General features: G+C 63.1%; 51 protein-coding genes (2 of these 51 running past the window's edge). 17 read left to right on the top strand and 34 right to left on the bottom strand.

Going from position 1 to position 57,246, the window contains the following annotated elements; genetic code table 11:
* Positions 1-1,378, bottom strand: partial view of an aldehyde dehydrogenase family protein gene (locus ACNQP3_RS11080; protein ID WP_012271874.1) — the 5' portion only. It extends 110 nt beyond the left edge of the window; 1,378 of the gene's 1,488 nt are visible here — the first part of the coding sequence; it begins with the start codon at positions 1,376-1,378; the stop codon falls past the left edge of the window.
* Between the two features lie 202 nt (positions 1,379-1,580).
* Between ACNQP3_RS11080 and ACNQP3_RS11075 the strand changes: the two genes are divergently transcribed.
* The 8 genes from ACNQP3_RS11075 (at position 1,581) to ACNQP3_RS11040 (ending at position 8,249) form a co-directional block, all read left to right on the top strand.
* Positions 1,581-2,732: an amine dehydrogenase large subunit gene (locus ACNQP3_RS11075; protein WP_060493316.1), complete on the top strand. Its 1,152-nt coding sequence runs from the start codon at positions 1,581-1,583 to the stop codon at positions 2,730-2,732.
* Positions 2,733-2,747: 15 nt separating this feature from the next.
* A complete protein-coding gene (locus ACNQP3_RS11070) occupies positions 2,748-3,284 on the top strand; it encodes a MauE/DoxX family redox-associated membrane protein (protein WP_012271872.1) in 537 nt (178 codons plus the stop codon).
* Between the two features lie 4 nt (positions 3,285-3,288).
* A complete protein-coding gene (mauD, locus tag ACNQP3_RS11065) occupies positions 3,289-3,930 on the top strand; it encodes a methylamine dehydrogenase accessory protein MauD (RefSeq protein WP_012271871.1) in 642 nt (213 codons plus the stop codon).
* A gap of 14 nt (positions 3,931-3,944) precedes the next feature.
* Entirely contained in the window at positions 3,945-4,466 is a 522-nt protein-coding gene (locus tag ACNQP3_RS11060) for a methylamine dehydrogenase light chain (RefSeq protein WP_012271870.1), read from the top strand.
* A gap of 4 nt (positions 4,467-4,470) precedes the next feature.
* Positions 4,471-4,989 carry a hypothetical protein gene (locus tag ACNQP3_RS11055; RefSeq protein ID WP_012271869.1) on the top strand — a complete coding sequence of 173 codons (519 nt, stop codon included), beginning with the start codon at positions 4,471-4,473 and terminating at the stop codon, positions 4,987-4,989.
* Positions 4,990-5,313: 324 nt separating this feature from the next.
* Positions 5,314-6,228: a transcriptional regulator FeaR gene (gene feaR / locus ACNQP3_RS11050; RefSeq protein WP_012271868.1), complete on the top strand. Its 915-nt coding sequence runs from the start codon at positions 5,314-5,316 to the stop codon at positions 6,226-6,228.
* A 124-nt stretch (positions 6,229-6,352) separates the two neighbouring features.
* Complete coding sequence (locus tag ACNQP3_RS11045; RefSeq protein ID WP_012271867.1) at positions 6,353-6,751, top strand: c-type cytochrome; 399 nt, start codon at positions 6,353-6,355, stop codon at positions 6,749-6,751.
* 178 nt (positions 6,752-6,929) lie between these two features.
* Positions 6,930-8,249, top strand: coding sequence for an alginate export family protein (locus ACNQP3_RS11040; RefSeq protein ID WP_264317022.1), 1,320 nt, complete (start codon positions 6,930-6,932; stop codon positions 8,247-8,249).
* 151 nt (positions 8,250-8,400) lie between these two features.
* Here the strand turns inward: ACNQP3_RS11040 and ACNQP3_RS11035 are convergent, their stop codons facing one another.
* The gene (locus ACNQP3_RS11035; protein ID WP_012271865.1) at positions 8,401-8,913 is read right to left on the bottom strand and encodes a nuclear transport factor 2 family protein; all 513 of its coding nucleotides are present in this window, start codon (positions 8,911-8,913) and stop codon (positions 8,401-8,403) included.
* Positions 8,906-10,039, bottom strand: coding sequence for an amidase (locus ACNQP3_RS11030; protein WP_041166472.1), 1,134 nt, complete (start codon positions 10,037-10,039; stop codon positions 8,906-8,908). Before ACNQP3_RS11030 ends, ACNQP3_RS11035 begins: the two co-directional genes overlap by 8 nt.
* 146 nt (positions 10,040-10,185) lie before the next feature.
* Between ACNQP3_RS11030 and ACNQP3_RS11025 the strand changes: the two genes are divergently transcribed.
* Entirely contained in the window at positions 10,186-10,665 is a 480-nt protein-coding gene (locus ACNQP3_RS11025) for a MarR family winged helix-turn-helix transcriptional regulator (RefSeq protein ID WP_012271863.1), read from the top strand.
* A 15-nt stretch (positions 10,666-10,680) separates the two neighbouring features.
* On the opposite strand, the gene ACNQP3_RS11020 is transcribed toward ACNQP3_RS11025, so the two are convergent.
* The 10 genes from ACNQP3_RS11020 to ACNQP3_RS10975 form a co-directional block, all read right to left on the bottom strand.
* Positions 10,681-11,178 (bottom strand): flavin reductase, encoded by a 498-nt coding sequence (locus ACNQP3_RS11020; RefSeq protein ID WP_012271862.1) that lies wholly within the window; start codon positions 11,176-11,178, stop codon positions 10,681-10,683.
* Between the two features lie 11 nt (positions 11,179-11,189).
* Entirely contained in the window at positions 11,190-12,149 is a 960-nt protein-coding gene (locus ACNQP3_RS11015) for a PDR/VanB family oxidoreductase (RefSeq protein ID WP_264317021.1), read from the bottom strand.
* 47 nt (positions 12,150-12,196) lie between these two features.
* The gene (locus ACNQP3_RS11010; RefSeq protein ID WP_069943403.1) at positions 12,197-12,937 is read right to left on the bottom strand and encodes an SDR family NAD(P)-dependent oxidoreductase; all 741 of its coding nucleotides are present in this window, start codon (positions 12,935-12,937) and stop codon (positions 12,197-12,199) included.
* Positions 12,938-12,947: 10 nt separating this feature from the next.
* A complete protein-coding gene (locus ACNQP3_RS11005; protein ID WP_041166471.1) occupies positions 12,948-13,424 on the bottom strand; it encodes an aromatic-ring-hydroxylating dioxygenase subunit beta in 477 nt (158 codons plus the stop codon).
* Positions 13,424-14,707, bottom strand: a complete 1,284-nt coding sequence (locus ACNQP3_RS11000) for an aromatic ring-hydroxylating oxygenase subunit alpha (protein WP_012271858.1) — start codon at positions 14,705-14,707, stop codon at positions 13,424-13,426. The genes ACNQP3_RS11005 and ACNQP3_RS11000 overlap by 1 nt, the downstream gene beginning before the upstream one ends.
* A gap of 16 nt (positions 14,708-14,723) precedes the next feature.
* Positions 14,724-15,086 (bottom strand): hypothetical protein, encoded by a 363-nt coding sequence (locus ACNQP3_RS10995; protein WP_012271857.1) that lies wholly within the window; start codon positions 15,084-15,086, stop codon positions 14,724-14,726.
* Positions 15,087-15,103: 17 nt separating this feature from the next.
* Positions 15,104-16,273 carry an indole-3-acetate monooxygenase gene (gene iacA / locus ACNQP3_RS10990; protein ID WP_012271856.1) on the bottom strand — a complete coding sequence of 390 codons (1,170 nt, stop codon included), beginning with the start codon at positions 16,271-16,273 and terminating at the stop codon, positions 15,104-15,106.
* Positions 16,274-16,792: 519 nt separating this feature from the next.
* Positions 16,793-17,728, bottom strand: coding sequence for a catechol 1,2-dioxygenase (catA, locus tag ACNQP3_RS10985; RefSeq protein WP_060494559.1), 936 nt, complete (start codon positions 17,726-17,728; stop codon positions 16,793-16,795).
* Between the two features lie 43 nt (positions 17,729-17,771).
* Positions 17,772-18,062: a muconolactone Delta-isomerase gene (catC, locus tag ACNQP3_RS10980; RefSeq protein WP_003256111.1), complete on the bottom strand. Its 291-nt coding sequence runs from the start codon at positions 18,060-18,062 to the stop codon at positions 17,772-17,774.
* A 21-nt stretch (positions 18,063-18,083) separates the two neighbouring features.
* Positions 18,084-19,205 carry a muconate cycloisomerase family protein gene (locus ACNQP3_RS10975; protein ID WP_060515537.1) on the bottom strand — a complete coding sequence of 374 codons (1,122 nt, stop codon included), beginning with the start codon at positions 19,203-19,205 and terminating at the stop codon, positions 18,084-18,086.
* Between the two features lie 135 nt (positions 19,206-19,340).
* On the opposite strand from ACNQP3_RS10975, the gene catR reads away from it, so the two are divergent.
* A complete protein-coding gene (gene catR, locus ACNQP3_RS10970) occupies positions 19,341-20,213 on the top strand; it encodes an HTH-type transcriptional regulator CatR (RefSeq protein ID WP_012271853.1) in 873 nt (290 codons plus the stop codon).
* 373 nt (positions 20,214-20,586) lie between these two features.
* Here the strand turns inward: catR and ACNQP3_RS10965 are convergent, their stop codons facing one another.
* The 3 genes from ACNQP3_RS10965 to ACNQP3_RS10955 all read right to left on the bottom strand — a co-directional run bounded on the left by ACNQP3_RS10965 (position 20,587) and on the right by ACNQP3_RS10955 (position 26,453).
* The gene (locus ACNQP3_RS10965) at positions 20,587-23,799 is read right to left on the bottom strand and encodes a T6SS effector BTH_I2691 family protein (RefSeq protein WP_264317020.1); all 3,213 of its coding nucleotides are present in this window, start codon (positions 23,797-23,799) and stop codon (positions 20,587-20,589) included.
* 142 nt (positions 23,800-23,941) lie between these two features.
* Positions 23,942-25,345: an amino acid permease gene (locus tag ACNQP3_RS10960; RefSeq protein ID WP_264317019.1), complete on the bottom strand. Its 1,404-nt coding sequence runs from the start codon at positions 25,343-25,345 to the stop codon at positions 23,942-23,944.
* Between the two features lie 76 nt (positions 25,346-25,421).
* Entirely contained in the window at positions 25,422-26,453 is a 1,032-nt protein-coding gene (locus ACNQP3_RS10955; RefSeq protein WP_264317018.1) for a histone deacetylase family protein, read from the bottom strand.
* A 124-nt stretch (positions 26,454-26,577) separates the two neighbouring features.
* Here ACNQP3_RS10955 and ACNQP3_RS10950 point away from each other — a divergent pair, with 124 nt between their 5' ends.
* Positions 26,578-27,060 (top strand): Lrp/AsnC family transcriptional regulator, encoded by a 483-nt coding sequence (locus ACNQP3_RS10950; protein WP_012271848.1) that lies wholly within the window; start codon positions 26,578-26,580, stop codon positions 27,058-27,060.
* Between the two features lie 38 nt (positions 27,061-27,098).
* On the opposite strand, the gene ACNQP3_RS10945 is transcribed toward ACNQP3_RS10950, so the two are convergent.
* Positions 27,099-28,010 carry a LysR substrate-binding domain-containing protein gene (locus ACNQP3_RS10945; protein ID WP_012271847.1) on the bottom strand — a complete coding sequence of 304 codons (912 nt, stop codon included), beginning with the start codon at positions 28,008-28,010 and terminating at the stop codon, positions 27,099-27,101.
* 97 nt (positions 28,011-28,107) lie between these two features.
* On the opposite strand from ACNQP3_RS10945, the gene ACNQP3_RS10940 reads away from it, so the two are divergent.
* The 5 genes from ACNQP3_RS10940 to ACNQP3_RS10920 all read left to right on the top strand — a co-directional run bounded on the left by ACNQP3_RS10940 (position 28,108) and on the right by ACNQP3_RS10920 (position 34,581).
* On the top strand, positions 28,108-29,199 hold the full coding sequence (locus ACNQP3_RS10940; RefSeq protein ID WP_264317017.1) for a tartrate dehydrogenase: 1,092 nt from the start codon (positions 28,108-28,110) through the stop codon (positions 29,197-29,199).
* Between the two features lie 194 nt (positions 29,200-29,393).
* Positions 29,394-30,992, top strand: a complete 1,599-nt coding sequence (locus ACNQP3_RS10935) for a BCCT family transporter (RefSeq protein ID WP_012271845.1) — start codon at positions 29,394-29,396, stop codon at positions 30,990-30,992.
* A 120-nt stretch (positions 30,993-31,112) separates the two neighbouring features.
* A complete protein-coding gene (locus tag ACNQP3_RS10930) occupies positions 31,113-32,234 on the top strand; it encodes an aromatic ring-hydroxylating oxygenase subunit alpha (RefSeq protein WP_012271844.1) in 1,122 nt (373 codons plus the stop codon).
* A 78-nt stretch (positions 32,235-32,312) separates the two neighbouring features.
* Positions 32,313-33,284 (top strand): PDR/VanB family oxidoreductase, encoded by a 972-nt coding sequence (locus ACNQP3_RS10925; protein ID WP_012271843.1) that lies wholly within the window; start codon positions 32,313-32,315, stop codon positions 33,282-33,284.
* A 217-nt stretch (positions 33,285-33,501) separates the two neighbouring features.
* On the top strand, positions 33,502-34,581 hold the full coding sequence (locus ACNQP3_RS10920; protein WP_012271842.1) for a helix-turn-helix domain-containing protein: 1,080 nt from the start codon (positions 33,502-33,504) through the stop codon (positions 34,579-34,581).
* Between the two features lie 5 nt (positions 34,582-34,586).
* On the opposite strand, the gene ACNQP3_RS10915 is transcribed toward ACNQP3_RS10920, so the two are convergent.
* From ACNQP3_RS10915 to ACNQP3_RS10835, 17 genes are all read right to left on the bottom strand, one after another.
* A complete protein-coding gene (locus ACNQP3_RS10915; protein ID WP_012271841.1) occupies positions 34,587-36,113 on the bottom strand; it encodes a Fic family protein in 1,527 nt (508 codons plus the stop codon).
* Between the two features lie 148 nt (positions 36,114-36,261).
* Positions 36,262-37,158 carry a helix-turn-helix transcriptional regulator gene (locus tag ACNQP3_RS10910; RefSeq protein WP_012271840.1) on the bottom strand — a complete coding sequence of 299 codons (897 nt, stop codon included), beginning with the start codon at positions 37,156-37,158 and terminating at the stop codon, positions 36,262-36,264.
* Positions 37,155-38,567, bottom strand: a complete 1,413-nt coding sequence (locus ACNQP3_RS10905; RefSeq protein WP_264317016.1) for an aminotransferase — start codon at positions 38,565-38,567, stop codon at positions 37,155-37,157. The genes ACNQP3_RS10910 and ACNQP3_RS10905 overlap by 4 nt, the downstream gene beginning before the upstream one ends.
* A gap of 34 nt (positions 38,568-38,601) precedes the next feature.
* Positions 38,602-39,705, bottom strand: coding sequence for a polyamine ABC transporter substrate-binding protein (locus ACNQP3_RS10900; protein ID WP_060493368.1), 1,104 nt, complete (start codon positions 39,703-39,705; stop codon positions 38,602-38,604).
* Positions 39,706-39,878: 173 nt separating this feature from the next.
* Positions 39,879-40,580: an NAD(P)H-dependent oxidoreductase gene (locus tag ACNQP3_RS10895; protein ID WP_012271837.1), complete on the bottom strand. Its 702-nt coding sequence runs from the start codon at positions 40,578-40,580 to the stop codon at positions 39,879-39,881.
* Between the two features lie 43 nt (positions 40,581-40,623).
* Complete coding sequence (locus ACNQP3_RS10890) at positions 40,624-42,036, bottom strand: aldehyde dehydrogenase family protein (RefSeq protein WP_264317015.1); 1,413 nt, start codon at positions 42,034-42,036, stop codon at positions 40,624-40,626.
* A complete protein-coding gene (locus ACNQP3_RS10885; RefSeq protein ID WP_264317014.1) occupies positions 42,029-43,219 on the bottom strand; it encodes a pyridoxal phosphate-dependent aminotransferase in 1,191 nt (396 codons plus the stop codon). The genes ACNQP3_RS10890 and ACNQP3_RS10885 overlap by 8 nt, the downstream gene beginning before the upstream one ends.
* Before the next feature lie 24 nt (positions 43,220-43,243).
* A complete protein-coding gene (alr, locus tag ACNQP3_RS10880; protein WP_012271834.1) occupies positions 43,244-44,473 on the bottom strand; it encodes an alanine racemase in 1,230 nt (409 codons plus the stop codon).
* Positions 44,474-44,507: 34 nt separating this feature from the next.
* Complete coding sequence (locus ACNQP3_RS10875) at positions 44,508-46,115, bottom strand: 5-guanidino-2-oxopentanoate decarboxylase (protein WP_060493371.1); 1,608 nt, start codon at positions 46,113-46,115, stop codon at positions 44,508-44,510.
* Positions 46,108-48,225, bottom strand: a complete 2,118-nt coding sequence (locus ACNQP3_RS10870) for an acetate--CoA ligase family protein (protein ID WP_264317013.1) — start codon at positions 48,223-48,225, stop codon at positions 46,108-46,110. The genes ACNQP3_RS10875 and ACNQP3_RS10870 overlap by 8 nt, the downstream gene beginning before the upstream one ends.
* A 16-nt stretch (positions 48,226-48,241) precedes the next feature.
* On the bottom strand, positions 48,242-49,402 hold the full coding sequence (locus ACNQP3_RS10865) for an acyl-CoA dehydrogenase family protein (protein ID WP_264317012.1): 1,161 nt from the start codon (positions 49,400-49,402) through the stop codon (positions 48,242-48,244).
* Between the two features lie 32 nt (positions 49,403-49,434).
* Positions 49,435-50,229, bottom strand: a complete 795-nt coding sequence (locus ACNQP3_RS10860) for an enoyl-CoA hydratase/isomerase family protein (RefSeq protein WP_012271830.1) — start codon at positions 50,227-50,229, stop codon at positions 49,435-49,437.
* A gap of 340 nt (positions 50,230-50,569) precedes the next feature.
* Entirely contained in the window at positions 50,570-51,976 is a 1,407-nt protein-coding gene (locus tag ACNQP3_RS10855; RefSeq protein WP_060493373.1) for an amino acid permease, read from the bottom strand.
* 196 nt (positions 51,977-52,172) lie between these two features.
* A complete protein-coding gene (locus ACNQP3_RS10850) occupies positions 52,173-54,425 on the bottom strand; it encodes an ATP-binding protein (protein ID WP_264317011.1) in 2,253 nt (750 codons plus the stop codon).
* Positions 54,422-55,198: a substrate-binding periplasmic protein gene (locus ACNQP3_RS10845; RefSeq protein ID WP_012271827.1), complete on the bottom strand. Its 777-nt coding sequence runs from the start codon at positions 55,196-55,198 to the stop codon at positions 54,422-54,424. The genes ACNQP3_RS10850 and ACNQP3_RS10845 overlap by 4 nt, the downstream gene beginning before the upstream one ends.
* Complete coding sequence (locus tag ACNQP3_RS10840; protein WP_264317010.1) at positions 55,195-55,911, bottom strand: response regulator; 717 nt, start codon at positions 55,909-55,911, stop codon at positions 55,195-55,197. The genes ACNQP3_RS10845 and ACNQP3_RS10840 overlap by 4 nt, the downstream gene beginning before the upstream one ends.
* A 73-nt stretch (positions 55,912-55,984) precedes the next feature.
* Entirely contained in the window at positions 55,985-56,629 is a 645-nt protein-coding gene (locus ACNQP3_RS10835; RefSeq protein WP_012271825.1) for a TetR family transcriptional regulator C-terminal domain-containing protein, read from the bottom strand.
* Positions 56,630-56,728: 99 nt separating this feature from the next.
* Here ACNQP3_RS10835 and ACNQP3_RS10830 point away from each other — a divergent pair, with 99 nt between their 5' ends.
* Positions 56,729-57,246, top strand: the 5' portion of a protein-coding gene (locus tag ACNQP3_RS10830) for an enoyl-CoA hydratase-related protein (RefSeq protein ID WP_012271824.1). 229 nt of this gene lie beyond the right edge of the window; the window shows 518 of its 747 coding nt (coding positions 1-518); its start codon is at positions 56,729-56,731; its stop codon lies beyond the right edge, outside the window.

The raw sequence follows: 57,246 nt of genomic DNA, 5'->3' as shown, positions 1-57,246 counted from the left end.
CGAGGAAGGTGTGCATGTTGACCCACACCGTACCCGCCTCGATCTGCGGGATCAGGCGCAGAGCCTTGGACAGGTCGTTGGTCCACAGGCTGGCGGTCAGCCCGTAAGGGCTGTCATTCATCATTTCCAGCAACTGCGCTTCGTCATCGAACGGCAATATGCACACGATCGGGCCAAAGGTTTCTTCGTGCAGCAACGGGTCGCGGGCGTCGTTGGCCAGCACCACCGTGGGCTCGACGAAGTAACCTGGTCGCTCGACGGCCTTGGCCCCGCACACCACGGTGTTAGAAGCATGGGCCCGCTCGAAGAAGCCAAGAATCTTCTGCAGATGCGTGGCATTGGCCAAAGGGCCGAACTGGGCATCTGGGTCCAGTGCCGAACCAATCTTCAATTGCCCCAGCGCTGCAGCCAGCTTGCCCGTGAATTCGTCCACACGGCTGCGGTGCACATACAGGCGCTCCGGCGAGGCGCACACCTGCCCCTGGTGCACATAGGCCGTTTGCACGATGCCGGCTACCGCGCCGTCGACATCCACGTCGGCCAACAGCGCCGCCGCGTTTTTGCCACCCAGCTCCAGCGTGGCGCGGGTCAGGTTGGCCGCCATGGCCGCCTTGCCCACGGCGATGCCGGTCGGCACCGAGCCGGTGAACGCTACCTTGGCCACCTCGGGGTGCTCGATCAGCATCTGGCCCGCTTGGCCGCGCCCGTTGACCACGTTGAACGCGCCGGCCGGTACCCCGGCTTCGACCGCCAGCTCGGCGATGCGCAGCAAGGTCAGCGGGGTGAACTCGCTGGGCTTGACCACGATGGTGCAGCCGGTGACCAGCGCCGACGCGATCTTCCAGATGCCAATCATCACCGAGAAATTCCACGGCACGATCCCGGCCACCACACCCACCGGCTCACGCAGGGTAAAGGCGGTATAACGTTCACCACCAAACGAAGGCAGCGAGGGGGTCATGGTCTGCCCGGTGATCTTGCTCGCCCAACCGGCGAAGTAGCGCAAAAACACCACGCTCTGGGCAATTTCCAGCCCGCGCGACAGGTTGATCGACTTGCCCGAGCACAGGGTTTCCAACTGCGCCAGCTCTTCGGCATTGGCCTCTATCAGGTCGGCCAGGCGGTTCAGCACCACGCCTTTCTGGTATGGCGAGACTTCGGCCCAGCTGCCCTTGAAGGCTTGCCGGGCGCTGCGCACGGCACGTGCCACCTCGGCAGCGCTTGCCTCGGCCACACGGCTGATGACCGCGCCGCTGGACGGGTCGTGAATGTCCACCGAAGGCCCGGCCTCGCCCGCCTGGTAGCGGCCCTCGATGAAATGGCCATGGGGCCTGGCGAGGAACTCGACCACGGCGGGTAACAGCGGGATATCGCTCATGACATGCACTCCTGGATGGCGGCGCCAACGTGGCGCCGGGCCGATCTTCAAGCGCCTGCCCGCCCGCCTGCCAGCCCTCTGCAGCGTTTTGTCAGGCAGCCTCAAGAGAATGTCACGCAGGCCAAATCCCCCCTGCTGGCCAGGCGGCACACTGCGATGACTGCGATTTCTGCACAAACCATAACAACATCGGAGATAGCCAATGCGTCGCGTCGACAGGCTCAGCATCTCGGCAGCCCTGGCCTTGGCCTTGGCGGCAGGCAGCAGTGCGGTGCGGGCCGACCTGCCCGCCGAAGAGATCGGCCACAACACCTTGCCGTTCCCGCCAGACCCTCACCGGGTCTACATCCTGGATGTGGACTTCAAGAACCCCATCGCCGGCAAGGTGGTGGTGGTGGACCCCAAGGCCAAGCGCATGCTCGGCATGACCACCAACGCCTTCGTCGCCCCCACCGCGCTGAGCCCGGACAACCGCACGCTGTATTCGGCCAACCTGTTCTACTCGCGCGGCACCTACGGCGAACGCACGGATGTGCTGGTGGCCTGGGACACCCAGACCCTGCAGCCGACCTGGGAGGTGGTGCTGCCTGCCAAGCGCGCCTCGACCCTGACCGAGAAGTACGCCATGGGTGTCAGCGCCGACAACAAGCTGGCCTACGTCTTCAACCTGACGCCGTCGACTTCGGTCACCGTGGTAGACACCCAGGCGCGCAAGGTCGCCAGTGAAGTGCCCATCAGCGGCTGCGTGCTCAATTACCCGGTAGGCAAGCGCAGCTTTGCGTCCCTGTGCGGTGACGGCCAACTGCTGGTAGTAACCCTGGATGACGCAGGCAAGGAAGTATCACGCACGCAAACGCCATTCTTCGACCCGAACAAGGTGCGCCTCAACGAACGCGCCATTGCCAACGGCGACACCTACTACTTCACCACCACTCAGGGTGAGGTGTACCCGGTGGCGTTCGAGGGCGGCAAGGCCAAGCCGCTGCCCACCTGGTCGCTGGTCAGCGACGAAGAGCGCAAGCAAGGCTGGGCACCGGGCGGCTGGCAGGCCCTGGCCGTGGCACCAGGCCTGAACCGCTTGTATGCACTGATGCACGACCAGCACACCGACGGCAAATGGGAAGACCCGAGCACCACCATCTGGGCGTTCGACCTCAAGACCGGCAAGAAGCTCGGCACTCTGGACTCGCCCAAACCCGTATGGAGCCTGCAAGCCAGCCACGACAAGGCACCGATCCTGGTGGCCACCGACCTGGAAGGCGGCGTGCAGTTCTTCGACCTCACCAGCAACAAGCACAGCGGCGCGATGGACCAGATCGCCGACACCCCTGTGCTCACCCTGGCCCCTTGGTAAGCAGGAGATCGGACCATGCTCGACCCTGTCCTCGTAATTGCCAGCAGCACCGCACTCGCCGCACTGCTGGCCAGCGCTGCCAGCCACAAGCTGCGTGACCGGCGCGCGTTCAACGCCATTGTGCGTGCCTATCAGTTGCTGCCGGCTCCGCTGGCGCCAGGCGCCACCGCCAGCCTGGCGCTGATCGAGCTGGCCTTGGCCCTGGCCCTGCTGCTACCCGCCTGGCGCACCGATGCAGCACTGGGGGTGGCGCTGTTGATGGCGCTGTACGCCAGCGCCATCGGCCTGAACCTTTGGCGTGGCCGGCGTGACATCGACTGCGGTTGCTCTGGCCCCGGCGCCGCGCAGCCACTGCGCCCGGTGTTGCTGCTGCGTAACCTGGTGATCGCCCTGCTCGCCGGCCTTGCCGCATGGCCCGTGGCCGAACGCGCCTTGGGCGTGCTGGATATTTTCGTGGTGAGCGCGGCGGCAGCCGTGGCGCTGCTGCTTCATGTCGCGGTGGATGGCCTGCTGGCCAACCAACCGCGTCTTGCCAAATTGAACGGGAGATAACCCCATGCAACTGCTTATCGCATCGAACATCCTGCTCTGGCTGCTGCTGATCGCAGTCGCCTTCACCGTCATGGCCCTCGTGCGCCAGATTGGCGTGCTGCACGGGCGCATCGCCCCGGCCGGCGCGCTGATGGTGGACAAAGGCGTCACCGTGAACGACCCCGCGCCACAAGTGACTGCCGCCGACCGCCACGGCCGCCCGGTGAACATCGGCTACCGCGGCGAACGCTCGCAGTTGCTGTTCTTCCTCGCCCCCGGCTGCCCAGTGTGCAAATCGCTGCTGCCGGCGGTGAAATCGATTGCCAGGGACAACAGCGGTTCGCTGGACGTGATCTATGTCAGCGACGGTGATTTCGCCGAGCAACAGGCACTGATCGAAGCCAACGGCCTGCAGCAAGCCAGCTACGTAGTCGGCCCGGAGGTGGGCATGACCTACCAGATCGGCAAACTGCCCTATGCCGTACTGATCGACGCAGCCGGCACCCTGCGCGCCAAAGGCCTGGTCAACTCGCGCGAACACCTGGACAGCCTGTTCGAAACCCTGCACCTGGGCAGCGCCAGCCTGCAGCACTACTTGCACGGCGACCCGTCGCACAGCCATGACCACGAACACGCCCACACCCACCAGCACAGCGCGCAGCACTGACCGCGGAGCCGACCATGAGTTTTCTCGACAAACTGTTTGAACGCTCCAGCCGCCATGTCGCCGATACCACTTCGCGGCGCAAAGTGTTGGCGCGGCTGGGCTCGCTGATCGTCGCCGGCGCCGCCCTGCCGGTACTGCTGCCCATCGACCGCACCGCCAAGGCATTGGCCGCCGAGCAGCCGAAGATGGGCGACCCAGGTGACCCGACCAGCTGCGACTACTGGCGCAACTGTTCGATCGACGGTTTCCTGTGTTCGTGCTGCGGCGGCTCGATCACCTCCTGCCCGCCTGGCACCGAAGCCTCGCTGGTGACCTGGATCGGCACCTGCCGCAACCCGGCCGACGGCAAGAACTACATCATCTCGTACAACGACTGCTGCGGTAAGCACGCCTGCGGCCAGTGCGCCTGCTCGCGCAACGACGATGAACAGCCGCTGTACCGGCCATTCAACAACAACGACATCAACTGGTGCCTGGGTGCAGCCTCGAAGATCTACAACTGCACCGTCACCATCATCCGTGGCGTGGCGGTGTAGCGCCATGCGTGGTGTGACGCTGTTGCTGCTCCTGTGCCTGCTGGCCCCCGTGGCCCAGGCCAGGACCCTGCCCAACCCCAACCAGCGGCCTGCCCCCGGCAACGAAGTACCACCGGTACCGATCGCCCAGGCCGGCTACTCGGTGCCGGTGAACTACCAATTGCAGTGCGCCGGCTGCCACCGTGACCATGGCGAAGGCTCGGCGGCCAACGACACACCGCGCATGCAGGGCTTTGTCGGCAACTTCCTGCGGGTGCCCGGTGGCCGCGAGTTTCTGGTGCGGGTGCCGGGCATATCCCAGTCGGCGCTGAACGACCAGCAGATCGCCGACCTGCTCAACTGGTTGCTGATGCGCGATGGCATGGCCGGTAACAGTTCGCCTGAACAGTGGGCGGCCTATACCGGCGCGGAAGTACACCGTGTGCGCCAGCAAAGTATGCTGAACCTGCCTCATGTGCGCGCCGGCTTGATCGAAGACATGCGGGCCAGGGGCATCGCCATCGGCGACGGCCTTGGCCATTGAAGCATCACGCAAGCGTTGTACCTTCAGCCCGCCCGCTCAGCGGGCTTTTTTATGCCTGTCAGATAGTCGCGGTGACGAAACATCGGGTGGGAAGTATCTGCACAGTGCTGCACCAATAGCCCTCATAAACATCCCGCCAAGGAGCAAACCAGACCCAGCACACAAATTTAATAGCTATTTATATCAACGACTTGGGGTGTATCCACACGGTTCGTATCGGCAATAGGGCTCGCTTTTTGCTTGAATATTCAAGTGAATTTTAAACTTTATCTCCCAAGAGTCGCCCAAGCGACCCGTTACAACGCTACCCCGTGCGAGGCCCCTATGATCCCTGCAACCCGCATTACCGACGACCGTTTCCAGGCTTGGCTCAGCCAAGTCAATGAAGCCTGTGGCCACTTCAACGGCCGCAAGCTCGACCCAGGGTTCGTCGGCCAGCTGGAAAAGTGCCAGGCAGGCCAGATCTCCATGAGCATCGTCGACATGACCCAGGTGAACCTGTTCCGCGGCCCGCGGGAAATCCGCGCCAGCGGTGCCGACAACTACTATGCGGTGCTGCAGATGGCCGGCACGTCGCACATCGAACACCAGGGTGCACGCATCGAATTGCAAGCTGGCGACCTCACGTTGATCGACGCCAGCGCGCCATTGGACATGCACTTCCACCAGCGCTCGCGGCAGTTGTCGCTGATCTTGCCGCGCGCGCGGGTGGAAAGCGGCACCCGTGGCACCGGTGTCGCCTGCGCCAAGCGTATCGAGGCGCAAACGCCGCTGGCCAACATGGCCCGGCTGATGATGCTGGAAACGGGGCGTACCCGGCACATGAGCGACCATGAGAGCCAGGCCGTGCTCGACGCACTGATCGCCCTGCTGCGCCCAGCCATCAGCCACGACACGGTGCCCGGCAGCCACGAGCGCATGTTCCGCAAGGCCCTGGCGCTGATCGACCAGCGTATTACCTGCGAACAGCTCACCCCCGAGTTCATTGCCCGCGAAGTGGGGATCTCGATGCGTAGCCTGTACCGCATCTTTGCCAAGCATGGCTTGGTGATTGCCCAGTACATCCGCAACCGCCGCCTCGACTTCTGCGCCGAGCACCTGCGCAACCCGGCGATGGACCAGAAGGTGTCGTCGCTGGGGTATGCCTGGGGGTTCTCGGATTCGAGCTATTTCAGCACTGCATTCAAGGCGCGATTTGGGGTAACGCCTGGGGAGTATCGGCGTCAGCATGCCAATTGAGCGGTACCGACAACGCTGTGGCAATACCAGAAAACACCTTGGCAGGCACAACAAAACCCAGCGACCGACGCTGGCGCACAATCAAACCGAATACCGACAAGAACCCACCCAGGACCCGTGCGTGATGCCCACCCTCGCCCCCCACAAGTTCGCAATCCCGTTCCTGCTCGCCACTCTGGTCAGCCCCCTTGCCCTGGCCGAAGACTGCGCCGCGCCACAACGCCAGCAAGGCGAACAGGTGTTTGCCCGTGACTGCGCAGCCTGCCATTCGGCACAAAAGGGCGGCCCGGCAATGATGGGCCCCAACCTGCACGACGTGGTAGGCCGTACACCTGGCAGCGTGCCAGGCGCCAACTACTCGCAGGCCATGAAGAGCCGCCAGGCCAGCTGGACGGCGCAAGCCATCGGCGCCTTCATCGAGCAACCACAGGCCGCAGTCCCCGGCACCTACATGCCCTACGCCGGGCTGCCGGATGCTGGCGAACGCCAGGCGGTGACCTGCTTCCTCGCCGGGCTCAAATAACGCATTCCTTCAAGGCATTCCCACCAAGGCCCCTTCACGGGGCCTTGTGTTTTTATCGGCCTGGCACAACGCCAAAGGCAACTGGCAGCCAGGGCAAAAGCCCGCGCCGAGGCTTCCTGCATGATCACTGGCATGTCTTCAGGACTTCTGCCAAACCCATAACAAAGGAAGCCAGACCATGCACCACCGCCCATTCCGCCTCACCTTGGCCGCACTGTTGGCCGGGGCTTCGCTGGGCACCTGCGCGCAGGAGCTTTACAGCGATGCCGAGCGCCACCTGAACGCCAATGTCGAAGCCGTGTTCGGTGTATTCCACAGCGAGGAAAGCTACGCCGTCGCGCGCGACCAGCCCGGCTCCACATCATGGCGCGAGGGCTATGTAAAATACGGCCTGAGCGGTGACCAACGCCTGGGCAGTGCCGGTTCGCTGTACGGCGCTTTCGCCCTGCTCAGCTCTGGCACCTGGGGCGACGGCGACGCCGCCGGCTTCAGCGATGGCAGCGAACGCACCACCAAGATCGAGGACGCCTACCTGGGCTGGAAGTCCGGCAACCTGGTGCCACTGCTTGGCGAAGACGGCATCGACCTGTCGTTTGGTAAGCAGATGGTCGCGGTAGGCGATGGTTTCCTGATCCAGGGCGATTCCTTGAATGTTGGCCACGGCCTGCCCAATGGCGAGTTCAACCGTGGCGGCGCGTACTACCTGGCTGTGCGCAAGAGCTTCGACAAAACCGCCGTGTTGCGCCTTGGCGGCAGCAAAGGCTGGCGCGGCGACCTGATGTGGCTGCAGTCGGACAACCGCGCCCAGGCCAACACCGAAATGCATGTGGCCACCCTTGAGCATGTGGCAGACGCGGGTACGGTCGGGCTGACCTACATCGACACCACCCATATCGACAAGCAATACGCCTCGCCGATGCAGCAGGAACGCGACGGCATGAAGACCTACAGCATTCGTGGCCAGGGCAATGCCGGGGTGGAGAACCTGTTCCTGTCTGGCGAATATGCCAAGCAGGACAAACCGCACGCCGCGACTGAAGACGCCTGGTATCTGGAAGCTGGCTGGACCTTTGCCGACCTGCCCTGGGCACCGAACGTCAGCTACCGCTACAGCCGGTTCTCGGAGCAATACGACACGCTGTTCTATGGCCTGGGCCGTGGGTTGGGCACCTGGTTTCAAGGCGAGGTGGCGGGCAACTATGCCGGGCCGTTCAACAGTAATGCGCGGATCCAGAAGGTGGGGTTGACGGTAAGCCCGGCTTCGTCACTGAACGTGGGGCTGATGGGCTTCAAGTTCGACACGATCGACCGCAGCCTGGGCAATGTAGATGGCCACGAGGTGGACCTGTATGCGGAGTGGACCCTCAACGAGCACCTGATGATAGTGCCACTGGTGGGGCTGTACACGCCTGAGCGCAGTGCCGAGCAAGGCGGTACACAGTTGGGCAATGACAACAACAACCTGTACAGCCAGGTTGTGTTCGTCAGTACCTTCTAAACCACTTGCACCGCTCGTTTGTAGGAGCGGCCTTGTGTCGCGAAAGGGCCGCAAAGCGGCCCCGGCAATTTATGCACCGTACTGAAATCCCGGGGCCGCGCTGCGGCCCTTTCGCGACACAAGGCCGCTCCTACAGGGATCGCGTCTGGGCTTAGTCGTTAGGCACCGGCAAGGGGGCCTCACTGTTCCAGGCCGTAACCGGCCGGCTGAACTGGTTCTCGGTCTGGAAGTGAGCCATGCGCCACTGCCCCTCCTCCAGCGCAAAGCGCACCGTCAGCCGCGCAGCATTCAGGTGCGATGCACCGTCGGCAAAGGTGCTGGTCTGCAACATCACCCAGCGCCCCACACCCTGCTCGCCGTCCATCTCGATCACCTCACTGGTGAGAAAGTGCACGTTCAAGGCAAAGTGCGCCGGGGTTTTCATGTAGGTGGCAAACATCGCACGGATCGCCTCACGGCCACGGTAGCCGCCAAAGCTGGCGGCATACCGGGCGCCCTTGCCTTCCCACACGGCTTCACGGGTAAACAAGCCAGCCAGTTCGTCCAGCGGGGTGCTGCAATCGAGCTGATCGCACAGTTCCATATAGCGATTGATGCACACCCGAATGGCCTGCTGACGCTCGAACACCTGCAAGCGGGCCTGCAACTCATGCAAGTCAGTCATTGCTGCCCCCGTTGCCGCCATACAGGTTGAGCAACAAACGCTCGGCCACTGCCAGCAGCTTCTCGTCCGCACCTTTGGCCCCCACCAGTTGCAGGCCCACCGGCAGGCCGGCCTCGCTACCCAGTGGGATGCTCAACGCCGGGTGCCCGGACAGGTTGAACGGCCGCACCAGCGAGGTCATGCCCAGTACGGCGCGAGTGTCGCTGGCCTCCTCCAGCCGCAGCGGGAAGTCCGGCATGGTCGGCAACGCCAGTACATCGTAACGGGCAAGGGCTTGGTCGACTTCCTCGGTAAACCGCTGGCGTACCGCCTCTGCCTCAGCCAGCGCGGCATCATGGGTCTGCCCCGCCGCCGCCAGGCGCCCGGCGATGTCACTGCCAACCTTGCCGGTTTCCAGCAGGTGGCCACAGGCCTGGAAGGTTTCGCGGTTGATCACCACCATGCCAGCCTCATACGCCGCGCCAAAATGCTTGAGCTCGACATTGCCCAGCGGCAAGCCGCTGGCGCTGAGTGCCCCCTGCACCGCCTTATGTATGCCCACTTCAGCCGTTACCCGCAGCACACCGATACGCGCCTTCGCAGGTACCTGGGCGGGCACGAACGTCGGGTCTATCATGGCCATGGCGCGCACCAGCATCGGTAGGCTCGCAGCGAACGGGCCAACACAATCGAGGCTGCTGCTGGCCGGCATCACCCCTTGGCGGCTGACCCGGCCAAAGGTCGGCTTCAAGCCGAACACGCCACAGCAACAGGCCGGCACGCGCACCGAACCACCGGTGTCGGTGCCCAGGCTGAAGTCGACCAGGCCAGCAGCCACTGCAGCCGCCGAGCCGCTGGACGAGCCTCCGGGAATACGCCCCGGAAAACGCGGGTTGGCCGCCGTGCCGGTGTGGCGGTTGATACCGGTAGTGCCGAAGGCCAGCTCGTGCAGGCCGACCTTGGCAGTCAAGCGCGCACCGGCCGCCAGCAGGTGGCTGACCACCTCGGCATGCCGCACCGCCAACGGCGCATCCTCCAGCGCTTGGCTAGAGGCACGGGTGGCGGTGCCGGCGACATCGATGGTGTCCTTGATCGCGACCCGCGGGCCGCTGCCGCCAAGGTCGAGGGGTTCTACGATTATTGTCATTGTCATACCGCCCTTTGGATGAGGGAGCCTTGCCAGATACTTGAAATGTCAACTGAATATTCCAGCACCTAGGCGCACCTTTGTAATAGCCAAATGCATGGAAACGTCTATGATGTCGCGACTATTTCCGCACACGTAGTGAAGCGATGAGCACTTCGAAGAACACAGGCCACAGCCATCACGATCCGGCCAGCGATGAGTTTCGCAAGGAAGACTTCCCTTTTTACTGGCTGGCCCGTGTGCATGGCCGCTACACCCAGAACATGGAACGGCTGCTGAAGAAGATCGACCTTGACGTGCCGCGCTGGCGCGTATTGTGGATCCTCAACGAGAACGGCGAATCGAGCATTTCCGAAATCTCCACCCATGCCATCGCCAAGCTGTCGACCATCACCAAAATCGTCTATCGGATGAAAGACGACGGCCTGGTCGACACCGCCCCCAGCCCCGAGGACGGCCGCGTGACCCAGGTACGCATCACCGAGGCTGGGCTGCAGAGCATCGCGCGCATGCAGGATGTGACCCGCGACCTGTTCCAGCGCAGCTTCAAGGGGCTGACCGAGGCGCAGGTGCAGCGGTTGAACAAGATGCTCGAAGTGGTTTTCCATAACCTGGATACCTTCTAGGCCGCAGGAGCGCGTTCAGCAGGCCTTGGAGGTTTCGCACACCCGGTGATACGCGCGGTTGAAGTACACCAGCCCATCATCGGCACCGCCCTGGCGGATGTCCTGGATCTCGCAGTAGAAAATGCTGTGCGAGCCAACTTCATGCACCTGGGCAATGCGGCAGTCGAAGTTCACCAACGCCTCCTGCATCACCGGCGCCCCGCTCTCCAGGACCGTCCACAACGTCGAGGCAAAGCGTGCTTCCATGCTCAGGTTGCGGTTGGCGAACACCCCGGACAACTCCTGATGGGTGCCGGCCAGCACATTCACGCACAAGGCGCCGTTGGCCTTGAACTGCTCGTTGGAATACGAAGCACGGTTCATGCAAACCAGCAAGGTGGGCGGTGAGTCGGTCACGCTGCACACCGCCGAAGCGGTGAAGCCGAAGCGCCCGGCCGGGCCGTCGGTGGTAATGACCGAGACGGCGCCACCGAGCATGGCCATCGCGTTGCGAAAACGGGTTACCTCTACCATGGTCATGCTCCTCAGATATCCAGCACCAGCTTGTTCGACTTGGCCCGCGAGCAGCACACCAGGATCTGGTCGTTCGCGGCCTTCTCTTCATCGGTCAGGTACACATCGCGATGGTCGGGCTCGCCTTCGAGTACCTCGCACATGCAGGTGCCGCACACACCCTGCTCGCAGGAAATATCGATGCGTATACCCACCTGGGCCAAGGCATCGAGGATGCTCTGGCCCTCGGCGACCTGCACAGTCTTGTTGCTGCGCGCAGCGACCACTTCGAAGCCCTGGCCAGTGGCGTCGACCTCGACCTGGAAGTACTCCTTGTGAATGTGCTCCTCGGCATAGCCCTGCTGGCGCGCTCCTGCGATCACCCAGTCCATGAAGCCCGACGGGCCGCAGGTGTACAGGTGCGTACCGGGCATGCCAGCGCCGAGTACATCGGCAAGGTTCAGGCGCTGCGTCGCCTCTTCATCGTCAAAATGGGTAACCACCCGTGCCGCGAATGGCGCATCGGCCAGCGCTTCGAGAAACGCACTGCGGCTACGCGAGCGCCCACAGTAATGCAGTTCGAAATCGGCGCCCTGCTGGTGCAAGGCGTGGGCCATGGCAATCATGGGTGTGATCCCGATGCCGCCACCCAGCAGGATCGAACGGGCGGCGCCAGCCGCCAACGGGAACAGGTTGCGCGGTGCGCTGATCTGTACCTCGCGCCCCTCCATCAGGGCCTCGTGCACACCCACCGAACCACCACGGGACGCCGGGTCTTTCAAGACGCCCAGGCGATACACCGTCACATCCGCCGGGTCGCTGCACAGCGAGTACTGGCGCACCAGGCCGGGCGCCACATGGATGTCCACGTGCGCGCCGGCCTCGAAAGCCGGCAAGGCAGCGCCGTCGGCTCGCCCAAGGTCGAGTACGACCACGTCGGCCCCTTGAATCTCGCGCTTGCGCACGACTACGTTCAACAGTTCTTCATTCATGCTCGGTGTCCTGTAGTAACCAGGGGCGCGCGGGCGCCCCGTCAATGTCAACGCATGAACAAGCCGCCGTTCACATCCCAGGTCGCCCCGGTGGTGAAATAGGCCTCGGGCCGTGCCAGTTGCACGATCAGGTCACCCAGAAAGTCGGCATCCCCCAGGCGCTGTACCGGAATGTTGGCCAGAAGGCCCGGCAGCCGTTCGACCGGCACCGCGGCATGCACCGCTGGCGAGTCGACAGGGCCCGGGGCGATGGCATTGACGGTAACGCCGCGAGCGGCAAACTCCTTGGCAAACACCTTGGTCAGGGTGATGATCGCGCCCTTGCTCGCCGCATAGTGCGCGCCGGTGGCCGTGCCGCCGTTTTGCCCTGCCAGCGAAGCCATGTTGATGATCCGCCCGTAACCGGCCTCGGCCAGGTACGCGCCGAACACCTGGCAGCCGAGGAACACGCTGCGCAAGTTCAGGCCGACCACGGCGTCGAACTCTTCCGGGCTGATCTGCATCAGCGGCGTGGTCCTGGTCACGGCGGCGTTGTTCACCACCACGTGCAAGCCGCCGAAGCGCTCAAGCACCTGGGCCAGGGCCTGCTCGAAATCGGCCTTGCTGGCGACATCCAGCTTTACCGCCAACGTGCGTCCAGCCTGCCCTTGCAGCTGCTCGGCAGTGGCCTGGGCAAGTGCCAGGTCACGGTCCGAGACCACTACGTCGAAGCCTGCGGCCAGCAGCCGGGTGCAGAAACGCTGGCCCAGGCCCTGGCCGGCGCCGGTTACCAATGCGACTTGGTTCATGGCCTTGCCCTCAGAGGATGTAGCCGATACCGGCGAGGGTATCGTCACTGTTGATCAGGCTGATCACCTTGCGATGGACCCTGAACCCGCCCTCGGCTCGCACCAGGGTGTACGTGAGGTCGGCGCTGTAGTGCTTGAGGCTTTCCTTGCGGAACTCGCGCACGTTCTGCGCAGCGCGCACGGTGACATTGACGCCGTCGTCCGCGAGCACACGGATACGCGAAATCGTGCGCACGGTACGTGGCTGCGGGCTGGTCGAGATCGACTCGCCACCGATGAGCCGCTGCACACGCAGGGCACGCATGTGGTGGTCGTCATAGGCGTAGTTCAAGGTGTTCTCGTAGTCGCTTTCCTTGGGGTCGATCGGGATGATGTAGGTGCCTTTGTCAGTCCACAGGTTGAGCCAGGCGTCGTACTCGCCATGGTCGAGCATGTCGCCTTCCTGCCAGATGAACGCGGTGACTTCGTTGAACAGGTTCAGGTTCATCATTTGGCCTCCGCGGTCATCATCTTCTTCCACTGCTGGTACGCCGCGCGCATGCCGGTCTCGGCACTGACGTCGGAAATCAGGCCATCGGCGCTGGGCTTTTCACCCACCAGGCCACGGTTGAGCATGATCCACAGGTCTTCACCGGCGCGGGCGCCCTTCTGCACCCGCTCCCACGCCTCGGAATCGTCCGGGGTGCCGAAGCCCATCGGCCCCTGGAAATGCTCGTGCAAGCGCAGGCGATAGCGGTTGGCCGCCGCCGGGCCGCCATCCATGGTGATTACCGCATGATGGATTTCGGTTTCGCTCACCGAAATCGGCTGCAGCACACGGAAGAACGCCATCGAACAGGCCACGTTGGGGAACAAATTGAGGTTGAAGCCCGAACCACCGACCGCGCGGACGATGCGCCGCACCTGCGCCTCGTCGATGCCTTCGTCGCGCAGTTCGGCGGCAAGGCTTTCGAAGCGCTCCGGGATCGGTTTGTCGAGGTCGGCCTCCAGGTCGACCAGTTCGGGGATCATCACCATCACGCTGTGGCCGTTGCCCAGGTCTTCGACATAGCCAGGGCCCTTGACGAAGTCGAACAGCTCCAGGGTCTGCTCATCGACCGAGGACAGGAAACTTTTGTGCACCAGCGGGAAGTGGTAGGCGTCAGTGGTGTTTTCCAGCTGGATCTTCCAGTTGCCGGGGAAGCGGAAGCGGTGCTCGCCCGGCACTTTGATGCCATAACCGGCGCCCTGTTTCATGAACAGGTCCATCCACTTCTTCGCCGCACCGAGAAAGTCCTCCAGCGGCTCGATGTCATCCTTGAACGTGGCGAAGACCATGCCGGCGTAGCTTTCGGTGCGCAGGCTGACCAAGGGCAGCTCGGCCTTGTCCAGGCAGTCGCCGTAGCTTTCCGGGTGCGGGATACCGCGCAGCGAACCATCCAGGGCATAGCCCCAGCCGTGGTACGGGCAGACAAAGCTGTTGGTCTTGCCCTTCTTGTGCTCGCAGACGGTGGCGCCGCGGTGCCGGCAGCGGTTGAGCAGCACGTTGATGGCCTTCTTGCGGTCGCGTACCACGATCACCGGCTGCTTGCCGATGTAGGTGGTCTTGTAACTGCCGGCTTCGGGGATTTCGCTTTCATGGGCGACCCAGATCCAGGTGCTGTGGAAGATTTTTTCCAGCTCGGCATCGAACAGCGCCGGGTCGGTGTACAGAGAGGTGTGGACACGGTCGGGCTGCACCAGCTCGGCCGGATCGATTGCCAGGTTGATGGCGGGAATCAGGTTGCTCACGGGATTATTCCTCTTCTCAGGCGCGCTGGATGATCAGTTCACGGCCAACACGGGCCTCGACCTTGGCGTAGCGCCACAGCTTGTAAGGCCCCTCGCCCACCGCCGTGGTGCGGAACAGGTTGCAGGCGGCGTGCACGGCCTCGATGTTGGGCACATCGGCCAGCAGGTAGGTGGTCCAGGGGAAGCCATCGGACGGCCCGACCATGGCTTGGTCATCGTCCATGTTGCCCAGCACGCGTACCCCGGGCAGGTCGTGGATGCCGTTCCACATGGCGCTGAAGGCGGCCCACACCTGCAGTTGCTCTTCACGCGGGGCATCGAAGAAGTTCTGGTTGATGCCCATGCAGAACAGCACGCGCAAGGCTTTTGTGTCGCTCATGACAAATCTCCCGAGGGTTACAGGTAGCCCGGCAGGGGCTGTTTGCCGAAGAACATGGCTCCGGCGTTCTGGTAGGTGACGTCGCCCATGAAGGCGTGCTGGGTGACCACTTGCGCATCGTTGACGCAGCGCGCCAGTGGGCTCTCGTTGTAGATGCCAGTCATGCCGGACAGCAGTTGCGCACTGCGCGCCACTTCGGCGGCAACGCGCGCGGCATGGGTCGAGGACAGGCGCAGCAGGTTGGTCACCTCGACCGGCACCGGGTCGCCAGCCAGCACATGCCCCCAGGCCTGCTCGATGGCTTCGTAGAAGAAGGCCCGCGCCGAACGCAGGGCGGCCTCGGCCTTGGCCACGTCCACCTGGGCCAGCGGCCGGTCGGCCAGGGCCGGGGCGCCGGTGACCGAAATGCGCCCGCTGGCCATGCCCGACAGCTCGTCCAGTGCGGCGCGGGCAATGCCCAGGCCGACCACCGACAGCACCTGGGTGGCGAACGACAGCGACGGGTAGCGGAAGAACGGCTCGTCCAGGTTCGGCTTGCCGCCGCGCACGAAGGTCCACTGCTCGCCCACCCGCACATCCTCGACCACCAGGTCGTGGCTGCCGGTGCCGAGCAGGCCGACGGTGTCCCAGGTTTCTTCGATGCGCGCCTGGCTGCGCGGCAGCACCGCCAGGCGCGGCAGGTCGAGCTTGTCGCCGTTGCGCGGGGTGATACCGACGCCAACGATATCGGCGCCCATCGAGCCGCTGGAGTACTTCCAGCGGCCGTTGACCTTGAAACCGCCGGGCACGGTTTCGGCCGGCTGCGGCGGGAAGATGCCACCGGCGAACACGGTGTCAGGGCTGTTGCCGTAGATTTCGGCGATGGTATCCAGCGGCAGCGCCGCCAGGTACACCGGGCTCATGCCGAAGCTGGCGACCCAGCCGGCAGAGCCGTCAGCGTGGGCGATGCGCTCGATCATTTCGCAGAAGGCCGCTGGCGAGCACTCCAACCCACCAAAGCGCTTGGGCACCAGGGCGCGGTATACGCCATGTGCTTTGAACGCATCGATCACGTCGCGGGAAATATGGCGCTGGCGATCGAACTCGCCGAGGCGGGCACGATCACGAACGCCGTCAAGCAAGGCCTCGAAAGCAGGGCCGCAGGCAAGCGCCGACAGGGGCGCGTCACGCAGGCAAAGCGAATCCATGGATTATCTCCGTCTCAGGCGCGGTTCGGGTGTTGAGGCTGGGAATGGCGGGCGGCGCTGGCCACTGGCAAGCACCGGCCACGCGGGGAAGCGAAGGCAGGTTGGGGCGGCATATCTGTCTCTCTTGTTTTGGGTGCCGGTGACAGATATTTGCGATTATTTACGTGAATTGTCAATTGAATTTTCACGCTAAAAACAAAGAAAATCACCTCGCTCACTTGCGCTTGAAAACAGATAAAACCACGTTAATCGTTGATTTATGTGGATTTTTTATAAGAAACAGGTAGACCTGAGCTCACGCGCAAGCGAAAAATATTTAGACTACTTTTCACGTAATTCGGCGAGGGATATTTCGAAAGGACCAGAGGGGGGAAACAGAAGGGAAATGCAGATGGATTTTCAGCGGACAGCAAAAAGCCCAGGCCCTCCCCGCACGGAAAGGCCCAGGCAAAAAACACAGTGAAAGACGCTCAGAATGCCGGGGGCTGCTGCGCAGCCCCAACGTTCTGCGCCTGGTACTCAGCCTTCCTGCAACGCACGCGGCCGGTGGCTGCGCGCCTCGGCCTCCGGCGCCGCGGCCCCCTGCAGGTGGAAGTCGAACGAAAGCTCGGCAAAGCGCTCGCCTTGCACGCCACGGTCACGCGCCGCCGCCGCATCTTCGACAAAGCGCAGCTCGCCAATCAGCCCGTCACGGGTAGCGTAGGCAAAGTCGTCCCACAGGTACTTGTCACCCTCGAAGTTGATCTGCGTGGTCAGGTGGCGGTACCCCGGCGCCGAGATGAAGAAGTGCACATGCGCCGGGCGCTGGCCATGACGGCCGAGCAGGTCCAGGCATTCCTGGGTCGGCCCCTGCGGATCGCAACCATACCCCGACGGCACGATCGAACGTGCACGGTAGCGGCCCTCGGCATCGGTGATGATGCGCCGGCGCAGGTTGTAGTCGGACTGGGTCGAGTCAAAGTACGAATAGGTGCCCTGGGTGTTGGCATGCCACAGGTCGACGGTGGCACCGGCCAACGGCTTGCCGTCGGCATCGAACACCTGGCCCTGGAGGAACATCACCACACCTGGGTCGGTGCCGTCGTCCATGCGCACTTCGCCTTGCGCCAGCGGCGCCCCGGCGACGTACAGCGGGCCTTCGATGGTGCGCGGAGTGCCGCCAGCAAGTCCGGCTTCGGCGTCCTTGGCGTCTTGCAGCAGGTCGAGGAAGTGCTCGATGCCCAGGCCAGCAGCCAGCAGGCCCGCCTCGTTACGGCCGCCCAGGCGGTTGAGATAGTCAACGGCGTGCCAGAACTCGTCTTCGGTGATCTCCAGGTCTTCGACCAGGCGTGCAGTGTCTTGCAGCACGCGCAGGATGATCTGCTTGAAGCGCGGGTTGCCTTCGGCGTGGTCCAAGCCAGCCACCTGCTTGAAGAAGGCTTGAATGTCGGCAGTGTGGGAAATTTTCACGGTCATCGTGCTTACCTCATATTGTTCTTGTCAGGTAGACAGGTGCGAATCAGCGGTCGTCGCTGTGGATCGACGAGGGATGCCGGCACAGGCCGTCGACCTCGATGTCCATGTACGGGAACAGTGGCAGCTGCATCAGCGTGTCATGCAGCGCCTCGACGCTGGGCACATCGAATACGCTGTAGTTGGCGTAGTGCCCGGCAATGCGCCACAGATGGCGCCAGGTGCCTTCGCGCTGCAGGCGCTGGGCCAGTTCCTTTTCGTCGGCCTTGAGCTGGGCGGCCTTGGCCGGGTCCATGTCGACCGGCAGTTTCACGGTCATCTTCACGTGGAACAGCATGGTTATCTCCTTACTTGCTTATCAGCGACGGGCGAAGCGCGCCAGGCGCTGTTCGTCCAGGGTCAGGCCCAGGCCTGGGGTACGGGGGATGTGCAGTTGGAAGTCGCGGTACTGCGGCGGCTCGTTGACGATTTCCTCGGTCAACAGCAGTGGCCCGAACAGCTCGGTGCCCCAGGTGAGCTGGCGCAGCGTGAGGAAGGCATGGGCCGAGGCCAAGGTGCCGATCGAGCCCTCGAGCATGGTGCCGCCGTACAAGGCGATGCCGGCGGCCTCGGCGATCTGCGCGGTGCGCAGCACGGCGCGCGGGCCACCATTCTTGGCGATTTTCAGGGCGAAGATACTGGCGGCGCCGTCGGCGGCCAGGCTGAAGGCGTCTTCGACGCTTTCGATCGACTCATCGGCCATGATCGGTGCCGGGCTGCGCTGGTTCAGGCGCACCTGGCCACCGCGATTGATGCGCGAAATCGGTTGCTCGATCAGGTCGATGCCGTTGTCGCCCAGTACCTGGCAGGCGCGAATGGCCTGGGACTCGTCCCAGTATTGGTTGACGTCGACACGCACGCTGGCGCTGTCGCCCAGCTCACGCTTGATCGCCACCACGTGTTTGAGGTCCTGCTCCACCGGGTTGGCGCCGATCTTCAGCTTGAACACACGGTGGCGGCGGATTTCCAGCATGTGCTGAGCTTCGGCGATGTCGCGGGCGGTGTCGCCGCTGGCCAGGGTCCAGGCCACTTCCAGGCTGTCACGCACACGGCCGCCCAACAGCTCGCTGACCGGCAGGCCCAGGCGCTTGCCTTGGGCGTCGAGCAAGGCGCTTTCGAGGCCGGACTTGGCAAAGGTGTTGCCCTTGGCCAGCTTGTCCAGCTTGAGCATGGCGGCATTGATGTTGTCTGCCGGCAGGCCGATCAGCGCAGGCGCCAGGTGCGCGTCGATATTGGCCTTGATGCCCTCGGGGCTTTCGTAGCCATAGGCCAGGCCGCCGATGGTGGTGGCCTCACCGATACCTTCCACGCCATCGCTGCAGCGCACGCGTAATACCACCAGGGTCTGCTGCTGCATGGTGTGCATTGCCAGCTTGTGCGGGCGAATGGTCGGCAGGTCGACGATAATTGCCTCTATACGTTCAATCAGCGCACTTGTCATTGTTGCCAGGTCCCGTCAGATCGGGCTGCCAGTTGCAGGCCCGAATGGTGCATTTACTTGATTGTTCAAGGATTGCGCGAGACCCTGATGACAGTCCAATATCAAATGAATCTCCCACCATACCCTGGAGGTCTGATGGAGCTGCGCCACCTGCGTTACTTCAAGGTTCTGGCCGAGACCCTGAACTTCACCCGCGCCGCCGAGTTGCTGCACATCGCTCAACCGCCGTTGAGCCGGCAGATCAGCCAGCTGGAGGACCAGCTCGGCACCCTGCTGGTGGTGCGCGAACGCCCGCTGCGGCTGACCGAAGCGGGTCGCTTCTTCTACGAGCAGACCTGCACCGTGCTGCAGCAGTTGCAGAACATCAGCGACAACACTCGTCGTATTGGCCAGGGCCAGCGCCAGTGGCTAGGCATCGGTTTTGCCCCCTCCACCCTGTACAACGTGCTGCCAGAGCTGATCCGCGAGCTACGTCAGGACAGCGAGCTGGAGCTGGGCTTGAGCGAGATGACCACGCTGCAGCAAGTGGAAGCGTTGAAGACCGGGCGCATCGACATCGCCTTCGGGCGCATTCGCATCGATGACGCGGCCATTCAGCAACAGGTACTGCGCGAAGACCCGCTGGTGGCCGTGCTGCCCAAGGGCCACCCGCTGGCGGGCAGCCCGCTCAGCCTTGCCCAGTTGGCGGGCGAAGCGTTCATCCTCTACCCGGCCAACCCTCGGCCCAGTTATGCCGACCATGTGCTGGCGCTGTTCGCGCAGCACGGCATGAGTATCCGCGTCAGCCAATGGGCCAACGAACTTCAGACCGCTATCGGCCTGGTGGCTGTAGGTGTAGGGATAACCCTGGTGCCGGCGTCGGTACAGCAGCAGCATCGCACCGATATCGAGTATGTCGGTTTGCTGGATAGCGGCGCGGTCAGCCCGATCATCCTTAGCCGGCGCAAGGGGGATGTGAGCCCGGTGGTGCAGCGGTGCCTGGCGTTGATTGCGCAGCAGGCAGTCTGAGTGAACAGCACAGGACCTTGGGGGCAAGCGTTTTAGCGGACATCGTTTGTTGCGGGTGCACTGCGAGATTCAAGGTCGATTTCCGTTGGCCACCGGACCTTGGGCGCTAGGCGATGCATGGGGCTAAGACCATCGTCATCGTTCCAGTCCCGGGGTGGGTGGACGAATTTTGGTAGGGCGTCAGGGCCTCAGCAAAGCCACGACTCCTCTTAAGCTGAACGTTGATCTTGGTAGTTCTAGATACACGTCATCATAGTAATTGGGTGATGGCCTTACATTTTTCACGTCGCATCTGAGATCAGGTATTTCTCTGACATGGGGCAAATCGTAGCTCCACCCAAGCGACCGCTCCCATTGAGTTTTTGATCCGCGATTAATCATTTTCCCCTCGCTCACATACCTCTAGGTAAGCACTCGGAATAGTCCGATCTAGCCAATACATGACCAACAGCGTTGCTCCAGTTATTGTGTGCTTCCCGACAGTGGGCATAAGCTCCACTACGCCTGAAACCTCCAACCAGCAAACACCGTTCTGCTCACTACATTCTCGCTGTTTTATTACTATAGAATCAGCTTTATAGTCGGGTATCCTTGGTGGGGTGAAACTAGAGAATCTTGTAGATTTCGATAACTCCTCTGTAGTGATAGCGTGAAAGTCATCAACAACAATGGTCTCTCCACCTTTGTACTCAGGAAACTCTCCGTCGCCGACGCGGTGGACAATTAGAACCCAGCGAAAAGCAGAAGCACCATCTCTATAGTTTGGCAAAACCACCTGAAATCTAAGTTTTTGCTCTGTCACCAGACCCACTAGACCTCCAATTTTCGGCGCTGCGGGATCTGTTACCATGCTCGACTCAAAATTGAACTTCGCCTTAACACCAAGAACTGCTGCATTAAGCTCTGCAAACGCAATATCTGCGTATTCAGGCGCATCCCAATGTACTGCCGGTGTTTCATCTCCTTTTCCAAACCAGCAGCGCCTTGCCCAACGCTCCAATGCTGAAGATCTATTTTTTTCAGCCTGCTTGCTCAATGCAAATGCAGCCAAGCTCAATATTACAGCGAGGCCTAAAGGTCCTAAAATTAGCGATTTAAATACGGCACCAGCAAAAGCCACAGCACCTATTCCGTAGAATACAGCAGAAGTAGCATGAAGAATCCGCGCTGTTTTATCCCCCGCTGCCGAAGCTCGCTTGGCGGCGGATATTGCTTGTGCGGTATCGAAAACTCCGGCTACTGCACTGAACAAGGCGCCGAACTTAACGAGCGCTACTCCAACTGCTGGTACGCCGCGGGTCCAAGGCGCTTTTATATAACCAGCGCTGGAGCGCATAACGAGTCCAACCAGTTCAATCTGCCCTCCCAATATCCCCAGCTGCGCTCCCTGCAGCGCCAGCTTGGCCTCATGCGCTTTCGGTCCAATCTCCTCCTCCGCTTTTTCCTGATTCCTGGCCAGGCTGTCGTATTGAAAGTACAGCCCTCCAATTGCCAGCAGTACTTCCCAACTTCCCGCCACACCGCGCAAGCCGCGAAAGCCGGTTCGGACCAACTGCGCCGCCTGCTGCGAAGTGATCCTCATCCCCTGCAACACCTTGCGCGCATTCGCCTCCAGCGTTCCCGCCGCCACCGAGACATCCACCAAGGTAATCTGTGCCGCGCTGCTGACTTGGGTCACCTTCATATTGGCTTCCTCAAACAACCGGCCACGCACCTCTTCAGCCGTGCCCTCGACCCACACCGTCACGGTGATCATGGTGTGGGTAAACCGCGGGTCGAGCACTGCCAGGCTCATCAACCCATGCTGGATGATCGGGCGCACCTTGCGGAACGGCTTCATCGAGCCAAATTCGAAGTCATCGATGCTGCGATGCATCCGGTCCCGTGCCTCGGCGATGGAGGCATTGGCCTTGTGCTGCAATTCGCGCAGGTGGGCACTTTGCAAGGCGTAGTACTCGCCCAGCTTCATCTTCACTTCCAGTTCGATCAGGTGCACGCCGTTGTAGAGGAACTGCGTCGCGCTGTTCAGGTGCCGCACGGCTTTTTGAATGCCAGGGAGCACGTTGGGCGCCAGGCGCTGGCTGGCCGCGTTGAGCGCGCTCTGCGTTTCGGCGATGGCCTGTTTGAGGGTGTTGCGCATGCGCAGGCCCGCGTCGTCGCTGGCAATGATCTTGCTCAAGATGCCGTAGAGCTTGTCGCTGTCGTTCCAGTTGATGGCTTCGGCAGCGGTAAAACTGGGCAGCAGCCCGGCCAGCAATGCACGGTCCCGCATCAACAACGCGCGATAAGGTGGGCTGTCGGGGTCTTGCAGCCATTTCAGCCAGAGCGTTTCGCTGGTGCCGGCCGCTGGCACCGTACCGAGCACCACGGCCTCGGTAATACCGCCCCCCAGGCACAACGCCATGGTCTTGGCATACGCCACGCCAGACTCACGATGATCACCGTCGTAATCGTACTGCTCGGCCACCTTGAACATGGGCGTGTCGAACAGTGCGGCATACGCACGGGCGTCCTTGTCGATGTAGCGCTGGAACTCGGCTTCCTGCTGGTCGTACTCGGCCTGGAACGCCGCCCGTTGCGGTTCGTGGTAGCGCTCTTCAAGCCGCTCGTCACTTTCCAGCTGCGCACGCTCGACCAGGCGCTGACGCTCTACTGCCGGATCCACGAACACCGGAGGCCCGTCGCCGGTCATTGGCTCCAACGACGGTATTTTCTGTGCCGCCCACTGCCGGTGCGTCGCGCGAATGATCTGCAGAATTTGTGAAGTCTGCAGTTGATACGCCCGCATGGGCTCTTCGCGCCAGACTTGACGCTTCACCACCCAGTTCAGTCGTTGATGGTTGTACTCCTGAATCAAGCCAACGGTGTCGTCGAGCACCACCGCCAGCACACCGCTCTCCAGCTTGTGCCGGTTCATCGCGTTGACCAGGTACCCCTTCAGTGCAAACCGGCGCAGCCAGCGGGTGTAAAAGCCATGCGCACTGTCGAACGGCGAACACCCGTGCTGCGCGTACTCGAACACCTCCTTGTCGATTTGCAGGTTGTCAGGCGTCATGGCGATGCCCAGCAATTCGGGGTTGTTGCGCGCCTGAGTCAGGTCCAAACCCTCAAAGCGATGCGCAGGTGCCGTGCCGCGTTTGTAGGCATTCAGCACGCTCACCGGCCAAGGGTCGCTCGAAAAGGCCAGCCAGGCGCTGCCATAGCGGTCGGTATCGATGTTCAGGAAAGATGAGGGAATGTCGTGGTTTTCATTCACGCACTTTTCGGGGAGTGGTGCGGGCAGGCCGTCGGAAGGTTCATAGGGGTTGAAGCGGCGCAGGTGGCCCTGCTCGCTGACTTCGTAGGCATGCCAGACCTGTTGGTCCAGCAGCACGTACAGGTAGCCCATGCGCAAGGTGCGCAGGCCCATTTTCGTCGAAACATGTAGGCTGCCGGCAACAGTGGTGACACAACCAGGACGTGCATCCGGCACTAAGGCGCGGCGCAGTGGCAGAATCGGCAGGCCTTGCCGCTCGCAGGACATGCACTGGTCGTGCGGCAGCCCGGCTTCGGCTACCGCAATGGCGATACGTTGGCTAAGGGGCATAAGCGACCTCGCGTAGAAAGGGACCCTGATGGTCCCTGAACCCTAACGAGGAATCGCTTGCCGGAGGCTCAGTGGGCTTCCTAAAAACCTGTAGGAAACTTCTCTAAATCAACCACTGGACGGTCACGCCACTGTCGGCTCATTAATTGTGCTCACGGCGACGATGGTAAGCCACCAGCAAAAACACGAACCACAACGGCATCACGCATAGCGCCAACCGGGTATCCGGCTGCAGCGCCAGCAGCACCAGCACAAAGCCGAGAAAGCCCAAGGTCGTGACTGCCATCGGCACCCCGCCCGGCAACTTGAACAGCGAGGCGTCGTGCGCAGCTGGGTTGCGTCTGCGATAAGCCAGGTACGCAGCAAGGATCATCGACCAGGTGAAGATCACCAAAATCGCCGACACCGTCGAGATCAGCGTGAACACGGTCATCACCTCGGGAATGATGAACAGCAAGCTCAACCCGATCAACATGCACGCCCCGGAAAACACCAGGCTGTACACCGGCACGCTCAGTGCCGAAAGCCTGGCGAACAGGGCCGGTGCGTTACGCCGCTCGGCCAGGCCGAACAACATCCGGCAACCTGAGTACACCCCACTGTTGGCCGATGACGCAGCTGACGTCAGCACCACGAAATTGATCATGCCCGCCGCCGCCGGAAAACCCGCCAGCAGGAACAGTTCGACGAAGGGGCTGCGGTTGGCCGGCACTTCGGCCCACGACACCACGCTGATGATGCACACCAGCGCCAGGATGTAGAACAGCAGGATGCGCAGCGGGATGGTGTTGATCGCCTTGGGCAGCGAGCGATGCGGGTTCTTGGCCTCGGCGGCGGTGGTGCCGATCAGTTCGGTACCGGCGAAAGAAAACACGGCAATCTGGAACCCGGCAAAGAAACCGCTGATGCCATGGGGCAGCACCGCACCCGGCGCGACCACGTTGGACAGCGAGGCGACCACACCATTGGGCGAGGTATAAGAGGTAGCGATCATCACCGCCGCCGTGATGATCAACAGCACGATGGCGACGATCTTGATGATACCGAACCAGAACTCCACCTCGCCGAATATGCGCACCGCCAGCAGGTTCAACCCCAGCAGCACGAACAGGGTGAAGAACGCGGGCAGCCAGGCCGGCGCATCGGGGTACCAATACTGAAAGAACCCCGCCACCACGACCACGTCGCCGACCACCGCCACGCTCCAGCTCAGCCAATACGACCAGCTCAGCACAAAGCCGGCGCGCGGGCCCAGGTAATGGGCAACGATGTCGGCGAACGACTTGAAGCGCAGGTCGGACAACAGCAGCTCGCCCATGGCGCGCATCACGAAGAAGACGAAGAACCCGAGGATGGCGTAGACCAGAAGGATCGAGGTGCCGGACAGCGCGATCACCTTGCCCGACCCCATGAACAGGCCGGTGCCGATGGCGCCTCCGATGGAAATCAGCTGGATGTGGCGGTTTTCCAGCGTGCGTTGCAGGTGCCCGTCACGGGTGGGCTCTGCCGGTTTGCTTTGCTCAAGGCTTGCGGACATGTCTTGCATGGGCGACCTCTTGTTATTGTTGGTCTGGCTAGTCGTGCTGTGCCGTGGCCAGCGTGGCCACGGCTTGTCGCGGGGCTTAACGCGCGCTTTCGAAGCCTTGCAGGGTGTTCACCGCGTTGATGCCGATCTCATCGACCATGTAGCCGCCTTCCATCACGAACAGGGTCGGGATGCCAGCACTGGCGATCTCGGCGCCCATGCGCAGGAAGTCTTCACTGGTGAGTTTGAAATGGCTGATCGGGTCGTCCTCGAAGGTGTCGACGCCAAGCGACACCACCAGGTATTCGGGCCGATGCGCGACGATGCGCTTGAGCGCGTCCTGCAGGGCCAGCTGGTACTGCGCCCAGCGCGTGCCTTTGCCCAGCGGGTAGTTGACGTTGAAGCCTTCGCCTGCCCCCACACCCCGCTCATGGGCGTAGCCGGAAAAGTACGGGTAGGACACGTGAGGGTCACCATGCAGGGAGGCGAACAGCACATCGGGGCGATCGTAGAAGATGTTCTGCGTGCCGTTGCCGTGGTGGAAGTCCACGTCCAGCACGGCCACACGCTTGGCGCCCTGGCTCAGGCAGCGCTCGGCGGCGATGGCAGCGTTGTTCAGGTAGCAATAGCCGCCCATGTATTCACGCGCCGCATGGTGCCCAGGCGGGCGGCACAGGGCGAAGGCACTGTCGGCACCGTCGATGATGCGCTGCATGCCGGTCAGGGCAACGTTGGCGCTGCTGCGTACCGCCTCCCAGGTGCCAGCGGTGATCGGCGCGCCGGCGTCCATGGCGTAGAAACCAAGCTTGCCGTCGATGAAGCCGGGCTCACGGTCGATGGCCAGGTCACGCACCGGCCACACCAGCGGCAGCGCGTCGTGGGTCTTGCCGGTGGCGGCCCATTCCTGCCAGGCGTTTTCCAGGAAGCTCACATAGCGTTCGCTGTGCGCCGCCACGTAGCAGGCACGGTCGAACGCCTGCTCGGCGATGACATCGCCCAGGCCGGTGCCGAGCACCCGGGCCAGCACGGTGTCGGCACGCTGGGGGTTTTCAAACGATGGCGTTATCGCGCCGTCCTTGAGTTCCGAGCCATGGTGCAAGCGGTGGTTGTTACTAAAGACTGTCAGCACGCGAATGTCCTTTTTCAAGGGAGTTACCGGGTAACCAATTTTCGCGAGAGACCGCTGGAAATGCTTTGCTTTATGCTCAGCCAAACCGGATTCTTTAGCAAAGTATTCACAGGACCACCAAGCTATGAGCAAAGCTTTTGCTATCGAAGAATTGGACGAAACCGATCGCGAGCTGCTGCGCCTGTTGCAGGCGGACGGCACCCTTTCGAGCGCGGCACTGGGCGAACGCCTGTCGATGACCGTGACACCCTGCTGGCGTCGGCGCAAAAGGCTGGAAGAGCTGGGCATCATCAAGGATTACCAGGCCAACCTCGACCGCAGGAAATTGGGGTACGACGTGATGGCATTTGCCCAGGTGCGCTTTGGCAACCACTCGGCCAATGCGCCGGACGAGTTCGAGCAGGTGATTCTGAAGCTGCCGCAGGTGCTGTCCTGCCACAAGGTGACCGGTGAGGCCGACTATGTGCTGACCGTACTGGCGACCGACCTGGAAAGTTATGGGCGGTTTGTGGAAGAAGTGTTGCGCCGGCAGCCGGGGATTGCCTCGATCCAGTCCAGCCTGGCGTTGCGCGAAGTGAAAGCGGTTTCGCGTGTACCCGTACCCTGAAGGCCGCTCCTATACAAAGCGCGCGTCAGGGCCAGTGTCTACTCTGGCAAGCTATACCGCTCGGCAAAGTACTGCCGGAAAAAGTCCACCGCCACCCGCACCTTGGCCGAACTGGCCAATGGTGAGGTGTACACCGCCCAGATATCCGCTGGCTGGTGATAGTCCTCCAGCACCTGGACCAGGCGCCCATCCTGCAGGCTGTCGTGCACATCCCACCACGAGCGCAGCAAGATCCCGCGCCCGTCCAGGCACCACTGGTGCGCCACTTCGCCATGGTTGGTCGACAAGCCGCCGGTGACCCGCACGCCTTCCTCACCGTCCGGCCCCATCAACTGCCACACGCCAAACGGGTGATCACGTTCCTTGATCACCAGGCAGTCATGGCTGGCCAGTTCGCCCAGCACCTTGGGCGTACCGCGCCGGGCCAGGTAAGCCGGCGCGGCGCACAGTACCCGGCGGTTACGCGCCAGCGGCTTGGCGATCAGGTTGGGCGCAATGGCGTTGCCCACGCGGATGTCCAGGTCGACGCCTTCGGCAATCAGGTCCACCAACCGGTCGTGCACGTCCAGGCGAATGTCCAGGCGCGGGTAACGCTCGGCCAGCTCCGACAAGGCCGGCGCCACGAAGCGGCGGCCCAGGCCAAGGCTGCTGGCAATGCGCAATTGCCCGGCCGGCTCACGGTGCTGGGCACTGATGTCATCGCCCATGCGCTGCACCGCATCGAATATCTGCAGCGCCCACTGATACACCCGCTCACCCTCCTCGCTCACCGTCACCCGCCGGGTGGTACGGTGCAGCAGGCGTACTTCCAGGGTTTGCTCAAGCATGCGGATGCGCTTGCTGATGTACGCCGCCGACATGCCCAGCTCGTCCGCGACGGCGGCAAAGCTGGCGCGCTTGGCCACCTGAAGGAAGATATTGAGGTCGTCGAGGCTGGGCAGATTATTCACGTATCGTGTTCCAAGAATCCATGATTGGCCAGATTATCTCCGGATAAAGCCCTTATAGCATAACCAGCACCTGTTCCCTGGATAACGAGTGCACCCCATGAGCAAGACTTTCAGAATTGCGGCAATCCCCGGCGATGGCATCGGCAACGAAGTACTGCCTGAAGGCATTCGTGTAGTCGAGGCCGCTGCGCGCAAGCATGGCCTGGACATCAGCTTCGAGTTCTTCGAGTGGGCCAGCTGCGACTATTACCTGGCCCACGGCAAGATGATGCCGGACGACTGGTTCGAACAGCTCAAGGGCTTCGATGCCCTGTACTTCGGTGCTGTGGGCTGGCCAGACAAGGTGCCGGACCACATCTCGCTGTGGGGTTCGCTGCTCAAGTTCCGCCGAGACTTCGACCAATACGTGAACATCCGCCCAGTGCGCCTGTTCCCTGGCGTGCCTTGCCCGCTGGCAGGTCGTGAACCAGGTGACATCGACTTCGTGGTCATCCGCGAGAATACCGAGGGCGAATATTCGTCGCTGGGTGGGCGCATGTTCGAAGGCACCGAAAACGAGTTCGTGCTGCAGGAATCGGTGTTCACCCGTCGCGGCGTCGACCGCATTCTCAAGTACGCCTTCGACGTGGCCCAGACCCGCGAGCGCAAGCACGTCACCTCGGCCACCAAGTCCAACGGCATGGCCGTGAGCATGCCGTACTGGGACGAGCGCACCGCTGCGATGGCTGCCAATTATCCGGAAATCAGCTGGGACAAACAGCATATCGATATCCTCTGCGCGCGCTTCGTGCTGCAGCCGGACCGCTTTGACGTGGTGGTGGCTTCGAACCTGTTCGGCGACATCCTCTCCGACCTCGGCCCAGCCTGCGCCGGCACCATCGGCATCGCGCCGTCGGCCAACCTCAACCCCGAACGCAAGTTCCCGTCGCTGTTCGAACCCGTGCACGGCTCGGCACCGGACATCTACGGCAAGAACATCGCCAACCCGATCGCGATGATCTGGTCGGGTGCGCTGATGCTCGACTTCCTTGGCAACGACGGCGCCGACCCACGCTACCACGCCGCCCACGACGACATCCTCAAGGCCATCGAGCAGGTCATCGCCGCCGGTGATGTCACCCGCGACATGGGTGGGCAGCAGTCCACCCAGCAAGTTGGCCAGGCCATCACCGCGCTGGTCGAAGCCTGACGCACAGGGGCCGATTGTCAGAAGTGTCTGACAATCGGCCCCTTGCCTCTTGCTAGCGGCGCAGATTGTATGCAGAATCTGTTAACCATTAGATATTAGTAAACTAAAGGTTAACAACCACGGAAGGAGTTGTACCGCTACACCCCGGATGCCTGCCGGGTATGACAAGTACGCCAACGTCCCAGGAGACGATGATGTCGCACAAGAATAAAAAGATTGATGTGTTCCTGATTACCGTGAGCCTGATTGCCGTGCTGCTCACCGTGATCGGCCTTGCAGCCTTCCCCGCCCAGGCTGAAAGCGCCGCCAACCAGTTGTTCGAGCTGTCCACCCGCACCTTCGGTACCAGCGTGCAGGTGCTGGTGTTCGCCAGTACCCTGGCGGTGCTGTACCTGGCTTTCAGCAAATACGGCAACATCCGCCTGGGCAGTGGCAAGCCTGAATACGCCACCGCCACCTGGGTGTTCATGTTCATCTGTGCCGGCATGGGGTCCTCGACCCTGTACTGGGGCGTGATGGAATGGGCCTACTACTATCAGACCCCAGGCCTGAACATCGCCGCCGCCACTCCCAAGGCGCTGGAGTACAGCGTGGGCTACTCGTTCTTCCACTGGGGCATCAGCGCCTGGTCGATCTACGCCTTGGCTTCGCTGGCCATGGCCTACCACTTCCATGTCCGCAAGAAGAGCGGCCTGAACCTGGCTTCGATTATCGAAGCGGTGACGGGTTTCAAGGCCACCGGGCCAGTAGGCCGTACTGTCGACCTGATCTTCCTGTTGACCATGATGGGCGCCCTGACCGTGTCGCTGGCCCTCACCGCCTCTACCCTGACGCGCGGCCTGCATGACCTGACCGGCACCCCGGATACCTTCACCGTGCAATTGATGGTGATCGGCGGCGTGGCGGTGATGTTCTCGCTCAGCTCCTACATCGGCATCGATGGCGGCCTGCAGCGCCTGAGCAAGATGGTGTGCATCGGCGCGCTGGTGTTTGCCGCTGTCGTCCTGCTGGTCGGCCCAACCCAGTTCACCCTCAACAACACCGCCAACTCGATTGGCCTGATGATCCAGAACTACGTGCACATGAGCCTGTTCACCGACCCGGCCGGCGACGGTGCCTTCACCCGCAACTGGACGGTGTTCTACTGGCTGTGGTGGGTGTCGTACGCCCCGGGCGTAGCCATGTTCGTCACCCGCGTTTCGCGTGGCCGGCAGATCAAGGAAGTGGTCCTGGCCCTGCTGCTGGGCGGCAGCTTCGGTTGCTGGTTCTTCTTCGGCGCACTGGAAAGCTACAGCATGCACCAGTTCATCACCGGCGCGGTGGACGTACCGAAGATGCTGGCCGAGCAAGGCGGTGAATCGGCTGTAACCCACCTGCTGCTGGCGTTGCCGTGGGGCCAAGTGTTCCTTGGCGTGTACCTGTTCATCATGGCCATCTTCTGCGCTTCGCACATGGATGCCGCAGCCTACGCGGTGGCAGCCACCAGCACTCGCAACCTGCGTGAAGGTGACGACCCGACGCCGACCCACCGCCTGTTCTGGTGTGTGGTATTGACCCTGGTGCCGTTGGCCATGCTGTTCGCCAAGGCTTCGCTGTCGACCATGAAGACTGCCGTGGTGCTGACCGCAATCCCGTTCATGGTGATTCTGCTGGTGAAGATCTACGGCTTCCTCAAGTGGATGGTCGCTGACTACGGCCAGGTACCGGCCCACATCATCGAAGAAGAGGCTGCACGGATGGCCGGTGAACAACCTGCCGAGCATGCACCGCGCAGCGCTGCTGCCGTGCATTGATGAAATCAAAGGGGCCGCACTGCGGCCCCTTTGAAGGGTTGCAATTTTTTTTGCCTGATCTGTTAACCAACAGATACGCGTTAACCAACAACTAAAAACCGAGCTTGTGAGAAACCTGTCATGAACGACTTCAAACGCCTGCCCGCCGATTTCTGCGCAAACGCCGACGAGGCCTTCACCATCCCGGCCAATTTCTACACCAAGGCCGCAGTGTTCGAACACGAGAAAGAAGCCATCTTCGCCCGCAGCTGGATCTGCGTGGGCCACCGCAGCGAAGTGGCAGACAACAATGCCTACATCACCCGCGAAGTAATTGGCGAAAGCATCATCGTCGTGCGCGGCCGTGACAGCGTGCTGCGTGCGTTCTACAACGTCTGCCCGCACCGTGGCCACCAGTTGCTCAGCGGCAGCGGCAAAGCCAAGAACGTCATCACCTGCCCATACCACGCCTGGACCTTCAAGCTCGACGGCGAACTGGCCCACGCCCGCAACTGCGACAACGTGGTGAACTTCGACAAAGAGAACTCCACCCTGGTGCAGCTGCGCGTAGAGGAATATGCCGGCTTCATCTTCATCAACATGGACATGGACGCAGGCTCTGTCGAAGACCAGTTGCCAGGCCTGCAAACGCGCATGCGCGAAGCCTGCGCGGTGATCGACGACCTGCACCTGGCAGCACGCTTCGTCAGCGACACCCCTGCCAACTGGAAGTCGATCGTCGACAACTACCTCGAGTGCTACCACTGCGCCCCGGCGCACCCAGGCTTCTCCGACTCGGTCGACGTCGGCCAGTACAGCCACACCATGCACGGTAACTGGACCCTGCAATATGGCCTGGCCAAGCCTTCGGAACAGTCGTTCAAGTTCGACGAAAACGTGAAGGACCCGTCGTTCGCCGGCTTCTGGGCCTGGCCGTGCACCATGTTCAACGTGCCGCCAGGGGCCAACTTCATGACCGTGATCTACGAGTTCCCGGTCGATGCCGAAACCACCCTGCAACACTACGACATCTACTTCCTCAACAAGGACATCACCGAGGAACAGCAGAAGCTGATCGACTGGTACCGCGAAGTGTTCCGCCCAGAAGACCTGCGCCTGGTCGAAAGCGTGCAGAAGGGCCTCAAGTCGCGAGGCTACCGTGGCCAGGGCCGCATCATGGCCGACCGCGAACGCAGCGGTATGAGCGAGCACGGCATTGCCCACTTCCACAACCTGATCGCCGTGGCCCACCTCGACGATTGATGGCAACCGCTCCACGTTTTTTTGCACGTAAAGGTGCGCGGCAGGGCCTGCCGCGCGCCCAGGCAGTCGAGGTGAACCATGGCCAACACTTATGAAATGTTCAGCGTCCGCGTAACCGACGTGGAACAAGCCACGCCGCTGATCAAGCGCTTTACCCTGGCCCGCGAAGACGGCGCGGCGATGCCCGCCTTCACCGGCGGCAGCCATGTCATCGTGCAGATGCAAGGCGCCGACGGCAGCCAGTTCAGCAACGCCTACTCGCTGATGAGCGACCCGCGCGACACCCGCAGCTACCAGATCGGCGTGCGCCTGGAAGAGCAGTCCAAAGGCGGCTCGGCGTTCATGCACCAGCAGGTGGAGGTCGGCACTCGCCTGACCATCTCCTCGCCCAACAACTTGTTCGCCCTCGACCCTTCGGCTGGCCGTCACGTGCTGATTGCCGGCGGCATCGGCATCACCCCGTTCCTGGCGCAATTGCACGAGCTGGAAGGCGGCAGCACCGACTACGAGCTGCACTATGCCTTCCGTGCGCCAGAGCACGGTGCGTTCCAGGACCAGTTGGCCAACGGCCCGCACGCTGCCAACACGCAATTCTACATCGACAGCCTCGACCGCAAGCTTGACCTGGCCGCCTTGTGCGCGGGGCTGGACGCGCAAGCGCACCTGTACGTCTGCGGCCCCAAACCGCTAATCGATGCGGTCATCGCCTGCGCAGCCCAAGCCGGCATCGCCGAACAGCGCGTGCATTGGGAACAGTTCGCCGCCACCCCGGTCACCGGCAGTGCCTTTACCGTGGTGTTGGCGCAGTCGGGTGTGGAGTTGCAAGTGGAAGAAGGCATGACCATTCTGCAGGCCATCGAGAAGTCCAAGGCCGCCAAGGTCGAGTGCCTGTGCCGCGAAGGCGTGTGCGGTACATGCGAGACGGCCATTCTTGAAGGTGAAGCCGAGCATTACGACCAGTACCTGAGCGACGAAGAAAAAGCCGCGCAGCAGAGCATTATGCTGTGCGTCTCGCGCGCCCGTACGGCGCGGCTTGTGCTTGATCTCTGACAAATGCGGTCCCTGTAGGAGCGGCCTTGTGTCGCGATGGGCCGCACAGCGGCCCCAGGATCTTTGCCCTGGCACACAATTGCCGGGGCCGCTGTGCGGCCCATCGCGACACAAGGCCGCTCCTACAAGGAGTTGCAAATCGCCCAGGGCCGTCAACCCAAAGTTGACAAGTTGCGTATACTGGCAGGCTCTTGGCCCAGATCAGGACACCCTGCCGATGTTGGAAAACAGCTTCGCCTTCCGCCTCAAGGAACTGCTCGAGCATCACAAGCTGACCCTGCAAGCCGTGGGCACGGCCTTGGGTATTTCGCGCACCGCCGTGCACAAATGGACCCGTGGCGGCGAGATCGACTACGACAACCTGCGCAAGCTGGCCGACTTTCTCAAGGTCAACTGGATCTGGCTGCGCTATGGCGACGAGGCACTGCAGAACATCCAGCAACCACAGGTGGTCGAGCTGCCCATGACCGACCTGCGCCGGCGCCTGACCGCCGAGATCATGGAAAGCGAAACACGCATGAAGCTGGCCCAGGAAGGCGCGCGCATCGTCACCTGGGAATGGAACCTCATCAGCGACGAAGTTACCTACTCGCCCAACGTCGAGCAGGTCTATGGCTGGCCGGTCCACCACAACGAAGACTTCTGGAGGCACCTGCCCGACGAAGACGTGCAGCGCATGCAGGGGATGTACGCCGACGCGGTGGCCGACGGCAGTGGCTGCGAATGCGACTTCCGCATCACCCGCCCGGACGGTGAAGTGCGCTGGATTTCTTCCCGCGCCACGGTCGTGCGGGACAGCGCCGGCCGCTCGGTGAAAATGGTCGGCATCAGCATGGACAACACCGAACGCCAGGTCGCCCAGCAGGCGCTGAGCCAAAGCGAGGAGCGCTTTCGGGCGATCTTCGAGCTGGCCTGGGGCGCCCTCGCCTACATCGACCCGGACGGCACCTGGCAGCGGGTCAACAACAGCCTGTGCGAGCTACTGGGCTACCGTGCCGACGAGCTGTATGGCATGACCTTCCAGCAGATCACCCACCCCGACGACCTGGCCCAGAACCTGCAGTTGCTGCAGCGCATGCTGGCCGGCGAAACCGAGCGTTACGAGGTGGAAAAGCGTGTGCGCCACAAGAGCGGCGAGTACATCTGGGTACGCGCGCGCACCTCGCTGCAGCGCCGTGCCAATGGCGAGCCGGAGCACCTGATCAGCGTGTTCGAAGACATCGGCGCCGAGCGCCAGGAGCATGAGCGGCTACAGGCGCACATCGCTGCGCTCGAGGCTCGACTGGCGTCCCGCTAAGCAACCTACAGGACGTCGTCAAAAGCCGAGCGCACAGCGTGCACAACGCGCTCGGCCCGTGCGGCATCCTCCAGCTCCGGGTAAGCCTTTTTCAACTTGCCGGAAACCTGCCAGCCGTTTTCCTTGAGTGAGCGGATAATGCGACTGGCGTCCGGATCGGGCATTTCCAGCACGTCCTTCAGGTGCTCCTGGGCACGCCGGAATACCACCAGCACCCGCGCTTCATCGGCCATCTCCTTGCGCACGGTATGCTCGATGACTCGCGCGGTGTACAACACATGCGCGGTCAAATCCGGGTATCGCCAGGCGACGGCCGCATCATCGTACTCATCGAACATGAAGTTGCTCGAGGTGCCGTCCGTGTAAGTGGTGGCTTTGCCAAACCGATATGACGCCCCATAGCGCTGCATGAACGGCCTGGAAAATACTTCCAGCACCTGGTCGTATCCCACACGAAACGCGATCGAACTGGTGATGGTAGCGGACACCGGCAGGATGACCCCGGCAGGCATGGCCTTGTCGCGAATCAAGGTGTCATTGATGAGAAAACGATGGATGCGGCCATTGCCATCACGCATCGGGTGGATGTACACGAAACCAAATGCCAAAACGGCGGCCCTGGCTAACGACTCGGCACCTCGTGTAGCTGCTTCGAAAGCCTTGAGCCCATCGATCAGCTCCGCGACCTGGCCGTAATGGGGCGCGATGTAGTGCACGATGTCTTCGCGCATGGTCGCCTGCCCGACAAAAACAGGGGACTGCCGCAACCCCAGACCAAGTGCTTCGTGCCCCAATATCCCGGCCTGCAACTTGTGCAGCGATCGCTCGCTCAGCGGTTCTTCGACAGTGCCACAATACCTGGCAATCACGTGCGCAAACCGTTGGATCCTGTCCGCTTGATCGGCTTCTTTCTCGATTAGAAAGCTGGCGCGCGACTCCTTGAAGGTCAACCAGCTGGCGCTGCGCAGCAGAATGTCGGCACCGAAGGCCTGGTCGAGTTCACCCAATGCAGCCGCCAGGTCGAATGCCAAGGCATTTTGAACCTCCTCGGTACGGCGTAGCACCGGGCAGAAACCTGACGTACCCGGCAAGTTGTCGTTTACCCGCCAGCGGCGCACACGCAGTGGCGAGGTACGAACCAAATATTTATGACTGGCGACGGCATCACAGTAGGCACCATTGCCGACATCCGGCACATCCAGTCGGGTGCCTGTGAGCCATTCGTAGAAAAAACCGGTACGGCGGGCAAACTGGCCAAAAGGGGATTGCCTGCACCAGGCCTCGACCGGCTCAGGGCCCACGGCAGCAAACAAGCGCGCAAAGAACTCGAGGTGAATGTCCTCGTATTTGAGGCCGAATTCGAAATGCCCTGCAAAATTGTCCGATGGCCGATAGCTTGGCGGGTATTGATTGCTCACAAGCCCGTCGCTGTCACGGCTCACCCGGGTGGTTCCGATCGTCGATTCGACACGAAGTGGCTGCACCATCGTGATGCCATATCGATCGGCCAACGCCCTGAATCCTACCTGCATTGCTGAATCCTTTACCTTTTGCCCGAAAACGCTATCTACTCAAAGAATTTACGCGAAAACATTAACGCCGCAAGTACGAAATGACTAACGGATCAACGAAAACATTAACAAATGGCGATTTCTGGTGAAAAACGCTAACAGGGTGGCATCAAGCGACTACCACCGCAGTCCCCTGTCGCAACCAGTCGATAAACCGTGCAAACAGCTCCGACTGCGAGTTGATCTCCAGCTTCAGGTACAGGTTCTTGCGGTGCATGCGCACGGTCTCCGGGGAGATACCCAGTTCCAGCGCAGTGGACTTCACCGAATGCCCACGCAAGATCATGTGTGCCACCTCTCGCTCACGGTCGGTCAGCACTTGGCAGCCAAAACTGTCGAACGCCGCCTGCAGGCTGCCGCGCTCGGCTGAGGCAGGCTCGGGGTCCAGGTTGTGCCTGGCATAGCGCCCCAGCAGTTCGCGGACCATCGGTTCCAGCGCACGCAACAGGTCGATTTGCCCGGCACTCAGGCGCGTGCCGCTGCAGCCCTGGAACAGGCTCAGCGACAGCTTGCGGCCTGCGCTGAGGTCGACGATGTAGTAGCTGTCTTCACTGCAACCGGTGCCCAGGTAATAGGCCTTGTAGTAGTCGCTGTCGAAGAAGTTGTCGGGGGCGATTTCCTGCAAATGGTAAAAGCCTTCGGCCAGCCCGCTTTGCACGGCCAGGCAGAACGGGTCGAGCAGGTAGCCTGCGCTGAAATAGCGCTCCAGCACTGCGGCGCGGTGCAGCTCGGGAATGCCTTGCTGATAGAGCAACTGCGGTGCGCGCCCCTGGCACTCGAGGCTGATCATCATCGACTCCACCTGCACCAACTGGCCGATGGCAGCGGCCACATATTCCAGTGCATCGGGGGTTTCGCTTTGCGCCAGCGCGCGCTGCAGCGCCGCGTGCCATTGCTGCAGCGCGCCCATCGTGAGGGTAAGCGGGGTGTCGGGAGAGGCCTGTGTCATGCCCGGCAGTCTAGCTTGCCAGGCACGCCCCCGCACAGCCCTTTGCGCCAGGTTCATCGGCCCTGGTACAGGCCAAGCGCAGTCAATTCACGTGCTGTTTCGATGATGCACTGGCGCAGGGTCTCGACGATTTCGTCCACCTGCGCATGGGTGATGATCAACGGTGGCGACATCACGTTCAGGTGCATGATCGGGCGTACCAGCAACCCTTTGGCCTGGGCCTTGCTGTGGATGCGCTCACCGATGTTCACCTCGTCCGGGAACAGCGCCTTGCTGGCTTTGTCGGCAACGAACTCGACACAGGCCATCAGCTTCATGCAGCGCACATCTCCCACCAGCGGCAGCTCGCGCAAGCTTTGCAGGCGCTGCTCCAGGTAACTGCCAACGTCCTTGACGTGATCGAGCAGTTGCTCGCGCTCGATGATCTCGATGTTCTTCAGCGCCGTCGTGCAGCACACCGGGTGACCACTGTAGGTGAAACCATGAGTGAAGCAGCGCCCCTTGCCCGGCTCGGCGATCACCTCCCAGATACGCTCGGAGAAGATGCACGCGCCCAGCGGCAAGTAGGCCGAGGTCAGGCCCTTGGCGGTGGTGATGATGTCGGGGGTGACGCCAAACAGTTCTTCACTGGCGAAGAAGGTGCCCAGGCGTCCGAACGAGGTCACCACTTCATCGGCGACGAACAGGATGTCGTAGGTCTGGCACAGTTGCCACATGCGCAGGAAGTAGCCCTCGGGCGGAATGATCACCCCGCCCGAACCCATGATCGGCTCGGCGAAGAACGCCGCCACGTTGTCGGCGCCCAGCGACAGGATCTTGTCTTCGAACTCGGCCACCAGGTAGTCGAGGAACTCGGCCTCGTCCATGTCGTCCGGCGCGCGGTACGGGTTGGGGTTGGACACGTGGTGGATCAGGTCGTGGTGATAATCGAACTCCGGTACCCGGTCGGCGGCCTTGTTGCCAATCGACATGGTCAGGGTGGTGGAGCCGTGGTAGGCGTTGTAGCGAGCGATGATGTGTTTCTTGTGCGGCTTGCCACGGCAGTTCTGGTAGTACTGGATCAGCCGGTAGGCGGTGTCGACAGCGGTCGACCCACCGGTGGTGAGGAACACATGGTTAAGGTCGCCCGGCGCCAGTTGCGCAAGCTTCTGGCACAGTTCGATGGCCACGTCGTTGGCCATGTCGGAGAACGGGTTGGAGTACGCCAGCTGGCGCACCTGGTCGGCGATGGCCAGGGCCATTTCCTCGCGGCCCAGGCCGATATTGGTGCACCACATGCCGCCGACGGCATCGAGGAAGCGGTTGCCGTGGGCGTCACGAATGTACGCGCCCTCGCCGGCGACGATGTTCAACGCACCTTGCGCGCGGTGCTCATCGAACACATGGTAGCCGTGCATGTAGTGGGCCTTGTCGGCTTCGACCAGCGGGTCGTGGGCAATGACGAATGCTTTGCTTGGGGTGGCCATGGGCAGCTCCTTGGCGGGAATCGTTGGGCAGTGTTCAGAAACCGGTCTTGACCGTGCTCCAGACCCGGGTGATGGCACGCATGTCCTTCGGGCTCTGGGTTTTCTGCGCGAACAGGCGTTCACGGGTTGACGCGTCCGGGTAGATGGCCGGGTCCTGGCGGATGTCATCACGCACCAGCGCGGTCGCGGCGGCGTTGCTGTTGGCGTAGTGGATGTAGTCGGTGACCTTGGCCATGGTCTGCGGCTGCAGCAAGAACTCGATGAAGCGGTGGGCGTTGGCCGCGTGCGGTGCATCCTTGGGGATGTACAGGTTGTCGAACCAGATCAGCGAACCTTCCTGGGGGATGAAGAACGACAGTTTGATGTCCTTCTTCGCTTCCACCGCGCGAGCCTGGGCGGTGGCGTAGTCACCGGACCAGGTCAGCGCCAGGCAGACATCGCCATTGGGCAGGCTGGTGAGATAATTCACCGAGTCGAACTTGCGAATGTACGGGCGGATGCCCAGCAGCAGCTGTTCGGCCGCCTTGAGGTCAGCCGGCGACGCGCTGCGCGGGTCCTTGCCCAGGTACTGCAGGGCCAGCGGGATCACTTCGGTGGGTGCGTCCATCAGGGTGACGCCGCAGTCGGCAAAGCGCGAGACGATCTTGGGGTCGAACAGCATGGCCAGCGAGCCGATCGGTGCGTCGGGCATGCGCGCCTTGATCTTGTCGACGTTGTAGGTGACCCCCGAGCTGCCCCAGGTGTAGGGCGCCGAGTACTTAAGGCCCGGGTCGTAGCCCTGCAGGTTGTCGACCACCTGTTGGTCGAGGTTGTGCCAGCTGGGCAGTTGCTGCTTGTCCAGCGCCTGGAATACCCCGGCACTGATCAGCGGGGGAACGAGGGAGGCGTTGAGCATGACCAGGTCGTAACCGGAGCGGCCGGTGAGCAGTTTGGTCTGTACCGTTTCGTAGCCGTCGAAGGTGTCGTAGATGACCTTGATGCCGGTGGCCTTCTCGAAGTCGGCCAGGGTGGTTTCGCCGATGTAGTCGGTCCAGTTGTACAACCGTAACGTATTGGCGCTGTCCACCTCTGCCGCCTGGGCCAGGCTGGCGCCAGACGCCAGCAGCAGACCACCAATCACCTTCAGTACCTTGCGCATGGCAACTCCATCGTGTGAATGCTCCGGAATCGAGCCGATGGGTTCACTATCGTGGGATTTGCCGAGGGGGGACATACCCCGAATGTGTGGGTGGTCGCTTTTAGTGCCTAGCTGCGTGCGCGCTTTTTTGTAGGAGCGGCATCGTGCCGCTCATACGAGAAACCGCGCACGGCTCAAGGGAGTGGGTATAACGCCTCATCGAACTGTGCCAGGCGCGGGAACACCAATGGCTGGTCGTCCGACAGTTGCTCCAGGCGCTGCCGGTACTGCTGTAGAAAATCCTGCCGCGCCTCATCGCTGATATACGGCACATGCCAGGCCACGAACGGCGGCAGCACCTCGAACCCGACATAGGCCAGCGTGCCCCGCAGAATCGGCCGCAGCATGTCCTCCAGCGGGCCATGAATCGCCCCCTCGCCAAACATGTGCTCGCGCCCACCCAGGGTCACGGTCACCAGCGCCTTCTTGCCGGCCAACCCACCTTGGTCGTAGAAGCGCTTGCCGCCATAGCACACCCCCGACACCAGCACCCGGTCGATCCAGCCCTTGAGCATGGCCGGTGCCGAGAACCAGAAAATCGGGAAGTTCAGCACCAGCAAGTCGGCCCACAACAGCTTGTCCAGTTCCTGCTGGATATCTGCGGCAATGCCGCCGCGCTTCACGCCCTGGCGCTGCTCCAGCGCATACACCAGGTATTCGGGGTTCTCACGCTGGGTAAAGTCATCGGCACTGGCCACCGGGTTCCAGCCCATGGCGTACAGGTCGCTGACCTGCACCTGGTGGCCCTGGGCGCGAAAGGTTTCCACGGCCTGGTCACGCAGGGCTGCGGTGAACGATTGCGGCTCGGGGTGAGCATGGACGATCAGTACATTCACAAACACTCTCCTCATACAAAACTGGTTGTCTTGCCGCAGGGGCTCAGCACTGCACCGCTTTGACCTCGACGAACTCCGCCAGGCCCTCCTCACCCCACTCGCGGCCGTTGCCCGACTGCTTGTAGCCACCGAACGGCGCCTGGTAGTTGAACCCGCCTCCGTTGATGAAGCACTGCCCGGCACGTATCTGCCGCGCCAGGGCAAGGCCCCGCTCGCGGTTGCCGGCCCACACCGCGCTGGACAGGCCGAACGACGAATCATTTGCCAGCGCAAGCGCCTGGGCCTCGTTGGCATAAGGGATCAGGCACAGTACCGGGCCAAAGATTTCTTCCTGGGCAATGCGCATGCGGTTGTCGACGTCGGCGAACAACGTCGGCGCCACGTAGAACCCGCGCTCGAAGCCGCCGTAATCACCGCCGCACACCAAGCGCGCGCCCTCCTCCTGGCCTGCGCGAATGTAGTCGAGCACGGTACGCCGCTGGCCTGCCGAACACATCGGCCCGAGGAAGCTGGCCGGGTCACGCGGGTCGCCCATGACCAGTGCACGGGTTTCGGCCTCGGCAATGTCCAGTGCCTCGGCATAGCGGCTGGCCGGCAACAGCATGCGGGTCAGCGCCGTGCAGGTCTGCCCCGAGTTGATCATCACGTCCTGCACGCCATGGCGCACCGCAGCATGCAAGTCGGCGTCGGCGGTGATCAGCAGCGGCGACTTGCCGCCCAGCTCCAGGCACACACGCTTCACCGTCGGCGCGGCCGCTTGCGCCACCCGCACCCCGGCGCCGGTGGAGCCGGTGAACGACACCATGTCCACCTGTGGGTGTCGGGCCAGCGCCTCGCCGACCTTGGCCCCGGGGCCACTGACCAGGTTGAACACCCCGGCCGGCAAGCCGATGGCATCGACCATTTCAGCCAGCAAAAACGCGTGCAACGGCGTTTCCTGGCTAGGTTTGACCACCACTGTGCAACCTGCAGCCAAGGCTGGCGCCAGCTTGCCGATCATCTGGTGCAGCGGGTAGTTCCAAGGGTTGATGAATGCGCATACGCCAACGGCTTCGCGGTACACCAGCGAGTTGCCGACTTCACGCACTTCATCCATCAGCCCGGCCAGCTCGGCGTACTGCGCCAGCCCGGCAATCGGGCCTTCGACCTGCACCGCCTGGCACCACTGCACCGGCATGCCCAGCTCATCGGTGATGACCGCTGCCATTTCCGCCGCACGGTTTTTCAGCTGCGTGGTCAATGCCCGGATATACCCTGCGCGCACATTGGACGGCGTGCGCGACCAGCTATCGAAGGCCCGTCGCGCCGCCATCACCGCCCGCTCGACATCGGCCTCGTCGCCCAGCGGTACACGGCCGATGGCCTGCTCACTGGCCGGGTCGATCACCTCGGCCACGCCCTGCCCGCTCGGCACCTGCCAGGCGCCGTCGATATAAAGCCGCGCATACTCACGCATCGGCCTGCTCCTGCATCAGTTCGCCAGCACAGCGGGCAATGCGCTGGCAGGCGTCGGCCAACGCCTCGCTGCCGAGCACCAGGCCCAAGCGAATGTGCCCGGCGGCGCTGGGGCCAAAGGCCTCACCCGCCAGCACCGACACGCCCTGGCTGTCCAGCAGGCGGTCGGCGAAGGCCTGGGCGCTGAGGCCGGTATCGCGGATATCGACCATCACGAACATGCCGCCGTCGGGCTTGAGCGCCTTGATACCAGGGCAGCCTGCCAACTGCTCGCACACCAGGTCGCGGCGCTGGCGGTAGGCCTCACGCATGGCATCCAGCTCGGGCAGTTGCTGTTCCAGCGCCACCACGGCGGCATCCTGGATAAAGTCCGGCGAGCCGTACAGCATGCACAGGGCGAGGTTTTCCAGGTGCGTGGCCAGCTCGGCCGAACCGACTACCCAGCCCATGCGCCAGCCGGTCATGGCATGCGACTTCGACAGGCTGTTCAGGGTCGCGGTGCGCTCGGCCATGCCCGGCAGGCTGGCGGGGCTGACATGCTCGCCTTCATACAGCAGCTCGCTGTACACCTCGTCAGAAATCAGCCAAAGGTCATGGGCGATGCACAGCTCGGCCAATGCCTCCCAGGTGGCACGCGGCAAGCTCGCCCCCGACGGGTTGTGCGGGCTGTTCAGGGCCAGCGCGCGGGTGCGCGGGGTAATACGCTCGGCAACGTCACGCGGGCACACGCGAAAGCCGTTCTCCGGCTTGACCGGCACCGGCACCACCTTGGCACCACAAGCCCCGAACACCGCCTCGTAGGTGACATACATCGGTTCGGCGACGATCACCTCGTCGCCTGCTTCGAGCACGCATTGGGCCACGCAGTACAGCGCGCACTGGGCCCCCGCCAGCACCGTCACCTGGTCGGCGCTTACCGCCTGGCCGCTGCGTTGCCGGTGGCGGTTGGCGATGGCCTGGCGCAGGGCCAGCTTGCCGCGCACATCGGCGTAATGGGTGTGGCCGGCCCGCAGGCTGTCGATGGCCGCCTCGACAATCGGCGCGGGGGTGTCGAAGTCTGGGTCACCCACCGACAGCAGCAGGATATCCTTGCCCTCGGCCTGCAGCGCCAGGGCGCGGTAGTGGATGTCCCAGGCCGCGGCCCCGTCGCCGGCGATGCGTTGAGTGAGCTTGGCGTAGCGCATGGCAATCTCCCTTCAATAGCGGTTTCAGTCGACGAGAATCTTCGGGTTGGAACTGCCCCACACGGTGTACAGATCGGCCAGCAGCGCGCCGTTGATTTCTTCCATCTCGGCCTGGGTGATTTCGCCCCCGGCCTGTTTGCCGAACAGCACCACTTCGTTGCCGCCCTTCACGTCCGGGAAGTCGGTGACATCCACCATCAGCGTGTTCATCGACACCTTGCCCACCACCGGCACACGGTGGCCGTTGATCAGCACATGGCCCTTGTTGGTGAACACCCGGCGGTAGCCATCGGAGTACCCGACCGTGATGTTGGCCAGGCGCGAGTCACGGGTCAGGGTAAACGTGCGGTCATAGCCGACGGTGTTGCCGGCCGGGTAGCTGTGCACCGCCGCCACGTGCGACTTGAACTGCATGGCGCGTTTGTACTCGGTACGCTCCGGCACGGTATCGCCGAACAGCGCGCCACCGGTGCGCACCATGTCCAGGCGCGCCTCCGGCACTTCCAGGGTGGCGAACGAGTTGGCCGCATGCAGGGTGAGCTTGCTGCGGTCGAGCTTGGCGTGCTTGATCAGCCAATCGGTCTGCTCATTGAATGCCGCCAGGCCCTTGCGCACATCGTCCTTGTCTTCGACGGCGAAGTGGGTCATCAACGCAACCAGCTCGAGGTGTTTCTGGTCGGTGATCTGCAGCGCTTCGCCACGGCCGGACCAGCTGCCCATTTCCACCCCATTGCGGCTCATACCGCTGGAGTTGAGTGCCATATGGATACGCAAGGTCTTGCCATGGCGCGCGGCGATGGCGTCAACCTGGCGGGCGAACTCGGCGCTACCGACCAGTTCTTCCATGTCGTACTGCAAGGCATCTTCCAGCTCGCTGAGGCTGGCCAGGCGCACCCGCACCAGTTGCCCGGTGAAACCGCTGGCGCGGACCACGCGGGCTTCCTCGTTGCTGGCTACCGCCACGCAGGGCACGCCCTGGGCGATGATCGACGGCATCACCAGGCCGATGCCGTGGCCATAGGCATCAGCCTTGAGCACGGCGCACAGTTTGGACTTGCCGGCCAGCTCGGCCTGCAAGGTGCGGATGTTGTGTTGCAGGGCGCTGGCGCTGACTTCGACCCAGGCGTTGCTGTTCTGCACGGTCAGGGCGTTGGTGCCGTTGTCCATCGACAACGGCGGTGCGGCATACAGGGGGGCCTGGCCAGTGATCAGCAGGGCCAGGGATGCGGCCAGAAGGGTGCGGCGAAATGGCATGATGTTCACTCTGGTTCTTGTCGTTGTGCGCGCCTTAGCAGACGCAGGTGTGTTTGAGTTCGATGAAGGTCACGCCTGGGGTGGCGAAGCCACTGGCCAGGTCGGCCTGCAGCGCGTCCAGGTCGCGTGGCTGGTGCACTGTGCAACCGAAGGCGCGGGCCAGGCCGATGAAGTCCGGGTTGCGTGGCAGCACGCCGACCGGCTCGATATCCAGGCCGAGCATATCGTCGCGGATCTGGCCAAGGGCGTCATTGTTCCACAGCAACACCACCAACGGCCGCTGCAGTTCTTCGACCGCCGTGGCCAGCTCCTGGGCGGTGTAGAGGAAGCCGCCGTCGCCCACCAGCACCAGGCCGGGGCGGTGGTCGGTGGCGAACATGCCGCCGATGCCGGCTGGCAGGCCATAACCGAGGGTGCCGTAGCCGGTGGGGTGCAGCCAACTGCGTGGCGCCCGGCTGGCGAAGGCGTAATTGCCGGTGTAGGCCAGCTGGGTCATGTCACTGCTGATGAAGGCATTGTCGGGTAGTACGGCGGCAATGCGGTCCAGAATGGCCTGGTGGGTCGCCTGCAACGGTGCATGCCCATTGCGGATGGCCTGGCGCAGGTTGGCTACCGCCTCGCTGGCCTGGGCAGGGTCGCGCTGGAGTGCTGGCAGGTGCTCCAGCAAGCCGGCCAGGGTTTGCCGGGCGTCTCCCAGCAGGGCAATGGCACAGGGATAGAAATCGTTGAACTTGCGCGGGTCGATGTCCACCCGCAGCAATTCGCCCGTGATCGGCAAGCGTTCGCGCCAGAAGTCGGTGTCGGCCATCTCGGTGCCCACCGCCAGCACCACATCGGCCTGGCTGATCAACTGCCAGCCAGGTTCCACGCACAGGCTGGCCCCCGCATTCAGGGGAGCCTGCGGTGGCAGCAGGCCCTTGCCGGCCACGCTGGTGAACACCGGTGCCGCCAGCCGGGCGCTCAACTGCGCCAATTGCTCGGCCGCGTGCAACGCACCGCCACCGGCGATGATCATGGGCCGCTTGGCCGTGGCCAGTTTCAGGGCAGCCTGGTCGAGGGTTTCGCGGCACGGCTGGCCACGCGCAGGGCGGCGCACCACCTCATCGCTCCAGTCACGGCTGACGCGCGCCGCCAGCACGTCCAGCGGCACCGAGATATGCACCGGGCGTGGCCGTTCGCTGTCGAACACAGCCCAGGCGCGGGCGATCAATTCGGGCAGGTCGTCGCCGCGCAAGGCCACAGCCGAAAACGCGGTAATCGGCGCAGTCATGGCACGCTGGTCCTGGGTTTCATGCAGGCAACCCCAGCCCTTGCCCAGGCTGGCGGTGTGGTTGACGCTCGAAATCACCAGCATTGGCACCGAGTCGGCATAGGCTTGACCGATGGCGGTGGCGGCGTTGGTCACACCCGGGCCGGTGATGACGAAGCACACCCCCGGCTTGCCGCTCACCCGCGCATAGCCGTCAGCCATGAAACCGGCGCCCTGCTCGTGACGGGTCAGCACGTGGCGGATGCCACTGCCCGGCAAGCCTCGGTACAGCTCCAGGGTGTGCACCCCAGGGATGCCGAACACGGTCTGTACGCCGTAGTTGGCCAGCAGGCGCACCAGTGCCTGGCCGGCGGTCAGGGTCAGCTCATTCATGTCGTTCTCCTTGCGCCTGGCCGAGGCGGATCAGCGCATCGACCGCGGTGGTGCCGTGGGCACCGACCATCAATGGGTTCACATCCAGCTCAAGCAGTTGCCCGGCGTTCTCACAGGCGTAGTCAGCCACCGCACGAATGGCCGCGACCAAGGCGTCGAGGTCGGCGGCCGGGCGGCCACGGAAGCCTTGCAGCAGGGTGGCACTGCGCAGGTTCAGCAGTGCGGTGCGGATGGCGCTGTCGGTGGTAGGCAGCAACAGGCTGGCACTGTCCTTGAGCAGTTCGACCAGCACGCCGCCGGCGCCGATTACCAGGGCAAGGGCAAAGTCGGGTTCACGCTTGATGCCGACAATCAACTCGGCCAAGGGCGCCTCGGCCATGGGTTCGAGCAACACCTGATCAAACGCGACCTGCGGGGCGTAGGCAGCGATGCGCTGGCGCATCTGCACCAGTGCGGCGTCCAGGGCAGCGGCATCGCGCAGGTTCAGCGCCACCGCACCGGCCTCGGTCTTGTGCGGCAGCTGTGCGCTTACCGCCTTGAGTACCAGCGGGTACCCCACGCCGGCAGCGTCTGCCACGGCACGCTCGGGTGTACTCAGCACACCCGCTGGCACGGGCAAACCGAAGGTGCGCAGGGCTTGCTTGGATTGCCATTCGTCCAGCAGCCGGCTTTCGCCCGCAAGGGCCTGCGGGCACAACGGCATGCGTGCGGCCTCGCCCTGCTCCAGCAAACGCTGGCGGTTGCGTTGGTAGGCGACGATGCGGCCCCAGGCCGCCAGGCCATCTTCCACGCCCTGCAGGGCCGCAATGCCCCGTGCATGCAGGCGCTCGCGCGCGCTGGCAGGCAGAAGTTCGGGGAATGCCGAGGTGACGAAACCGATTTTGCCGTGGCGTTCGAGGGCATCGCTGTACAGCCCCAGCAGCAGGTCGCACTCCTTGCGTTCACCGGTGAACGCCGCCGGGTAGTCCAGCACCAGCATGGCCGCACCCGCTGCGCCTCTCAGGGTGCTGTCGAGCATGCGTTGCAAGGCCGCTTCATCGCCCCAGATGGCAGTGGTGAAATCCAATGGGTTGACCAGGTTGGCAAATGCCGGTAGCACCTCGGCCAGCGCCGTCACCTGCCCTTGTTCAAGTTTCGGCAGGTGCAGTTGGTTGCGTTCGGCATAGTCGGCGATCAGGCCAGCATCGCCACCTGAACAGGCCAGCGCGATGAGTTCGCCGTCTGCGGGCAAGCGCCCGCAAGCGGCTGCCTTGAGCGTTTCGACAAAGCTCACCGGGCCGCTGACGCGGATTACACCCAAGCGTTGGAACAGGCTGTCGTACAGGGCGTCGGAGCCGGACAACGAGCTGGTGTGGCTCAGCGCCAGTTCAGCGCCGATCTGCGACACGCCTGTCTTCAGGGCAATGATCGGTATGCCCTGCTGCAACGCCTTGTAGGCGGCGCGGGCAAAACCCGGCACGTTCTTCAAGCCTTCCAGGTGCAGCCCGATGGCCGTTACCCGTGGGTCATCGAGCAGCACGTCCATCAGCTCGGCCACGCCCAGTTGTGCCTGGTTGCCGACCGAGGCCATGTAGGCTACCGGCAGTGAGCGGTCGCTCATGGACAGGTTGTAGGCAAAGTTGCCACTTTGCGTGAGGATCGCCACGCCTTTCTCCACCTGCTGGCCGCCATGCGCGACCGGCCACAGGGCAGCGCCATGCAGGTAGTCGAGCAGGCCGTAGCAGTTGGGGCCGAGCAAGGCCATGTTGCCGGCGGCGTCGAGCAGGCGCTGCTGCAGCTGGCGCCCCTCCTCGCCGCTTTCGGCAAAGCCCGAGGCATAGCAGATGGCGCCACCGGCGCCGCGTGCGGCCAGCTCGGCAACGCACTGCAAGGTCAGTTCGCGGTTGGTGGCGATGAACACAGCGTCCGGGGCATAAGGCAAGTCGGCCACCCGTGCCACGCAGGGGATGCCTTCGAGGCTTTCATGCTGTGGGTTGACCAGAAACAGCTCGCCGCCAAAGCCACCTTCGGCGCAGCGCTTGAGCGCCCGAGCCATGCTGCGCCCGCCGACGAAGGCCAGGTGCCGGGGCGCCAACAGGCGCTTGAGGTTGTCACGAATCGATTGCGACATGGGGTTCTCCAGGCGCTCAGCGCAGCAGCGGGCGCAGCAGTTCGCGGGCGATGATGTGCCGCTGGATTTCCGAGGTCCCCTCCCAGATGCGTTCGATACGCGCATTGCGCCAAATGCGCTCGACCGGCCCTTCGTCCATAAGGCCCATACCGCCAAATATCTGCACGGCTTCGTCGGCCACCTTGCCCAGCACTTCGCTGGCAAACAGCTTGGCCATGCCGGCCTCGCCGTCGGTCATGCTGCCCTGGTCCATCTTCCAGGCAGTGTGCAGGGTGAGCATCTCGGCGGCGCGGATCTGCGTGGCCATGTCGGCCAACTTGAACGACACACCCTGGTAGCTGCCAATGGCCTGGCCGAATTGCTTACGGTCGGCGGCCCATTGCAGCGACAGGTCGAGTGCGCGCTGGGCCTGGCCCACGCAGTTGGCGGCGACCATCACCCGGCCTGCGGTAAGCCAGGCGTTGGCCACTTCCCAGCCCTTGCCAACCTCGCCCAGTACCTTGCTGGCCGGCACCCGGCAGTCGTCGAAGAACAGTTCGTAGGTGTGGTAGCCACGGTTGCTGACGCATTTGGGGCCACGGCGGATGGTCATGCCCGGCGTACCACGGTCCACCAGCAACGCCGTGACCGCATTGCGCTTGCGCCCGTTGTGCTCGTAGGTGTCGGTGACCGCGAAGACAATGGCGAAATCGGCGTGGCCGGCGTGGCTGATGAAGTGCTTGCTGCCGTTGATGACAAAGTCATCGCCCTGGCGCACGGCGCGGGTCCTGATGGCGTTGGCATCGGAGCCGGCGCCCGGTTCGGTGAGGGCGAAACAGTCTGTTTTCTCGCCCTGCACGCAGGGCAGCAGGTAGTCGTTGATCTGCTCATCCTTGCAGGCCATGAGAATTTTCGACGGCCGTGCGACAAATACATGCAGGGCCCAGGACACCTTGGACAGCTCACGCTCGATCAACGCCTGAGACAAGTAGTCCAGGCCGCCGCCACCGACTTCCTCGGGCATGTTGAAGGCATAGAACCCAGCGGCGATGGCCTTGCCGCGGATCTGTGCGGCCAGCTCGGGTGACACGGCATCGGCGCGGTCCACCGCTTCCTCATGGGGCAGCAGCTCTTTGGCGACAAAGCTGCGTACCGCTTCCACCAACATTTCTTGTTCTTGGGTCAGTTGGAAATTCATCTGCAAAGGTCCTGGTCAGGGTCGGTATCGGGTTACTGGCCGATGAAACGGGGGGCGCGGCGTTCAACCGAGGCTTGCAGCGCCTCGACGCCATCCTGGCTGCGGCCGCACAACAGGCCGGCGTGGCGCTCGGCTTCCAGCTGCTCGGCCAGGGTGCGCCGGGCGCCGTCACGCATCAGTTGCTTGGTCTGCGCAAAGGCGAAGGTCGGGCCGCAGGCCAGGCGCCCGGCCAACTCGGCGGCCACGGCGGGCAGTTGCTCGTCGGCACAGACTTCACTGACCAGCCCAGCCGCCAGGGCGCGCTCGGCGCCCCACAGTTCATCGAGGAACAACAAACGCTTGGCCTGCTCGCTGCCGATCAGCCGTGGCAGGTGCCAGCTGGCGCCGGCATCGGGGCTGTAGCCCATGCTGGTGTAGCCGGCCTTGAAACGCGCCGAGGCGGCGGCGATGCGCAGGTCGCAGCACAGGCTGAGGTCCATGCCACCGCCCACGGCGGTGCCGTTGATGGCGGCGATGGTGGGTTTGGCGAGGCTGTGCAGGCGCAACATCAGAGCATGGGCGGTTTCGGTCCAGCCGTAGCTTTCCAGGGTGCCTGCGGCTTCGGCGGCAGCCCATTCGGCCAGATCGGCGCCGGCGCAGAAACTGCGCCCGCTGCCGGTGAGTACCACCACGCGTACCGCCGGGTCGCCGTTATGGCTGTCGAGCAAGGCATGCAGTTGCTTGAGGGTTGGGATATCCAGCGCGTTGCGCTGCTCGGGGCGGTTGAGGGTGATCCAGGCAACGCCGGCTTCGACGTTGCTCAACAGTGACGACGACGGGGTGGTCATGGGGGCCTCGGTGTTGTTGTGATGGTTTGGGGAGGACTTGATGAGGGAGATACTAAACGAGTGTTCAGCAAGACGGCAATTGCCCGAAACTTGGCCTGCAATAGTCCGCGACAACAATATAAGTAATTGTTTTTAATGGATTTATTTGATTTTATGAGAGCAAATCTCGTGGCGGTTGTTACAACTTTGTACAACCGCGAGATTGCCGGGGGCGCTCTGCGCCCCTTTCGCGACACAAGGCCGCTCCTACAGGTTTTTCACAGATTTCAGGTCTGCGCAGTACTTGTAGCAGCGGCCTTGTGTCGCGAAAGGGCCGCAAAGCGGCCCCGACGATCGTGAATCAAACCCCAGGCGCACTCGGCGCAAAGGCGCCCTGGCGGCGACGATTGACGAAGTAGTACGCCGCGTAGCACAGGGCAATGAAGCCAAAGCCCCAGTAAAGCGACGGCCGCTGGGTTTCATCCAATGCCAGGAACACGAACAGCGAGCTGCACAGGGTGATGCACAGCAGCGGCACCAACGGATACAGCGGCGCCCTGTACTTCAGGTCCTGCAACTGCCCACCGTCACGCAGGTAGGCTTTGCGGAAGCGATACTGCGCCAGGGCGATGACGATCCAGGTCACGGTACCGGACATGCCGCTCACCGCCATCAGCACCATGAACAGCGTGTCGGCGGCAATGAAGCTGGTCATCAGCGAGATCAGCGCAAAGCACAGGGTGATGCTCAGCGCCCGCAGCGGCACGCCGCGCTTGCTCAGTGGCGACAGGCTTTTCGGCGCCATGCCGCTCTTGGACATCGCCCAAAGAATGCGCGTAGAGGCATACAGCCCGGAGTTGCCCACCGAAAGAATGGCGGTGAGGATGACGAAGTTCATCACGTCGGCAGCAAACGGGATGCCGACCATGTCGAACACCTGCACGAACGGGCTTTCCATCAGGCCAGCCTGCTCGTACGGCACGATGGCCGACAGCACCGCAATCGCCAGCACGTAGAAGATCAGCACGCGGAACACCACGTTGCGCACCGCCCGCGGGATGCTCTTTTCCGGGTGCTCGGTCTCGCCGGCCGCCACGCCCATGATTTCACAGCCCTGGAAGGCATAGACCACCGTCATCATCACCGCGAACACCGCCGACAGGCCGTGGGGGAACAGCGACTCGCCCACCAGGTTGTCCAGCATCGGCGCCGGCGCCCCGCTGGTCAACGGGATGGCACCGAAGATCACCAGCAGGCCGATGATGATGAAACCAAGGATGGTCGCCACTTTGATGCCCGAGAACCAGTACTCGGCTTCACCAAACGCGCGAGTGGCCAGGGCATTGAGGCCGAACAGCACCACCACGAACAGTGCCGACCAGTACCAGATCGGCACGTCCGGGAACCAGCGGGTCATCAGCATGCCGGCGGCGGTGAATTCCAGGCCCACCGTAGTGGCCCAACTCATCCAGTACACCCAGCCGATCATGAAGCCGGTGGCCGGGCCGATGAACTTGGTGGCATGGGCCTGGAACGAGCCGGACACCGGCATCTGCACCGACAGTTCGCCCAGGCAGACCATCACCAGGTACATCAGCAAACCCGCGACCAGGTAGGCCAGGATCGCACCCACCGGCCCGCCCTGGTTGATGGTCACGCCCGAGCCCATGAACAGGCCGGTGCCAATCACTCCGCCAAGCGACAGCATGAAGATGTGCCGGCTTTTCAGGGCCCGGGTGAGCTGGATTTTTTCAACGGTATCAGTCATGGCGCACCTCGCCATTGCGGCAGGCACGTGGGGCGGTGCGAAGGAGGGGCTGAGCGCTACGGCATGTCATTATTCTTGTCTCCAATAAGCCTCATGGACCGCGTGCAACACGGTTGCCATGGATTATTGGAAACGGATGTAAGGTGCCGTTGTACGAACGGATCGAAGATGTAAAAAGTGGTAAGTTTTTTGTACGTCAGCTCTGGATCAGCTGTTCCAGCGTGGCGCGGGCCTGACTTAGCTGGGTGGCCAGCGGCCCGTCGAGGGTTTGCATCGCCTCGATGTCCTGCTGCCGGGCCGCCTCTTCCAGGCGATGCAACAGCGCTGCCAGCCCGGCGAACCCCAAGGAATCGCAGCTACCGGCCAGGCGATGGGCCAGGTGCAGCACTTCGGTGAAGTCCTGGGCCGGCAGCGCCTCGGCCAGCGCCGTGGCATGCTGCTCCAGTGATTGGCGCAGCACCTTCAACAGGCCTTGCAGCTTCTGTTTGCCCAGCAGCGAGCGGTGGGTGTCCAGCAGTGACCAGTCCATGTCTGCGTCAGCGCTGGTCACTTCGCCGCAGGCTACTTCGGCCAGCGCCTCGCGCAGGTTGTCCAGCCGCAAGGGCTTGGCCAGTACCCCTTGCATGCCAGCATCCAGGTAGCCCGATACCTGCCCCGGCTGCACGCCAGCCGTCAGTGCCAGGATCCGACTGTGGCGGTTCGGGCCAGGCGAGGCACGCAGCTGTCGGCACAACTCCACCCCGCTCATGCCCGGCAAGTGCACGTCAAGCAAGACCAGATCGAAGCGCCGCTGCGCACACGCCTGCAGGGCTTGCCCGGCATCTTCGGCAAAGCTCACCCGGTGGCCATCGCGCAGCAGCAGGCCACCCGCCACCTCGCGGTTCAGCGCAACGTCCTCGACCACCAGGATATCCAGGCTGAGCAAGGACAAAGGGGCAGGTGAGCCCGCAGGCACGGGCTGCCCGCGCGCCATGTCGAGCTCGAACCAGAAGCAACTGCCCTGCCCTTGCACACTGTCCAGGCCGATGCTGCCGCCCAGTTTTTCCACCAGGTGCTTGCAGATCGCCAGGCCCAGGCCAGTGCCGCCATAGCGACGCGCCACTGTTTCGCTGGCCTGGACGAAGCGGTCGAAGATCTTCGCCTGTACGGCGGGCTCGATGCCGATGCCATTGTCACTGACCGACAACCGCAGGCGCTGCGAGCGTTCGTTGCTGGCCAGCACCTGCACCGTAAGCTGTACCTGGCCGTGCTCGGTGAACTTGATGGCATTGGCCAGCAGGTTGCTCAGCACCTGGCGCAGGTATTGCTCGGCGCCGTGCTGGTGCGCGGCCAACTGCTCATCTACCTGCAGTTGCAGGGTGTCGGCGTTTTCCATGGCCATGGGTTCGAGCAACGCCAGCACTTCCTGGCACAACTGGCGCAAGGAAAAACCTACCAGCTCGGCGCGGCTTTCGCCTTCTTCGAGCCGGGCGAAATACAGCACCTCGTTGAGAATCGCCAGCAGGCCCTCGCCGGCTTTGTACAAGGCCTCGACACGCTGGCGGTCGGCCGCCTCCAGGCGCCCGCCGCGCAGCAGTTCGGCCATGCCCAGAATACCGTTGAGCGGCGTGCGCAGTTCATGGCTCATGGTCGCCAGGAAGCGTGACTTGGCCAGGTTGGCAGCCTCGGCCTCGTCCTTGGCGCGGGCCAGGCTGGCCGTACGCCGCTCGACCATGGCCTGCAATTCGTCGCGCTTGCCCTGCAGCTCCAGGCGGTCGCGCTCACGGCGCTCGATATCGCTGAGGATGGCGCGGCGCATATCGTCCAGGGCATTGGCCACCGTGTCGATCTCGTCGGGGCGCGCTGAACGGCGGCGCCCCAGGCGCAACGGCTCCTGCCACTGGCCGGCGCCAATACGACGGGCAAATTCGGCCATCACTTGCAGGTGGCGGGTGACCAGGCGGTAGAACAGCCCCGACAGTGCCACTGCCAGGCCGCACAGAAACACGCCCATCCACAGCAGGCTGGCAAGGCCTGTGGCGTACAACCGGCGGTGCACCGCGCCCAGGTCGATGCTGACTTCCAGCTCGCCCAGGTGCCTGGGCGGCCCCGAGGGTGGCTGATAATCAAGGGGGAAGCGCTCGATGCGCAGCGGCCCTGTGGCTTCGGCCTCACCGCGCAACAACTGGAAATCATCACTGACCAGGCGCACCCGCGCCACATCGGAAAAGTCCACCAGGCCGCGCAGTTGCACATCCAGCTGCGCCTCGTCCAGGTCCCACAGGCTACGCTCCAGGCTGGCCAGGTAGCCGGCGCGGATCAACGCCATGCGTGCGTCTATGTCACGCATTTCGCGGCGGTACTCGAAGTACAGCTGCACGCCACTGGCCAGCACGGTGAAGCACAGGCTGAACAGCAGGATGAACAGCAGCAGGCGACGCAGCAGGCCGTCGGTGCGCAGGCGTATCATCGGGCATCCGCCGGCAGCTTGATCATGTCGCGGTAGGTGACTTCGCTTTGCTCCAGCCAGCGCTCGATCTCGCCAGCCCGGTTCATGCGCTGCAGCTGCTCGTCGATTTCATCCATGTGCTGGCTCAGGGGGGATTGCCGCGACACGGCTACACGCAGATAGTCCACGCTCAGTGCAGTGGGCAGCACGCGGATGTCCTGCGCGCCGGGCAAGTGTTCGATGAACAGTTGGCCAGTACGCCGCTCCTGGATCACGTAGTCGATGCGGCCGCGGATCAGCTTGCCAAAGTTCTGCTGGCTGGACGACACCCGCTCGATGTTCTGGTGGCGGGCGACGAAGCGGTCGAACTCAGCGCCGTAGCTTTCACCGTATAACAGGCCGCCACGGTAGCCGGCCAGGTCCTCCAGTTGCTGGAACTGCACCGGCCGCTTGCGGTTGTAGAACACAGCCACTTCCTCGCGCAACACCGGCACCGTGGAAAAACGCATGCGCTGGTCGCGCTGGTCGCTGTTGTAGGCCAGCACCACGTCCACCCGCCCGGCGGCGGCGTCCAGCAGGCAGCGCTTCCAGTTGCCCAGTACCACGGTTTGCACCGGGTAGCCCAGGCGTGCGAACAGCTCACGCACCACGGTTGGGGCAAGCCCACGCACTTGGTGGCCATCGCTCCAGGAAATGGGTGGGTACACCGGGTAGTCGCAATACCGCACCGGCTCGCTGGCATTGGCCTGCGCAACACACAGCGCAAGTGCCGACAGCCAGGCGCAGTGGCTCATGCCGCCACACTGGCGGTGAACAGGTAGCCGGTGCCGTGGATGGTGATGATCAGCTGTGGCTCGGCCGGATCGTCATGCAGCTTGCGGCGCAGGCGCCCGACCAGCACATCGATGGAGCGGTCGTTGGGCACCCACTCGCGGTTGCGAATCTGGTCCATCAGCTGGTCGCGGCTAAGGGTGTGGCCGCTGTTGCGCAGAAACACGCTGAGCAGTTGAAACTCGCCGTGGGTCAGCAGGGTTTGCCCGCCACGGGCGTCGATCAGGCGACGGCGATCGGTGTCCTGCGCCCAGTCGGCGAACTGCTTCAGCGATTGCGCGCAGGCCGGGGCCGGGTGTACCTCGCGGGCATGGCGCACGCGGCGGATCAGGTTTTTGGCACGGGACACCAGCTCGCGGGGGTTGAGCGGTTTGATGACATAATCGTCGGCGCCGCATTCCAGGCCGACGATGCGGTCGATGTCGTCATTGCGCCCGGTGATGAGGATGATGCCGACCTCCGAGCGCACCCGTAGCTCGCGGGTCAGGGTGAGGCCGTCCTTGCCAGGCAGGCGGATGTCCAGCAGCACCAGGTCGACATCCTGGCTGCCGAGCAGGGCTTCGGCCTTTTCCGCCGTGTCGGCGCAGTGCACGTCGTAGCCTTCCTGGGACAGATAGGCCTGCAGCAAGTCACGAATAAGCGGATCGTCATCGACGATCAATACCCGAGGCGTCATTGCGTGTCGTCTCTTTTTATTGGTGTTGTTCTACACACTCGCGACAGCAGCGTACTCGTTACTGAACGGGCGATCAACAGCCCTCGGGCAGGCTGAAGCGCCGCCGACCGCCGGCCTGCAAGCCATCGACCCAGGCCTCGCAGATGACCACGCCCTGCTCGGGGGTGAAGGTGCCGGGGTTGAGCCCCGACTCCAGCCACAGGCCATCGAGCAAGGCGCTCAGGCTGATGGCCGCCAGGTCGGCATCGAAACCCTGCCAGCCCTCTTCCTCGGCCAGTTTGGCCAGCAGCCGGCTGAGCTCGTTGCGGTACTCGCCGTAAGAGTGGTCGTGTACCTGGTTGATGGCGTCGGCGGTCTTCACCGCACCCCAGAAAGCCAGCCAGGCATCGAGCAATTGCGGGTCGAGCAGCTCGGCGCAGAACGAGGCGCGGAAGAACGCCGACAGCCGCTCGCGGGCATTGGGCGCAGCCTGGGCCATGGCCTCGCGCAGCAGGCCCATCACCCGGCCGGTAACGGCCATGTAGGCCTCGGCCACCAGTTCGTCCTTGCCGGCGTAATGATGGCTGATCAACCCCACCGAAACCCCGGCTTCAGCCGAGATCTTGCGGATCGACGCCCCCTGAAAGCCATGGCGCTTGAGGCACACCAAGGTCGCCTCGACCAGGTTGGCTTTGCGCAGTTCCGGCAGCATGCGGTGGTAGCGGGCTTCCTGAGTCATCGGTGGGTCTCGGGTTAGGGGCTGGACTGAACGACTGTACAACAAGCCGGACAGCGTGATAAACCCTTGCACCTGCCCACAACAATAAAAGCGGCTGCCATGAACGACCTGATCACACGCGACCTGGACCAAGGGCTGCTGACCCTGGCCTTCAACCGCCCCGACAAGCTCAATGCCCTGAACACCGCCATGTACCAACAGCTGGGCGACCTGCTGCTGGCGGCGGGTGAAAACCCTGATGTCGACGCCATCATCATCACCGGTGGGCCGCACTGCTTCAGCGCTGGCAACGACCTGCGCGACTTCCTCGACAACCCGCCCAGCGACCTGGACAGCCCGGTGTTCCGCCTGATGCGGGTAGTCATGGGGCTGGACAAGCCGCTGATCGCAGCGGTCAGTGGCGCGGCGATCGGCATCGGGGCCACCCTGTTGCTGCATTGCGACCAGGTGCTGGTCAGCCGCTCGACCAAACTGCGCATGCCCTTCGCGCCATTGGGTGTGTGCCCGGAGTTCGGCTCCAGCCTGTTGCTGCCGCGTTTGCTTGGCCAGGCCCGTGCGGCGCGCTTGCTGCTGGCCAACGCGTTGCTCGATGGCGAACAGATGGTGGCCTGGGGGCT

Origin of the sequence: Pseudomonas sp. LFS074, from assembly GCF_047978165.1 — a bacterium.
In the GTDB taxonomy this organism is placed as follows: Bacteria; Pseudomonadota; Gammaproteobacteria; order Pseudomonadales; family Pseudomonadaceae; genus Aquipseudomonas; species Aquipseudomonas putida_P.
The sequence above is the reverse complement of the archived record's forward strand: the minus strand, read 5'-3'. Positions and strand labels throughout refer to the sequence as shown.

Excerpts from the sequence above, each read along its gene's own strand:
- ACNQP3_RS11010 (WP_069943403.1), bottom strand. The coding sequence starts at position 12,937 with ATGAACCAAGTCGCATTGGTAACCGGCGCCGGCCAGGGCCTGGGCCAG.
- ACNQP3_RS11055 (WP_012271869.1), top strand. The coding sequence starts at position 4,471 with ATGCGTGGTGTGACGCTGTTGCTGCTCCTGTGCCTGCTGGCCCCCGTG.
- mauD (WP_012271871.1), top strand. The coding sequence starts at position 3,289 with ATGCAACTGCTTATCGCATCGAACATCCTGCTCTGGCTGCTGCTGATC.
- ACNQP3_RS10925 (WP_012271843.1), top strand. The coding sequence starts at position 32,313 with ATGGCCAACACTTATGAAATGTTCAGCGTCCGCGTAACCGACGTGGAA.
- ACNQP3_RS10975 (WP_060515537.1), bottom strand. The coding sequence starts at position 19,205 with ATGACAAGTGCGCTGATTGAACGTATAGAGGCAATTATCGTCGACCTG.
- ACNQP3_RS10865 (WP_264317012.1), bottom strand. The coding sequence starts at position 49,402 with ATGAATTTCCAACTGACCCAAGAACAAGAAATGTTGGTGGAAGCGGTA.
- ACNQP3_RS11025 (WP_012271863.1), top strand. The coding sequence starts at position 10,186 with ATGAGCACTTCGAAGAACACAGGCCACAGCCATCACGATCCGGCCAGC.
- catC (WP_003256111.1), bottom strand. The coding sequence starts at position 18,062 with ATGCTGTTCCACGTGAAGATGACCGTGAAACTGCCGGTCGACATGGAC.
- ACNQP3_RS11045 (WP_012271867.1), top strand. The coding sequence starts at position 6,353 with ATGCCCACCCTCGCCCCCCACAAGTTCGCAATCCCGTTCCTGCTCGCC.
- ACNQP3_RS10875 (WP_060493371.1), bottom strand. The coding sequence starts at position 46,115 with ATGAATGAGCTGACCCTGACCGCCGGCCAGGCACTGGTGCGCCTGCTG.
- ACNQP3_RS11020 (WP_012271862.1), bottom strand. The coding sequence starts at position 11,178 with ATGGTAGAGGTAACCCGTTTTCGCAACGCGATGGCCATGCTCGGTGGC.
- feaR (WP_012271868.1), top strand. The coding sequence starts at position 5,314 with ATGATCCCTGCAACCCGCATTACCGACGACCGTTTCCAGGCTTGGCTC.
- ACNQP3_RS10920 (WP_012271842.1), top strand. The coding sequence starts at position 33,502 with ATGTTGGAAAACAGCTTCGCCTTCCGCCTCAAGGAACTGCTCGAGCAT.
- ACNQP3_RS10900 (WP_060493368.1), bottom strand. The coding sequence starts at position 39,705 with ATGCGCAAGGTACTGAAGGTGATTGGTGGTCTGCTGCTGGCGTCTGGC.
- ACNQP3_RS10930 (WP_012271844.1), top strand. The coding sequence starts at position 31,113 with ATGAACGACTTCAAACGCCTGCCCGCCGATTTCTGCGCAAACGCCGAC.
- ACNQP3_RS10870 (WP_264317013.1), bottom strand. The coding sequence starts at position 48,225 with ATGTCGCAATCGATTCGTGACAACCTCAAGCGCCTGTTGGCGCCCCGG.
- ACNQP3_RS10965 (WP_264317020.1), bottom strand. The coding sequence starts at position 23,799 with ATGCCCCTTAGCCAACGTATCGCCATTGCGGTAGCCGAAGCCGGGCTG.
- ACNQP3_RS11035 (WP_012271865.1), bottom strand. The coding sequence starts at position 8,913 with ATGACTGACTTGCATGAGTTGCAGGCCCGCTTGCAGGTGTTCGAGCGT.
- ACNQP3_RS10940 (WP_264317017.1), top strand. The coding sequence starts at position 28,108 with ATGAGCAAGACTTTCAGAATTGCGGCAATCCCCGGCGATGGCATCGGC.
- ACNQP3_RS11015 (WP_264317021.1), bottom strand. The coding sequence starts at position 12,149 with ATGAATGAAGAACTGTTGAACGTAGTCGTGCGCAAGCGCGAGATTCAA.
- ACNQP3_RS10950 (WP_012271848.1), top strand. The coding sequence starts at position 26,578 with ATGAGCAAAGCTTTTGCTATCGAAGAATTGGACGAAACCGATCGCGAG.
- ACNQP3_RS10910 (WP_012271840.1), bottom strand. The coding sequence starts at position 37,158 with ATGAACCTGGCGCAAAGGGCTGTGCGGGGGCGTGCCTGGCAAGCTAGA.
- ACNQP3_RS10855 (WP_060493373.1), bottom strand. The coding sequence starts at position 51,976 with ATGACTGATACCGTTGAAAAAATCCAGCTCACCCGGGCCCTGAAAAGC.
- ACNQP3_RS10885 (WP_264317014.1), bottom strand. The coding sequence starts at position 43,219 with ATGCGCTACGCCAAGCTCACTCAACGCATCGCCGGCGACGGGGCCGCG.
- ACNQP3_RS11005 (WP_041166471.1), bottom strand. The coding sequence starts at position 13,424 with ATGAACCTGAACCTGTTCAACGAAGTCACCGCGTTCATCTGGCAGGAA.
- ACNQP3_RS11030 (WP_041166472.1), bottom strand. The coding sequence starts at position 10,039 with ATGACAATAATCGTAGAACCCCTCGACCTTGGCGGCAGCGGCCCGCGG.
- ACNQP3_RS10860 (WP_012271830.1), bottom strand. The coding sequence starts at position 50,229 with ATGACCACCCCGTCGTCGTCACTGTTGAGCAACGTCGAAGCCGGCGTT.
- ACNQP3_RS10905 (WP_264317016.1), bottom strand. The coding sequence starts at position 38,567 with ATGGCCACCCCAAGCAAAGCATTCGTCATTGCCCACGACCCGCTGGTC.
- iacA (WP_012271856.1), bottom strand. The coding sequence starts at position 16,273 with ATGGATTCGCTTTGCCTGCGTGACGCGCCCCTGTCGGCGCTTGCCTGC.
- catR (WP_012271853.1), top strand. The coding sequence starts at position 19,341 with ATGGAGCTGCGCCACCTGCGTTACTTCAAGGTTCTGGCCGAGACCCTG.
- ACNQP3_RS10915 (WP_012271841.1), bottom strand. The coding sequence starts at position 36,113 with ATGCAGGTAGGATTCAGGGCGTTGGCCGATCGATATGGCATCACGATG.
- alr (WP_012271834.1), bottom strand. The coding sequence starts at position 44,473 with ATGCCATTTCGCCGCACCCTTCTGGCCGCATCCCTGGCCCTGCTGATC.
- ACNQP3_RS10840 (WP_264317010.1), bottom strand. The coding sequence starts at position 55,911 with ATGACGCCTCGGGTATTGATCGTCGATGACGATCCGCTTATTCGTGAC.
- ACNQP3_RS10845 (WP_012271827.1), bottom strand. The coding sequence starts at position 55,198 with ATGAGCCACTGCGCCTGGCTGTCGGCACTTGCGCTGTGTGTTGCGCAG.
- catA (WP_060494559.1), bottom strand. The coding sequence starts at position 17,728 with ATGACCGTGAAAATTTCCCACACTGCCGACATTCAAGCCTTCTTCAAG.
- ACNQP3_RS10960 (WP_264317019.1), bottom strand. The coding sequence starts at position 25,345 with ATGCAAGACATGTCCGCAAGCCTTGAGCAAAGCAAACCGGCAGAGCCC.
- ACNQP3_RS10935 (WP_012271845.1), top strand. The coding sequence starts at position 29,394 with ATGTCGCACAAGAATAAAAAGATTGATGTGTTCCTGATTACCGTGAGC.
- ACNQP3_RS11060 (WP_012271870.1), top strand. The coding sequence starts at position 3,945 with ATGAGTTTTCTCGACAAACTGTTTGAACGCTCCAGCCGCCATGTCGCC.
- ACNQP3_RS11040 (WP_264317022.1), top strand. The coding sequence starts at position 6,930 with ATGCACCACCGCCCATTCCGCCTCACCTTGGCCGCACTGTTGGCCGGG.
- ACNQP3_RS10850 (WP_264317011.1), bottom strand. The coding sequence starts at position 54,425 with ATGATACGCCTGCGCACCGACGGCCTGCTGCGTCGCCTGCTGCTGTTC.
- ACNQP3_RS10835 (WP_012271825.1), bottom strand. The coding sequence starts at position 56,629 with ATGACTCAGGAAGCCCGCTACCACCGCATGCTGCCGGAACTGCGCAAA.
- ACNQP3_RS10890 (WP_264317015.1), bottom strand. The coding sequence starts at position 42,036 with ATGCGTGAGTATGCGCGGCTTTATATCGACGGCGCCTGGCAGGTGCCG.
- ACNQP3_RS10995 (WP_012271857.1), bottom strand. The coding sequence starts at position 15,086 with ATGAGCGACACAAAAGCCTTGCGCGTGCTGTTCTGCATGGGCATCAAC.
- ACNQP3_RS11070 (WP_012271872.1), top strand. The coding sequence starts at position 2,748 with ATGCTCGACCCTGTCCTCGTAATTGCCAGCAGCACCGCACTCGCCGCA.
- ACNQP3_RS11075 (WP_060493316.1), top strand. The coding sequence starts at position 1,581 with ATGCGTCGCGTCGACAGGCTCAGCATCTCGGCAGCCCTGGCCTTGGCC.